The organism is Bradyrhizobium sp. 132, assembly GCF_023074185.1.
GTDB lineage: Bacteria > Pseudomonadota > Alphaproteobacteria > Rhizobiales > Xanthobacteraceae > Bradyrhizobium.
This window is the reverse complement of sequence record NZ_JADPKY010000083.1, coordinates 1-43,400: the sequence shown is the minus strand read 5'-3', so window position 1 is coordinate 43,400 and position 43,400 is coordinate 1. Positions and strand designations below refer to the sequence as shown.

At 63.8% G+C, this 43,400-nt stretch carries 47 protein-coding genes; 38 read left to right on the top strand and 9 right to left on the bottom strand.

The window, feature by feature from the left end:
- Positions 1 to 95 precede the first annotated feature (95 nt).
- The 7 genes from IVA74_RS14475 to IVA74_RS14445 all read right to left on the bottom strand — a co-directional run bounded on the left by IVA74_RS14475 (position 96) and on the right by IVA74_RS14445 (position 9,011).
- Positions 96 to 1,607 (bottom strand): ATP-binding protein, encoded by a 1,512-nt coding sequence (locus IVA74_RS14475; protein ID WP_247344720.1) that lies wholly within the window; start codon positions 1,605 to 1,607, stop codon positions 96 to 98.
- Positions 1,608 to 1,710: 103 nt separating this feature from the next.
- A complete protein-coding gene (locus IVA74_RS14470; RefSeq protein ID WP_247344717.1) occupies positions 1,711 to 2,529 on the bottom strand; it encodes a YkgJ family cysteine cluster protein in 819 nt (272 codons plus the stop codon).
- Positions 2,530 to 2,738: 209 nt separating this feature from the next.
- Entirely contained in the window at positions 2,739 to 3,803 is a 1,065-nt protein-coding gene (locus IVA74_RS14465) for a 2-dehydropantoate 2-reductase (RefSeq protein WP_247344714.1), read from the bottom strand.
- A 930-nt stretch (positions 3,804 to 4,733) separates the two neighbouring features.
- Positions 4,734 to 5,369 carry a MarR family transcriptional regulator gene (locus IVA74_RS14460; RefSeq protein WP_247344711.1) on the bottom strand — a complete coding sequence of 212 codons (636 nt, stop codon included), beginning with the start codon at positions 5,367 to 5,369 and terminating at the stop codon, positions 4,734 to 4,736.
- A gap of 759 nt (positions 5,370 to 6,128) precedes the next feature.
- Positions 6,129 to 7,454 (bottom strand): flagellar protein export ATPase FliI, encoded by a 1,326-nt coding sequence (gene fliI, locus IVA74_RS14455; protein WP_247344708.1) that lies wholly within the window; start codon positions 7,452 to 7,454, stop codon positions 6,129 to 6,131.
- Between the two features lie 36 nt (positions 7,455 to 7,490).
- Positions 7,491 to 8,219: a flagellar basal-body rod protein FlgF gene (gene flgF, locus IVA74_RS14450; RefSeq protein ID WP_247344705.1), complete on the bottom strand. Its 729-nt coding sequence runs from the start codon at positions 8,217 to 8,219 to the stop codon at positions 7,491 to 7,493.
- 3 nt (positions 8,220 to 8,222) lie between these two features.
- Positions 8,223 to 9,011, bottom strand: a complete 789-nt coding sequence (locus IVA74_RS14445; RefSeq protein ID WP_247344701.1) for a DUF1217 domain-containing protein — start codon at positions 9,009 to 9,011, stop codon at positions 8,223 to 8,225.
- Positions 9,012 to 9,153: 142 nt separating this feature from the next.
- Between IVA74_RS14445 and motA the strand changes: the two genes are divergently transcribed.
- From motA to IVA74_RS14260, 37 genes are all read left to right on the top strand, one after another.
- On the top strand, positions 9,154 to 10,053 hold the full coding sequence (motA, locus tag IVA74_RS14440) for a flagellar motor stator protein MotA (protein ID WP_247344698.1): 900 nt from the start codon (positions 9,154 to 9,156) through the stop codon (positions 10,051 to 10,053).
- Positions 10,047 to 10,988: a FliM/FliN family flagellar motor switch protein gene (locus tag IVA74_RS14435; RefSeq protein ID WP_247344726.1), complete on the top strand. Its 942-nt coding sequence runs from the start codon at positions 10,047 to 10,049 to the stop codon at positions 10,986 to 10,988. Before motA ends, IVA74_RS14435 begins: the two co-directional genes overlap by 7 nt.
- Positions 10,969 to 11,283, top strand: a complete 315-nt coding sequence (locus tag IVA74_RS14430; protein ID WP_247344696.1) for a hypothetical protein — start codon at positions 10,969 to 10,971, stop codon at positions 11,281 to 11,283. Before IVA74_RS14435 ends, IVA74_RS14430 begins: the two co-directional genes overlap by 20 nt.
- A gap of 76 nt (positions 11,284 to 11,359) precedes the next feature.
- Positions 11,360 to 11,740, top strand: coding sequence for a flagellar motor switch protein FliN (gene fliN / locus IVA74_RS14425; protein ID WP_247344694.1), 381 nt, complete (start codon positions 11,360 to 11,362; stop codon positions 11,738 to 11,740).
- A gap of 2 nt (positions 11,741 to 11,742) precedes the next feature.
- On the top strand, positions 11,743 to 12,783 hold the full coding sequence (locus IVA74_RS14420; protein WP_247344689.1) for a flagellar motor switch protein FliG: 1,041 nt from the start codon (positions 11,743 to 11,745) through the stop codon (positions 12,781 to 12,783).
- Positions 12,784 to 12,796: 13 nt separating this feature from the next.
- Entirely contained in the window at positions 12,797 to 13,882 is a 1,086-nt protein-coding gene (flhB, locus tag IVA74_RS14415; RefSeq protein WP_247344686.1) for a flagellar biosynthesis protein FlhB, read from the top strand.
- Positions 13,883 to 13,946: 64 nt separating this feature from the next.
- The gene (flgB, locus tag IVA74_RS14410) at positions 13,947 to 14,348 is read left to right on the top strand and encodes a flagellar basal body rod protein FlgB (RefSeq protein WP_247344684.1); all 402 of its coding nucleotides are present in this window, start codon (positions 13,947 to 13,949) and stop codon (positions 14,346 to 14,348) included.
- Between the two features lie 11 nt (positions 14,349 to 14,359).
- Positions 14,360 to 14,776: a flagellar basal body rod protein FlgC gene (flgC, locus tag IVA74_RS14405; protein WP_211399645.1), complete on the top strand. Its 417-nt coding sequence runs from the start codon at positions 14,360 to 14,362 to the stop codon at positions 14,774 to 14,776.
- A gap of 2 nt (positions 14,777 to 14,778) precedes the next feature.
- A complete protein-coding gene (locus IVA74_RS14400) occupies positions 14,779 to 15,108 on the top strand; it encodes a flagellar hook-basal body complex protein FliE (protein ID WP_247344681.1) in 330 nt (109 codons plus the stop codon).
- Between the two features lie 15 nt (positions 15,109 to 15,123).
- Positions 15,124 to 15,912, top strand: a complete 789-nt coding sequence (flgG, locus tag IVA74_RS14395; RefSeq protein WP_247344678.1) for a flagellar basal-body rod protein FlgG — start codon at positions 15,124 to 15,126, stop codon at positions 15,910 to 15,912.
- 13 nt (positions 15,913 to 15,925) lie between these two features.
- A complete protein-coding gene (flgA, locus tag IVA74_RS14390) occupies positions 15,926 to 16,402 on the top strand; it encodes a flagellar basal body P-ring formation chaperone FlgA (RefSeq protein ID WP_247344674.1) in 477 nt (158 codons plus the stop codon).
- The gene (gene flgI, locus IVA74_RS14385) at positions 16,399 to 17,529 is read left to right on the top strand and encodes a flagellar basal body P-ring protein FlgI (RefSeq protein WP_247344672.1); all 1,131 of its coding nucleotides are present in this window, start codon (positions 16,399 to 16,401) and stop codon (positions 17,527 to 17,529) included. Before flgA ends, flgI begins: the two co-directional genes overlap by 4 nt.
- Before the next feature lie 67 nt (positions 17,530 to 17,596).
- Entirely contained in the window at positions 17,597 to 18,358 is a 762-nt protein-coding gene (locus IVA74_RS14380; RefSeq protein ID WP_247344669.1) for a MotE family protein, read from the top strand.
- Positions 18,359 to 19,054, top strand: coding sequence for a flagellar basal body L-ring protein FlgH (flgH, locus tag IVA74_RS14375; protein ID WP_247344667.1), 696 nt, complete (start codon positions 18,359 to 18,361; stop codon positions 19,052 to 19,054).
- Positions 19,055 to 19,096: 42 nt separating this feature from the next.
- A complete protein-coding gene (locus IVA74_RS14370) occupies positions 19,097 to 19,540 on the top strand; it encodes a flagellar basal body-associated FliL family protein (RefSeq protein ID WP_247344664.1) in 444 nt (147 codons plus the stop codon).
- Positions 19,537 to 20,277, top strand: coding sequence for a flagellar type III secretion system pore protein FliP (gene fliP, locus IVA74_RS14365; protein ID WP_247330503.1), 741 nt, complete (start codon positions 19,537 to 19,539; stop codon positions 20,275 to 20,277). Before IVA74_RS14370 ends, fliP begins: the two co-directional genes overlap by 4 nt.
- Positions 20,278 to 20,519: 242 nt before the next feature.
- Positions 20,520 to 21,428, top strand: coding sequence for a flagellin (locus IVA74_RS14360; protein WP_247344661.1), 909 nt, complete (start codon positions 20,520 to 20,522; stop codon positions 21,426 to 21,428).
- A gap of 273 nt (positions 21,429 to 21,701) precedes the next feature.
- Positions 21,702 to 22,613 carry a flagellin gene (locus tag IVA74_RS14355; protein ID WP_247344659.1) on the top strand — a complete coding sequence of 304 codons (912 nt, stop codon included), beginning with the start codon at positions 21,702 to 21,704 and terminating at the stop codon, positions 22,611 to 22,613.
- 305 nt (positions 22,614 to 22,918) lie between these two features.
- Complete coding sequence (fliF, locus tag IVA74_RS14350) at positions 22,919 to 24,550, top strand: flagellar basal-body MS-ring/collar protein FliF (protein ID WP_247344657.1); 1,632 nt, start codon at positions 22,919 to 22,921, stop codon at positions 24,548 to 24,550.
- The gene (locus IVA74_RS14345) at positions 24,547 to 25,248 is read left to right on the top strand and encodes a hypothetical protein (RefSeq protein WP_247344655.1); all 702 of its coding nucleotides are present in this window, start codon (positions 24,547 to 24,549) and stop codon (positions 25,246 to 25,248) included. Before fliF ends, IVA74_RS14345 begins: the two co-directional genes overlap by 4 nt.
- A gap of 6 nt (positions 25,249 to 25,254) precedes the next feature.
- A complete protein-coding gene (locus IVA74_RS14340; RefSeq protein ID WP_247344653.1) occupies positions 25,255 to 26,574 on the top strand; it encodes a MotB family protein in 1,320 nt (439 codons plus the stop codon).
- Positions 26,571 to 27,773 (top strand): chemotaxis protein, encoded by a 1,203-nt coding sequence (locus tag IVA74_RS14335; RefSeq protein WP_247344650.1) that lies wholly within the window; start codon positions 26,571 to 26,573, stop codon positions 27,771 to 27,773. Before IVA74_RS14340 ends, IVA74_RS14335 begins: the two co-directional genes overlap by 4 nt.
- Positions 27,770 to 29,134: a flagellar hook-length control protein FliK gene (locus IVA74_RS14330; RefSeq protein WP_247344647.1), complete on the top strand. Its 1,365-nt coding sequence runs from the start codon at positions 27,770 to 27,772 to the stop codon at positions 29,132 to 29,134. The genes IVA74_RS14335 and IVA74_RS14330 overlap by 4 nt, the downstream gene beginning before the upstream one ends.
- Complete coding sequence (locus IVA74_RS14325; protein ID WP_247344645.1) at positions 29,085 to 29,666, top strand: transglycosylase SLT domain-containing protein; 582 nt, start codon at positions 29,085 to 29,087, stop codon at positions 29,664 to 29,666. Before IVA74_RS14330 ends, IVA74_RS14325 begins: the two co-directional genes overlap by 50 nt.
- Before the next feature lie 96 nt (positions 29,667 to 29,762).
- Positions 29,763 to 30,989 carry a flagellar hook protein FlgE gene (locus IVA74_RS14320; RefSeq protein ID WP_247344642.1) on the top strand — a complete coding sequence of 409 codons (1,227 nt, stop codon included), beginning with the start codon at positions 29,763 to 29,765 and terminating at the stop codon, positions 30,987 to 30,989.
- Positions 30,990 to 31,023: 34 nt separating this feature from the next.
- Complete coding sequence (flgK, locus tag IVA74_RS14315; RefSeq protein ID WP_247344639.1) at positions 31,024 to 32,499, top strand: flagellar hook-associated protein FlgK; 1,476 nt, start codon at positions 31,024 to 31,026, stop codon at positions 32,497 to 32,499.
- 3 nt (positions 32,500 to 32,502) lie between these two features.
- A complete protein-coding gene (locus IVA74_RS14310; RefSeq protein ID WP_247344637.1) occupies positions 32,503 to 33,549 on the top strand; it encodes a flagellar hook-associated family protein in 1,047 nt (348 codons plus the stop codon).
- A 46-nt stretch (positions 33,550 to 33,595) separates the two neighbouring features.
- A complete protein-coding gene (gene flaF / locus IVA74_RS14305) occupies positions 33,596 to 33,940 on the top strand; it encodes a flagellar biosynthesis regulator FlaF (protein ID WP_247344634.1) in 345 nt (114 codons plus the stop codon).
- Complete coding sequence (flbT, locus tag IVA74_RS14300; protein ID WP_247344631.1) at positions 33,940 to 34,350, top strand: flagellar biosynthesis repressor FlbT; 411 nt, start codon at positions 33,940 to 33,942, stop codon at positions 34,348 to 34,350. The genes flaF and flbT overlap by 1 nt, the downstream gene beginning before the upstream one ends.
- A gap of 14 nt (positions 34,351 to 34,364) precedes the next feature.
- Positions 34,365 to 34,784 carry a flagellar hook assembly protein FlgD gene (flgD, locus tag IVA74_RS14295; RefSeq protein ID WP_247344628.1) on the top strand — a complete coding sequence of 140 codons (420 nt, stop codon included), beginning with the start codon at positions 34,365 to 34,367 and terminating at the stop codon, positions 34,782 to 34,784.
- Positions 34,781 to 35,047 carry a flagellar biosynthesis protein FliQ gene (fliQ, locus tag IVA74_RS14290; protein WP_106945789.1) on the top strand — a complete coding sequence of 89 codons (267 nt, stop codon included), beginning with the start codon at positions 34,781 to 34,783 and terminating at the stop codon, positions 35,045 to 35,047. Before flgD ends, fliQ begins: the two co-directional genes overlap by 4 nt.
- Positions 35,048 to 35,142: 95 nt before the next feature.
- Entirely contained in the window at positions 35,143 to 37,224 is a 2,082-nt protein-coding gene (gene flhA, locus IVA74_RS14285; protein WP_247344625.1) for a flagellar biosynthesis protein FlhA, read from the top strand.
- The gene (fliR, locus tag IVA74_RS14280) at positions 37,221 to 37,973 is read left to right on the top strand and encodes a flagellar biosynthesis protein FliR (protein WP_247344622.1); all 753 of its coding nucleotides are present in this window, start codon (positions 37,221 to 37,223) and stop codon (positions 37,971 to 37,973) included. Before flhA ends, fliR begins: the two co-directional genes overlap by 4 nt.
- A gap of 6 nt (positions 37,974 to 37,979) precedes the next feature.
- Positions 37,980 to 38,399 (top strand): hypothetical protein, encoded by a 420-nt coding sequence (locus IVA74_RS14275; RefSeq protein WP_247344620.1) that lies wholly within the window; start codon positions 37,980 to 37,982, stop codon positions 38,397 to 38,399.
- Positions 38,396 to 38,875 (top strand): rod-binding protein, encoded by a 480-nt coding sequence (locus tag IVA74_RS14270; RefSeq protein ID WP_247344723.1) that lies wholly within the window; start codon positions 38,396 to 38,398, stop codon positions 38,873 to 38,875. Before IVA74_RS14275 ends, IVA74_RS14270 begins: the two co-directional genes overlap by 4 nt.
- Before the next feature lie 42 nt (positions 38,876 to 38,917).
- The gene (locus IVA74_RS14265; protein WP_247344617.1) at positions 38,918 to 39,430 is read left to right on the top strand and encodes a flagellar biosynthesis protein FlgN; all 513 of its coding nucleotides are present in this window, start codon (positions 38,918 to 38,920) and stop codon (positions 39,428 to 39,430) included.
- Positions 39,427 to 39,885: a hypothetical protein gene (locus IVA74_RS14260; protein WP_247344614.1), complete on the top strand. Its 459-nt coding sequence runs from the start codon at positions 39,427 to 39,429 to the stop codon at positions 39,883 to 39,885. Before IVA74_RS14265 ends, IVA74_RS14260 begins: the two co-directional genes overlap by 4 nt.
- A gap of 126 nt (positions 39,886 to 40,011) precedes the next feature.
- On the opposite strand, the gene IVA74_RS14255 is transcribed toward IVA74_RS14260, so the two are convergent.
- Positions 40,012 to 40,782 carry a response regulator transcription factor gene (locus IVA74_RS14255; protein ID WP_247344611.1) on the bottom strand — a complete coding sequence of 257 codons (771 nt, stop codon included), beginning with the start codon at positions 40,780 to 40,782 and terminating at the stop codon, positions 40,012 to 40,014.
- Positions 40,783 to 41,597: 815 nt separating this feature from the next.
- Here IVA74_RS14255 and IVA74_RS14250 point away from each other — a divergent pair.
- Entirely contained in the window at positions 41,598 to 42,536 is a 939-nt protein-coding gene (locus tag IVA74_RS14250) for a hypothetical protein (protein WP_247344608.1), read from the top strand.
- Between the two features lie 14 nt (positions 42,537 to 42,550).
- On the opposite strand, the gene IVA74_RS14245 is transcribed toward IVA74_RS14250, so the two are convergent.
- Positions 42,551 to 43,126, bottom strand: coding sequence for a MarR family transcriptional regulator (locus IVA74_RS14245; protein WP_247344605.1), 576 nt, complete (start codon positions 43,124 to 43,126; stop codon positions 42,551 to 42,553).
- Positions 43,127 to 43,400: the final 274 nt, after the last annotated feature.

The window sequence follows — 43,400 nt, the reverse complement described above, 5'->3', positions numbered from 1 at the left end:
CATCGCAATGCGCGCCGACAAGACCGACCAGAGCTTCACTTCAATGATCTATCTGGCCGCGGCCGCGATAAACTCCAGATGAATCCCAACAGACCCTAGGCCGAAGCCGCGCTCGCGACCTGCTCCACGGGCAGATCGTCGGCATTGGGATCGCCAGGCGCGGTGGCCCAGGCCAGTTCCACCAGCGTCACGAACCTGCGGCCGGCCCCATCGAGCTGGCAGACGATCAGGCCCTGCTCCTCCATGTAGCCGAGCAGGCGCTGCGCCCGGCGCAGTGAATGCGAGCCATAGGCGCGGGCAATGGCGGCGTCGCCCGGGCACGGCCAGCCTTCTTTCGCTGCGCGCGCGATCATCATGAACACGCCCTGCATGTCGTCGGGCAGGATCGAAGCGCGCAGCGTGACATCCTGCCAGGCATCGTCGCCAGCGAGATCGGCGCCGAGCCCGGCGCGCGCATGCGTCAGCATGCGGCGGAATTCGTGGAGGTCAGGCACGGCCGCGCCGAGCCCCTCGATGCGGCAGCGGACGACGAACTCCTGATAGAGCACGCCGACCGCGCGGAAACCGGCATCAGGCGCGGCGAGCACGGCGCGCAAGGTGCGGTCGACGCGCTGGCGCCGCTCGGCGAGCTCCTCGGCACTGACCGGCACCTCGATCATTTCGGGGCGAATCTCCGGTGCCGCAGCCTTCGCGGCGCGGAGCTGTTCGAGCAGATCAGGCGCGGGCCGGCGCTGCGGCCGGCTGGCATCGGGCGGCGGCGCGGCCAGGATCACGGCGCGCATATTTTCGAGTGTGGTTTCAGGCATCGGCATCAGCCGCGGGGTGGAATTGCGCGGCTGGGTTTCGGTCGCGCCGATATTCAAACGCAGTGGCCGGCGCGACAAGGCCGGGCCGAGTGCCATGAACTGTCCGCGCTCGAGATCGCGGAAGGATTCGGCCTGCCGCCGCTCCATGCCGAGCAGATCGGCGGCGCGCGCCATGTCGATGTCGAGGAAGGTGCGGCCCATCAGGAAGTTGGACGCTTCCGCCGCGACGTTCTTGGCGAGCTTTGCCAGCCGCTGGGTTGCGATGATGCCGGCCAGCCCACGCTTGCGGCCGCGGCACATCAGATTGGTCATCGCACCGAGCGACAATTTTCGCGCTTCGTCCGAGACTTCGCCCGCCACCGCAGGCGCAAACAGCTGCGCCTCGTCGACGACCACCAGCATCGGATACCAATGGTCCCGGTCCACGTCGAACAGCCCGCCGAGGAAGGCGGCGGCGCGCCGCATCTGGTTCTCGGCATCCAGCCCTTCGAGATTGAGCACGGTGGAGACGCGATGCAGCCGCGCGCGCTCGCCGGCAACCTGAAGGCCGCGCTCGGTGTGATCCTCGGCCTCGATCACGAGATGGCCGAAATGCTCGGCCAGCGAGACGAAATCGCCTTCGGGATCGATGATGGCTTGCTGCACCCAGGGCGCGCTTTGCTCCAGCAGCCGCCGCAGCAGATGTGATTTGCCGGAACCCGAATTGCCCTGCACCAGGAGACGGGTCGCCAGCAGTTCCTCGAGGTCCATGGCCGCCGCGGCGCCTGCCGTGGTCTGCCCCATCTCGATCGCAACCGTCATGCCCGACTCAAGTCCCCATCATTCGCGGACAGGGGCTTATCAACCCGCTCGCGGCGCGTCGAGCGCCACGGCGAGAATCATGCGTTGTTGCCCACGGCGGAGTTCAGACGTGATTCGATTGGCGTAGAAGTGCGGGCCGATACGGGGCTTGCGGATCGTCGTCTTCATTCTCGGGGATGGCGCATGAGCCGAATTCCTGCCTGATCCGCTCAATCTCGGCCATGCGCTCGTGTAGCCGCTGCAAGTGCTCCGGCGATGTCGCCCGCCAGAATCGGAACGTGTCCGGCGTCAGCGGCAGGAACGCAGTGCCAAACAGGGTCGGTTCGGGAACGATGGTGCGTCCGAGCAGCATGAACCGGTTCTCGCCAGAGACGACGAGGGTCGCATAGCCGCGGTTTCCGATCCGCTTGATCCCGTTCAGCGACCATTCGCTGAGCTTGCTGAAATAAGGCTCCTCCCGCCAGCGATCGGGGCAATGATCGTCGACCGTGACATTGACCGCATCCTGGCTGAAATGGACGATGAGCCCGGCCTTCTCGGGAATCCAGTCGTCGTCGAGATGGCCTTGCAGCCAGGCGCAGACGAATGAGCGGCACATCTGCGGACGGCGGTCGTAGATGGTGCATCCCGTGCCGTTCTGCCAATGCTTGCACAATTGGTTTACCGGCTTGTCGACAGCGGCCACTTCGAGGATGTCGCAGCAGGCGTTGCACGTTCCGCATTGTCGAGACGGCGACGGTGGTGCTCGCCGGTTGGCCGGCCGAAAACCCTGGCCGTCGCGGATGAGGAACTTTTGCTTCTCCAGCGTGCTCAGCGCGCGCTCGACCTTGAGGCGAGACAATCCAGTCGCGTCAACGATACCCTTCATCGTCGTCGCGCCGGCCTCCACCGCGCGAACGACTTGCAACTCCGTCTGATCCATCGTGTTCTGCTTGTTGGTCGGCTTCTATCCGGCTATCGCGTGGGCCCAGAACCTGCTGGGAATTGGCCCCAGCGTGACGGCTAGCAGTCGCATGGATGCGGGATTTGCGCAAACGGAGGTCGCGCAGGAAGGTTCGTTTTAAGCCAACCCGCCCGGGAAGGCTGGTTCCGGGCACTTGCGGCGCTGGCCCACCTGGCCGCCGAATGTCGTCACTGTGCGCCCGATCCGCCCTGCACGATCTTCTCGTTCAGCTTGAGGTCCACGGTCTCGACGGTGCGGTCGATCTCTGCATTGGGCACGCCGAGCTGATGCGATATCAGCTTCACCAGGAGGTCGACGCGCTCGATGAACGGCGCGCCGCTTGCCACCGCGCGCGCAGCCGATGACGGCTTGAGCAGGCTTTCGGCGGCTTTGGCGTATTTTGCGAACGGCACCTGGTCCTGCGGATCGGCGCCGAGACGGCGGGCGATTCCGTCGACGTGATCGTAGATCGTCTGCGAGCGCGCGAGATCGCCGTGTACGGCGTCGCGGATCGACTGCGGCTCGTGCGGCGTGATGCAGCGGTAGTTGCCGGTCAGCAGCATCGACCATTTCGCCAGCGGCACGAACAGCGAGTCGAACACCTTCAGCTTCACCGGCACGTCGTGGCCGTCGAGGGTCACCGCGTCGATGTCGGCTTCGAGCTCGCGCAGCACCTTGTTGTGCTTGTCGTCGGCGAAGGCCGATGCCTTGAAGTTCGTGGGCAGGCCGACGTGAAGCACGTTCGCAGCCTCTTCCGGCGGACGGAAGGCCTGCGGGTCGGGCGAGCACAGCGTCACCAGCCCCGGCTCGAAGCGCTCCCACACCTGCGCATTGGTGTAGGCCTCCTCGAGATCCATGTCTGCGAGCGAGGGGATCCGCTTCAGATAGGGCAGCGGCGGCATGTTCATGATCGACAGGCACGGCAGCTTCGCCGCGGCGATCCTGACCATGAGAACGCGCACCGTGTGGTTGGTGTATTGCGGCTCCTGCATCGCAAGGCCGACCATGTCGTAACGGGACAAGTCCACATTGGCCGGCGTCACGGCGTCGAGCTTGCCGGGCAGGTCGCGCGAGAAGATGGCGCGGTGAACCGCCTCGTCACGCAACTTGATGCGGACCTCGGTGCCCTCGCGGTTGATCAGCTCCGCGGTCTTGGCGCGACAGACCAGGGTCACGTTGTGCCCCGCCATCAGCAGCTTCGTGCCCAGCAAGGAGCCGTAGGAAGCCCCGAGAATCAGGATGTTACGCGCCATGCCTCGTCCCTTTGACAATGTGTGTGATTTTTGAGCCCCGGCCGTCATCCGCGGGCGAATTGCCGGCATGTAAGGCAAAGTGCCCGGGGATGGCAACTGGTATAATGCATACAAGGGTGGGTACAGGGGTCTTGTTGTGTCGCGCCTTTGTCAATTCGCCCGAATGAAAATATTTCGCTTTACCGAAATTCGGAAATGCCGTATGTGTCGTCTATCCCGGCTCACCCTTGAGGGGCGACCATGTGTCGTGATGGTCGTAGAGCCGGGCTTGCGGTGGACGCGACAGCGTCGGGCGCGAGAGGCGTGGGCGGGGCGGATTGCTCTCCGTGAGCCCAGAACTTCGTGCCGACGAGCGGCGCTGTCAGGTTCGTCTCGTCATCAGGTCGGCGGCAACGTGCACAACGTCGTCGAAACCGGTGGCGACAAGCGAGCCGTGCGTACGGCAAAACCGTGTGGTCCTGGCCGTCGTTGCTACGGTCAAGCCTTTGCGGATGCGGCACTTGCGTCAACCGGCGCGGCGTCGCGACTTTCGCTGGGGTGAGGGAGGCCAAAACGAACTCGGCTCCCGGGAGAGCACGGCATACGCCGTAAAGCCACTGCGCAGGGAAGGCCGAGTGATTTGGCTACACCTGTATGCTGCTGTGCGGTTTCCTTGCGCTACATCTTCGCGCAGTGGACCGCGGGTGCCAGCCGGCACCCGGCCTTCCCTGCACCCTCTTGGACAAGAGGGTGGACGAAGCAAAGCTCGGGCGAAACGCGCCGCGAGGTTGCGAAACTGTGTCTGCGAATCAAATGCGAGCTGGAAGAACGATGCTGCAGCCTCTTGCTCCGTCATTGCGAGCGGAGCGAAGCAATCCAGTCCGCCGCCGCCGAGGGATTCTGGATTGCTTCGCTCCGCTCGCAATGACGATGGGGAGGCGGGCGCGCGCCTCAGCCCTGGCTTGCGACGCGCGCGCGGTCGAGATGGGTCTCGATCTTCGGACGGTCGCGGGTGCGCTCGAAGCTGGTGCAGAGCAGTTCGGTCTCCTCGATCGAGACCGGGGCGCGATACAGCCGGCACATGAATTCGGCCGTTGCGCGTCCCTTGCCGGTGGCCGGGCCGCGTTCGGCGAGAAACATGCAGTCCCGGCAGACGCTGGCATCGAGCCGCTGATGTGCCGCGTCGAGGTGATTGAGGATCTCCCGCAGCGAGTCGCGCAGCCTGACGCACTCGTCGGTTCCGAGCGCAATGACCGCGTTCATCACGTGATTGATCGGATCGTGCTGGTTCAGGCACTTTTCGCCCTGCGCAGTGACGTGCAGCACGACAGAACGCTTGTCCTCGTGCGACGGCTTTCGCACCAGGAAGGACTTGCCCTCCAGCGTCTTCACGATCTGCGATGCAGTCGCCCTGGTAGCGCCGATGAAGCCTGCGAGCGCAGACGGCGTGCGCGAAAACTTGTTGGCGCGGCCGAGAAAGCGCAGCGCCATCCATTCCCGATCGCGCAATCCATGTTGATTGCCTTCGAAATACCAAGCCCTCGCCGCCTGAACCAGCAGCTCGACGGCTTCTCTTGCCAATGGCATGAATTCCTACCTTGCCCCGGGAAACACGTATGCGGCGCCCCGGAGCCGCCTTCCGTCGTCGCGCACGAGCCGTTTGCGAGAAGCCGTACCGCCCGCAATATCCGACATATGCACCGTGCTCTTCTCTCGCGCGAAGGCACGGACTGTCCGGCGCCCGACCTGGACTGACGGGCACTGCAAGCTATGGCGCGGGATGCGATGTTGCTGATCGTATGCCAATCGTGGCGTCGTCGCACGAGAGCCCGAGTAGCCGTCGCCAGCAGACGATGGATCGGAGTAGTTCAACCGAAGCCCCTAAAGTTCAAGTCACAAGCAGATGTTTCTTGTCTTCCAACGAAACGATGAATGAGCTTATCAACAAAATCAAGTAGAGACGCTCTCGGAGACCGGATGTCGTCGCAGGCGAATGTAACGTTCAAGACAATCTCGCTCTTCGGGACACATGATGGTGAACAGCAATACGCTGTCCTACGAGCAACATGCACTCAACCATGCGACGGTTTGATTGCACGGCACGTGGCTGTCGTTGGTGCAAGTTGATCGAAGCTTGTGCACGACGACGATGTGCACCGGAATGTCATCCACAACTTGTGCGTTCGGCTGGAGAATCGCCAAGGGAACTCACAGGAATTACACGTGGCGGTTGTCTATGCCGCGATCGCGGACTCGCTGGGTTCAGTCGCTTCCAGCGCGATCGCCTGTCGAAAACAACGAGCAGGACGCGACCGGCGGGTGCGCGTCGTCTCAGCCTGCGACCGGCTAGTCGCCCTTGAGCATGTCCCGGAGTTCGCGGAACGGATCGGCGCTTGGTGGAGCCGAGGCGTCCTGCCGCATCGCGCCGTAGATTCTCGGAACCATGTCGACCGCCTGGTCGAGCCCCGAATCACGTCCCGGCTGGTATCCGCCCATCAGGCGAAGGTCGCGCGTGTCCTCGTACTTGGCCATCATGGCGCGCAGCTTGCTCACCAATTCGCGCTCTTCGGGATCCCAGACGTTATGGGCGAGGCGGGAGACCGAACCCAGAACGTCCACGGCCGGATAGCGTGCCTGATCGGCAATGTGCCTGGAGAGCACGATGTGCCCATCGAGTGTGCTGCGGATGGTGTCGGCGATCGGCTCGTTGTGATCGTCGCCGTCGACAAGCACGGAGAAAATCCCGGTGATCGTCCCGGATCCCTCCTCGCCGGGTCCGGCGCGCTCCAGCAGACGCGGCAGATCGGTGAAGACGGTGGGTGCGTAGCCGCGCGCGACCGCGGGCTCACCGGCGGCGAGCGCGACCTCGCGGGCAGCGTGGGCGAAGCGGGTGATCGAATCGACCATGAGCAGGACCGCTTCGCCCCGGTCGCGGAAATATTCGGCGACGGCCATGGCCGTCTTCGGCGCCAGCCGCCGCATCATCGGGCTTTCGTCTCCCGTCGACACGATTGTGACAGCGCGGTGACGATCAGCACCCAGCACGTCCTCGATGAACTCGCGCACCTCGCGGCCGCGCTCGCCGACCAGGGCCAGCACGACGGTGTCAAACCCCTGACTGCGGGCGAGCATCGCAAGCAGCGTCGATTTGCCGACGCCTGAACCGGCAAAGATGCCGACGCGCTGGCCGGCGCAAATCGGGGCGAACAAGTCGATGACGCGTACGCCGGTGCGCAGCGGCTTGTGGACGCGCGCGCGCTTCATGGCCGAAGGCGCATCCGCCTCCGCCGAGACCGCACGCGATCCCGGAGTGAGAGGGCCCAGTCCGTCCAGCGGCGCCCCGAGCGCGTTGATGACGCGGCCCTTCCAGCTCGGATCGGGCGCGAACGACAGTGGCGGCATCCGGTAGGCGACCGAACCGAGGCCGCCGGCGAACTGCCGGTCGAACGGCTTGGCGATGATGCCCTCGCTGTCGATCCGTACCACCTCGCCGATCTGGGGCTTGCCGCCGGTGTTGACGCCGATCAGTTCGCCAAGCCTGACGAAGCGCGACAGGCCGGAGACGCGGAAATGCGTCGGCGCGATCTCGGAGATCGCGCCGCTGACGCTTGCCAGGGGAGTGCTCTGCTGAAGCTCCAGCAGCGCCCACTCAAGTTGCCGAAGAGCGTTCAAGGAAACCGTCCAACCTCATTGCGCGCGAGGCGCAGTCTATTTGCCGGGTTCGCCCAGCGTCCGGATTGCGTTCTGGAGCGAGCTCTCGGTGCCCTCGATCATCGAATTGGTGCCTTCGAAGGCGCGCGAGGCCGCGATCAGCTTGGTCAATTCCATCATCGGATTGGCGCCGGAGCCCTCGACATAGCCCTGCTTGAAGCCGTCGCGGGAGAAATCGACGATGGCGGTCGCAGGCCGGTCGGGCGTGACGCCCGAATTGCCGTAGCGGTCGAGATTGGCGTCAGCGGGAATGTTGAACAGGCCGATGGTGCCGATCTCGTTGTTGTCCTGGGTGATCGTACCGCTGCGCGCGATCGAGACCGGTCCGCCGTTCGGATCGAGCGTGATCTGCGCGCCGCCGGAATCGATGACGGGGAAGCCGGACACGGTCTGAAGGTCGCCGTTGGCGGCGATCTGGAGGCGGCCGTCGCGCGTGTAAACCGTGCCGTTCGGACCGGCGAACGCGATCCAGCCCTGTCCGACCACGGCGACGTCGAGCGGGTTGCCGCTCTCGGTGATGCTGCCCTGCTCGCGGGAGATGATGTTGTTGCCTGGCGAGGAGAAGGCGACCGGGTTCGCGCCCGCCTTGGACAGCACGGTCTCGAACTTCACCACGTCGGTGCGGAACGCCGCCGTGTTGACGTTGGCGACGTTGTTGGCGATCGTCTGGAGACGCTTTTCGAGGGCGACCTGCGCCGACAATCCCACATAGAGAGCCGATTGCATGATTTACCTGTTGAACTTGATGTTCTGAAGTGTGGTGAGCATGTTGGTATCCATGCTGATCGACGTTGCGGCGCCGGCGATCAGGACCAGCGCGGGGTTGGTCGAGGTGTCATTCTGGGCCTGGGTCGAATCCCACATTGCCGCGAAGCGCTGCACGAATTTGGTGACCTTGGCCGGGTCCTGGAAGTCGGCGAGGTTGACCTTGCTCGTGATCAGCTTGGCCTGGGCATCGATGTCTGCCGAGCTGATCGTCGCCGGCAGGCCGAGCGCCGTCTGGACCACCTGCGTCATCGCCTTGTCCGCGAGGATCTGGTAGGAATTGGTGATGGTGGAGGCCTTGCGCGTGAAATAGAGCGCCAGCCGCAGGCCCTCGTTCTGGTCGCCGGCCTTCTCCTCCATTGTCTGCGTGACGAATTGGGTCGCGACACCGGCCGTAGCCGCGGCGGTCTGGGTCGCCTTGTCGCCGAGAGCGGCGAAATTGAAGGCAGCGGCGAATTGCCGGTAGCGGGTGTCGGTCAGCTTGTTGGCGAAGGCTTTGTTGTCGGCGATACCCTCGGTCAGCACCTTGCGCATGAACGCCTTGGCGTAGGTCATGTCGCTGAGACCAAAGGCCTTCATCGCGTAGGAATAGAGGCGATAGTCCTTCAGGAAGTCGTCGATGGTCTTCACATTGCCGATGTGGCTGAGGAAATAGTCGGTGTCGCGGCTGACATCCGGCTGCGTCGCGACCTGCGTCAGCGACTTGCCCATGTCCTTGGTCAGTCTGGTGTAGTCCGCGATGGTGGATAGCATGACACGCGTCCCTCTGGCCGCTCTTGCGACGTCGTCCCAAGCTGCCGTGAATTGCTTGCGCGAGGCTGACGACGGGGAAGCCAGCTTCGCGCAAGGCTCGCCGACTAGATATTCCCGATAGGATCGGTGATGGAGCGGCGTGTTGGGCAGTTTCGTGGGGATCGTCATCACGGTAGCGGCACTGCTGGGTGGATTTGCCGCCATGGGCGGGCATCTGGGCGTGCTCATGCAGCCGTGGGAGTTCGTGATCATCATGGGCACCGCGGTCGGCACCTTCATCATGGCCAATCCCTGGAAGACGGTCGTGGATACCGGGCTTGCCTGCATGCAGGCAGTGACGGGGGCGGTGCCCGGTCAGCGCTACTATCTCGACCTGCTCGGCGCGCTCCACGCGCTGATGCGCGAGCTGCGGGGCAAGGGGCGCAACGAGGTCGAGGCACATATCGACGATCCCGCGTCCTCCGAGATATTCAAGGCGTTCCCGAGCGTGCTCGGGGATCCCTCGGTGCTCCAGTTCATCTGCGACTACGTCCGCCTCATCATCATGGGTAACGCGCGAACGCACGAGATCGAAGCGTTGATGGACGAGGAGATCCACACCATCGTCAAGAGCAAGCTGACGCCCTACCACGCGCTGGTGGTAGTCTCGGAGGCGTTGCCTGCACTCGGCATTGTCGCCGCGGTGCTCGGCGTCATCAAGGCCATGGGCGCGCTCGACCAGTCGCCGAAGCTGCTGGGCGGCTTCATTGGCGCCGCCCTCGTCGGCACCTTCGCCGGTATCTTCCTGTCCTACGGCATCATTTCGCCATTCGCGATGAAGGTGAAGATGACGCGCGAGAAGCGTTGCCGGCCCTACATCATCGTCAAGCAGACGCTGCTGGCGTTCATGAACGGGGCCATGCCGCAGATCGCCGTCGAGCACGGCCGCAAGATGATCGCGAGCCCCGAGCGGCCCTCGATCGACGTCGTCGAGAACGAGACGATCGCCGGCCCCAAGGCTGTCGTGACCGAGGTTGAACCGAAGGCTGCGCGCGCATCATGATGGAAGACCTCGACGTCGATCAGCGCAAGCAGCTGCCGAACTATCTGCTGGACGCCGCCGGCATATCGATCGAGCGTATGCCGATGCTCAATGTGATCTTCGATCGCATGGCGGCATCGTGCACGGACAGCCTGCAGCCGATGGCCGGCACGCCGTGCTATTTCTCGGTCAACGGCATTACCAACGACCGCGTCGGCGACATCGTCAAGGACTACGAGGCCAACGCGGTTGCGGCCGTGCTCTATGCCGAGCAATGGGACTCCCGCATCATCATCATGCTCGACCGCGACTTCGTGTTCACCATGGTCGAGGCGATGTTCGGCTCCGACGGCGCCGAACCGCCGCTCGACGTCGAGCGCAGCTTCTCGAACATCGAGATCCGCCTGGTCCAGGCGCTGTTCGAGCGGTTCGCCAAGGCGCTGCAATCCGCTTTCGCCGGCACCTCCAACGTCACCTTCCGCGTGGAGCGGGTCGAGACCGCCATGGCGTCGCTGGCGATCGGGCGGAGCGGCAACATGTCGATCTGCGCGAACATCATGCTGCAGGCACTCTATCGCGGCGGTCAGATGTTCCTCATCATTCCGCACTCCGCGCTCAACCCGCTCAGGCAGAAGCTCGCGACCGTCGTCGTCAGCGACGGCCGCGCGGCAGATCCGCGCTGGCGCGAGCAGATGGAGAGCGAGGTACACCGCACCGAGGTGACGCTGAGCGCGGTGCTCGACGAGAAGATGATATCCCTCGAGGACGTCGTGAAATTCAAGGTTGGACAGGTGCTCGAGCTCGAAGCCACGCCGCGCACGCTGGCCCGGCTCGAGAGCAACAACCAGGTGCTGTTCTGGTGCCAGATCGGCCAGCTTGATGGCTACTACGCCATGCAGGTGGCAGATCCCGTCGATCAGAAACGGGAGTTCGTCGATGATATCCTATCTCGTTGATGCCGTGCTGCTGATTGCGCTGGCCTTCACCAGCATGCGAGTGACCCGGATGCATAGCGAGCTGGCACGGTTGCGCAGCTACCAGGGCGAGTTCTCGACTATCGTCCACGAGACGGCGGGTGCGTTCGATACGGTCATCACCGCGGCGCATGATTCCACCGCGAATCTCGGTCGGCTCGCCAACGTGCTGAGCACGAAGATCGATCAGGCCCACGAGGCGATCGCGGCCCTCGATGCGAGAAGCGGGCTCGCACCCGCGGCGACCGCGGGCGGCACCGACGTGAACAAGCATTGAAGCCGAAGCCGGCAGAACAAATACGATCGGGACGTTGCGGCGCTCCGGGAGCGGAAATACCAAGAGGCGAAACCAAATGGCGCAATCCTTCGACTATGAGTCCGCAGCGGCGTCCGACGACGGGCATACCGAGACATCTCCGCTGGAGCGGCTGGCGGAGATCGCCGCGCGCACCGCGGAGGAGAGTGGCAAGTTCGCCAATGTCGATGCCATCCTGCGTATTCCCGTGACCATGCAGGTGGTGCTGGGATCGGCGACCATTCCGGTGGCAAACCTGATGAAGCTCGGCCGTGGCGCGGTGGTCCCGCTCGATCACCGGGTCGGCGAACCTGTCGACGTCGTCGTCAACGGCCGCATCGTCGCCCGTGGCGAGGTGGTCGTGGTTGAAGAGGACAATTCCCGCTTCGGCGTCTCGCTCACCGAGATTGTCGGGCCGTTGGGGCAGGGTGATACCTGACCATGGCGGCACAGGTCGGCATCGCTCCCATCAAACAGCGAGGCGTTGCCACGCTGGGCGGAACGGAGAAGGTCGCGGCACTTCTGCTCGCCATGGGCCGGCAGGCGGCCGCGAGCGTGCTCGCGCAGTTCGAGCCGCAGGATATCCGCACCGTGACCAAGGCCGCGGCCGAGCTGCGGCCGATCACCGCGCAGGAACTCGAAGCGATCGTCGAGGAGTTCGCCCAGCAATTCTCGATGGGCGCCAACATTCTCGGCACCCTTGGTGGCCTGGAAGCCGTGCTCGGCGACGTGCTTCCGGCCGACCAGGTCTCGGCCATCATGTCGGACCTGCTCGGCAATTCGAGCCGGTCGGTGTGGGACCGCGTCTCGTCGGTGTCGGAAAACTCGCTGGCGAGCTACCTCTCCAAGGAGCATCCGCAGACCGCGGCGCTCATCCTGTCCAAGGTGAAGCCGTCCTGCGCCGCCAAGGTCATGAGCCAGCTGCCGTCGAGCCTGCGCAACGAGCTGATGCGGCGCGTGCTCAGCCTCAAGCCGATCGTCGACGACGCCATGAGGGTGCTCGAAAAGACGCTGCATGAGGATTTGACGCTGAACTTCGCCCGCAACCTCGGCGCGGACACCTACGCCCGCGTCGCCGACATCATCAACAAGATGGAGCGCGGACACATCGAGGACATGCTGAAGAGCCTGTCGGAGAAGCGGCCGAAGTCCGCCGAAGTGCTGAAGGAGCTGCTGTTCACCTTCGACGACGTGACCAACCTGACGCCGAAGGCGCGCACCATGATCTTCGACCAGGTGCCGACCGATCGCATCGTCATCGCGCTGAAGGGCACCGACAAGCACTTCCGCGAGATGATCCTGTCCTCGGTCGCCTCGCGCGTCCGCCGCGTCGTCGAACACGAACTCGCCATCGGCGAGCCGTCGAACCAGCGCGACGTGCTGGAGGCGCGGCGTGTGATCACCGACCTCGCGCTCGACCTCGCGGAAAAGGGCGAAATCGAGCTCAACCCCGAGCAGGAGGATGAGCTGGTCTTTCGCTGACCGCTGAACGGGCATGGCAGAAACAACCGATCAGGAGGGCAAGACAGAAGAGCCGACCGAGAAAAAAGTCCGCGATGCGCTCGAACAGGGCAAAATCCCGGTCTCTCGGGAGGCTTCCATCTTCGCGTCGATGGCGGCGCTGATGGTGATTCAGATGTTTCTGATCGGCCAGGGCGTGCAGCAATTGACGCCGATGCTGACGAGCTTTCTCGACGATCCCGACGGCTTCCCTCTCAGCACCGGGGCCGACGCCCTCAATCTCCTCACCGTAGTGGGCCTTCAGGCATTGCGATTCCTGGTGCCGCTGGTCGTCATTCTGTCGGTGTTTGGGCTGGCAGCGTCGTTGCTGCAAAATGCGCCGAGCCTGGTGCTCCAGCGCATCACGCCGGATATGTCGCGAATCTCGCCGCTTAGCGGCTGGAGCCGGCTGTTCGGAGCGCAGGGCCTCGTCGAGTTCGCCAAGTCGCTGTTCAAGCTTGTCTCGGTGACAGTCGTCGTTGTCGTCGTGCTGCGCTCGTCGGAAGCGAAGGCGTTCGAGGCGATGTATACCGATCCGGTCGCGCTGCCGGAGATGATTCTCAACATCGCCATGCGGATCGTCTCGGCGATCTGCATCGCGACCATCGTCCTGGTCGCGATCGATCTCGCCTGGGCGCGCTTCCACTGGCGGCGTGAGCTGCGCATGACGCGGCAGGAGATCAAGGACGAGCACAAGCAGGCCGAAGGCGATCCGCTGATCAAGGCGCGCCTGCGCTCGCTGGCACGCGACCGCTCGCGCCAGCGCATGATCGCCTCCGCATCGCGCGCGACGCTGGTGATCGCGAACCCGACGCACTTCGCGATCGCATTGCGCTACAAGCGCGAGGAAAACCCGGCGCCGATCGTCGTGGCCAAGGGCATGGACGTGATCGCGCTGAAGATCCGCGAAATCGCCGAGCAGAATCGTATTCCTGTGATCGAGAACAAGGCGCTGGCGCGGGCGCTCTACGAGGCGGTCCAGGTCGACCAGGTGATTCCGGCGGAGTTCTTCCGACCGGTCGCCGAGATCATCTACTTCCTGCAGTCCAAGCAGGCGCCGCAGACCGAGAAGGTCCAGTAGAATTCCGAGGACGACGTCTCGCGCATCAGCCTGACGAAAGCTTGCGACCCTAAGCTCAACCCGAATGAACCAGAATGGTGATGTCGTGGGACCGCTTTATCTCTTCGAACTCGCATCGTCGCAGGCGCGTTACCTCGAACTCCGCCAGTCGACGATCGCCACCAATGTCGCCAACGCCAACACGCCGGGCTTCAAGGCACGCGACGTCGAGCCCTTCAACAAGGTGCTCGACAGCACGCCGGTGAGGCTCGCGACGACGTCGCCGTCGCACCTGCAGCTCTCCGCGGCCGAGAGCGACACGCGGGCGACCGCGAAGAAGGACAGCTGGGACGTGGTTCACTCCGGCAATTCCGTCAGTCTCGAGCAGGAAATGATCAAGGGAAGCGACGTCAGTCGCGACTACTCGATGAACTCGGCGGTGGTGCGGTCGTTTCACCGCATGCTGCTGTCGAGCGCGAAGACCTGAGGTGAACTGACATGCTGGACTCACTGCAATCTTCGTTGACGGTCGCGAGCTCCGGGCTCGAAGCGCAGTCGACGCGCATGCGCATCGTGTCGGAGAACCTCGCCAACGCGACGTCGACGGGGCGCGCCGCCGGCGCCGATCCCTATCAGCGCAAGACCATCACCTTCGATGCGGCGATGGACCGCGCTTCCGGCGCGCAGCTGGCGAAAGTCAAGGAAATCGGGGTCGACACCACGCCGTACCGCGTGGAGTACGACCCGGGGCATCCCGCTGCCGACAAGGCCGGCTACGTCAAGCTGCCGAACGTCAACATGATGATCGAGATGGCGGACATGAGGGAAGTCAATCGATCCTATGAAGCCAATCTCCAGGTCGTGAAACAGGTGAGATCGATGCTGGGCATGACCATCGACCTGCTGAGGAGCTGACAATGCTTGAGGCAATTTCATCCACCGCGATTTCAACCGCGCAAGCGGCGAGCCGTGCGACCGAAGCGCAGGCCATCTCGCCGGCGGCGACGCCCGCGATGCAGTCCGGCGGCGATGTCGGATTCGAATCGGTGATGAAGCAGGTCACGACGGACGCGATCGGGACGCTGAAGGCGGGCGAAGCGGCCTCGATCTCGGCGATGCAGGGCAAGGAATCGACGCGGCGCGTCGTGGAAGCGCTGATGTCGGCTGAGCAGGCCTTGCAGACGGCGGTCGCGGTTCGCGACAAGGTCGTGCAGGCCTACCAAGAAGTCGTTCGGATGTCGATCTGATCAAGGAGTGACGCTGTGAAATCGCTTGCCATCGCGGCTACGGGCATGAACGCCCAGCAGACCAACATCGAAGTCATCGCCAACAACATCGCCAACATCAACTCGACGTCGTACAAGCGGGCGCGCGCGGAATTCACCGATCTGTTCTACCAGATGGACCGCATGCAGGGCGTTGCCAACACCAACGGCTCGTCGCCGATCCCGGAGGGCGCCAATCTCGGCCTCGGTGTCAAGTCGGCGGCGATCCGCAAGCTGCACATCCAGGGAGCGCTCACGCAGACCGGCAATCCCTACGACATGGCGATCAACGGGCGCGGCTGGTTTCAGGTGCTCGGCCCGAACAACGAGGTGCAATATACCCGCGCGGGCTCGTTCAACACCAATGCCAACAGTCAGCTCGTCACGACCGACGGCTATCTGCTGGATCCCGCAATCACGGTGCCGCAGGGAACGGTCCAGGTCACGGTCAACCAGACCGGGCAGGTGTTCGCCAAGCTGGATACGGAAGTGAACCCGCGGCAGATCGGCCAGCTCAACCTCGCCAATTTCGCCAATGAAGCCGGCCTCGAACCGCTGGGCAGCAATCTCTATCGCGAGACCACGGCGTCGGGCACGCCGGTCGTCGGGCTGCCGGGCGATTCCGGCTACGGCAAGATCAACCAGCAATATCTCGAAGCCTCGAACGTCGACCCGGTCAAGGAAATCACCGAGTTGATCTCCGCCCAGCGCGCCTACGAAATGAATGCCAAGGTCATCCAGGCCTCGGATGAAATGGCCCAGACAGTCTCGAAGGGCATGCGCTAGTTCCGGTGTATCCATGTTGAACAGGATGGGCTTGATGGTGCGCGGGTTGGCCGCCATGCTTCTGGTTCTCGCCTCCGCGCGGGTCGCGGCGGCCGAGGAGAAGCGGCTGCCGGTGCCGGCCGTCTCGATCCGCGCCGGCGAGCTGATCCGGGACGACATGATCACCGAGCGCGCCTTTGCGCCGAACGTGCTCGGCGTCGCCATGTTCATCGAAGGCCGCCAGATCCTGGTCGGCCGGATGGCGCGGCGCACGTTGCTGCCGGGCCAACCGATCCCGACCAATTCGGTGGAGGATCCCTGGACGGTCGCCCGCGGCGCCATGGTCAAGGTCGTGGTCGAAGACAGCGGCCTGTCGATCGTGACCTACGGCGCAGCGATGCAGTCGGGTGCGCCCGGCGCGCTCATCCCGATACGAAACACCGATACCGGTGTGATCATCAGGGGCGTGGTCCAGCCCGACGGCACCGTCAAGGTCGTGGACGGGTCATGACCAGATTCCTGCTTGCGCTCGTGCTACTGGTTTCCGCCGCCAGCGCCCAGGCCGCCGTTCGCATCAAGGACATCGCGGACATCAAGGGATTGCGCGAAAACCAGATCGTCGGCTACGGCCTCGTCATCGGCCTGAACGGCACCGGCGACACGCTCCGCAATGCCCCGTTCACCGAGCAGTCCTTGCAATCGATGCTCGAGAACATGGGCATCAATGTCAAGAACGAGACCACGAGCACCAACAATCCCCCGCGTCCGACGACGCTGCGCACGCGCAACGTCGCGGCCGTGATGGTGACCGCGGACCTGCAGCCTTCGATCAGTGCGGGCGAGCGCATGGACGTGAGCGTGTCGTCGCTCGGCGATGCGACCTCGCTGCTCGGCGGCACGCTGGTGATGACGTCGCTGCGCGCGGCGGACGGTGCGGTCTATGCAGTGGCGCAAGGCGCGGTCACGGTCGCGGGTTACAGCGTTGGAGGCCAGGCCCAGAACGTCAGTCAGGGCACGCCGACCGCGGGCCGCATCCCGAACGGCGCGCTGGTCGAGCGCGAGGTGCAGGGTAGTCTCCATGAAATGGAGTACCTGGTGCTGGAGCTGAAGAACCCCGACTTCGTCACCGCAACACGCATCCTCGACGCCATCAACCGTTACGCGGGCGGACGCTACCGCGCGCAGATCGCCTTCGAGCGCGACTTCCGCACGATCGTGCTGTCGAAGCCGCGCCACATCGGCCCGGTCCGCTTCCTCGCCGAAATCGGCGAGCTGACCGTCGAACCGGACACGCCGGCGCGGGTGGTGATCAACGAGCGCACCGGTACGGTGGTGATCGGACGCGACGTACGGATATCGACCGTTGCCGTGACGCACGGCAATCTGACGGTCCGCGTCACCGAGCTTCCCGTGGTGTCGCAGCCGGCGCCGTTCTCGAAAGGGCAGACGGTGGTCGTGCCCCAGACCGTGGTCGAGGCCAACGAGGCCGGATCGCAGGTGGCGATCCTGAGCGGCGTCGATCTCCAGCGCCTGGTGCGCGGGCTGAACCAGATCGGCCTGAAGCCATCAGGCATCATCGCGATCCTCCAGGCGATCAAGACGGCCGGCGCCCTTCAGGCCGACGTCATCGTGCAATGATGCGTAAGCGTCGTGCAAGCTTGGTCGCTCAATGCTCAGGTCTTGACCGAGAATCGCACGCGGCCCGATGTTGAAGCTGGATCACAAAACCAAACTCCTCCTCCTGGTCGCGGCCTCCGCGCTCGCGAGCGCTTCGCCCGTGCTGGCGCTGGATGAGGCCAAGTCGTCGAAGCCGCTCAACCTGCTGTCCTTCGCGCGCGCCCGCGCGCCGGGACCGCAGAAGCCGATCACGTCGATCCCAAGCGACAATGCGTCGATCCGGGCAACTGCGTGGGCAGCCGAAGACTCAGGACCCGCGACCACGGGTGCCGTGCCAGCTTCCGAGAAGTCCGCGCCTGTACCCACAGCCGCGCCGGTGCGCTCCGCCAAGCCTGGCAGCGTCACGGTGCCGCCGAAGCCGGCGCCGCCCCAGGCCGCTGCAACCGCGGACAATGAAGTGGCCCTGTTCTGCAGCAATGTCGCCGACCCCGCCGTCGATGCAAGGCTGGCCTGGCAGTTCAAGGAGCTGGAGAAGGCCGAGAACCTGCTCCGCGAGCGGATCGCCGAGGTCGAGGCCAAGCGCGCCGAATATGAGAAGTGGATGGCATTGCGCGACGACTTCCTGAAGAAGGCCGAAGCGAGCGTCGTCGAGATCTACTCGCGCATGAAGCCGGACGCCGCGGCGACGCAGATCGCCGGGATGGCGGACGAGACGGCTGCGGCCGTGCTCGCAAAGCTCACCCCGAGGAGCTCGAGCGCAATCTTCAACGAGATGGAGACGGGGCGCGCGGCGCACCTCGCCGATCTGCTCGGCGGAATGCGTCGCGTGGATGACGGAAAGACCAAATAGATGAAGAATCTAATCGTCATCCTGTCTCTGTTGTTGCTTGTCGGATGCGTCGCTGATCCGGCCGAGGTCCTGACTGGCCCGCGATTGTCGCCGGTCGGGAGCGGCCTGAGGACGCAGGCAGATCCGATTCCCGTGACGCCCCGCATGCGCTCGCCCGTCAGCTATCGCTCGACCTGGGACGACGGCACCGATCTCTATCGCGACGCCCGCGCCCGGCGCACCGGCGACCTCGTGACGGTGATCATCTCGATGCAGGACAAGGCCAAGCTCGACAACAAGACCGACCGCTCGCGCGATTCGCAGATCAAGTTCGGGCTCGACTGGCTGATGGACATCGCGGGATGGCAGGACAAAGGCTCGACGAGCGCCAATCTCAGCACCAACACCCAGATCAAGGGCAACGGCCAGATCGACCGCACCGAGGATATCAAGCTGTCGATCGCAGCCGTCGTCACCGACGTGTTGCCGAACGGCAATATGATGATCAGCGGCTCGCAGGAATTCAAGGTCAACACAGAAATGCGCGTGCTCAACGTCGGCGGAATCGTGCGTCCACGCGATATCTCGCGAGCCAACACGATCTCATACGAGAAGATCGCCGAGGCGCGCGTGGCCTATGGCGGTCGCGGAAATCTGTCTGACGTGCAGCAGCCTGGATGGGGACATCGGATCTATGACGCCGTGGCACCATTCTGAGAGCAGCGGCCGTCGGGCCGCGTCGCGAGGGCAGGGGACGTCATGCGCCTGATTGCGGCCATCGTGGTGTTGACCCTGATCGCGATCGGCGCGGGCGCCGTCGCCGGCCTGCATCTGTTTGCGGCCGCCGAGCGCGTCGCCGACGCGAAGAAAACCGCGACGCAGGCGCCTCTTGCCTCGAGTTACGCCGGCAGCGCGCGGCTCAGGAAACTGTCCCCGATCGTGACCAATCTCGGTGCGCCGGCCAACAACTGGGCCCGCATCGAAGCCTCCATGGTGACCGAGAGCATGAACGACGAGGATGCCGGCATCCTGGCGGCCCACATCAGCGAGGACATTGTCACCTATCTGCGGTCGGCGACGGTTGCGCAGTTCGAGGGATCCCGCGGGCTCCAGCATCTGCGCGACGACCTGACCGAGCGCGCCAATATCCGCTCCTCGGGCAAGATCCGCGAATTGATCATTGAGACGTTGGTGATTCAGTGAAACTGAGAGTCCTGCTGCTTGCGTTGGTCCTGGTCGTGCTGCCCGAGGTGGCACTGGCCCAGATTCCGGACCTCAACTCCCTGCTGCCGCCGGGCAACGGCTCCACCAGCGGCCGGATCATCCAGCTGATGGCGGTGATCACGGTGCTGTCGGTGGCGCCGGGACTGCTCATCATGGTGACGAGCTTCACGCGATTTGCAGTGGCACTGTCGTTCCTGCGCGCCGGTCTCGGCCTCCAGACCACGCCGGCCAATCTGGTGCTGATCAGCCTCGCGTTGTTCATGACCTTCTACGTGATGGCGCCGACCTTCGACCGCGCCTGGGAAACCGGCGTCCAGCCGCTGATGAAAAACGAGATCTCGGAGGAGGAGGCGTATCTGAAGATCACCGATCCGTTCCGCGAGTTCATGCTGGCCCATGTCCGCGACAAGGATCTGCAGACCTTCGAAGCGCTTGCCGCGGAAAGCTTCCGCAAGAAGTTCGACGACAAGCGCGTCGACATGCGCGTCATCATTCCGGCCTTCATGATCTCCGAGCTCCGGCGTTCGTTCGAGATCGGATTCCTCATCATCCTGCCTTTCCTCGTGATCGACATGATCGTGGCGACGCTGACCATGTCGATGGGCATGATGATGATGCCGCCGACGATCCTCGCGCTGCCGTTCAAGATGCTGTTCTTCGTGCTGATCGACGGCTGGAACCTGCTCGCCTCCGGACTGGTGCGGTCGTTCTCGTAAGAGGAGCGATCGCGGCCGATCGGTTGGTTATGGTTAGCAAAAACTAACATTAACCATATGATATTGCTATGTAATTCAAGCCGATCTTAATCTGCGGGCAAGATTCGGCATGTTAGCAATGCGTCACGGCGGGTTGGACCCACCCACATCAGTCCAAAGGCATGATGCCGCCCCTCCGTACCGGTGAAAGCCCGGTATGTCCCCTCGTGAAAATGTAACGCGTACATAAAGGGACATTCGCAATGTCAAGCCTGCTTACGAACTCGACCGCCATGACCGCACTCCAGACCCTGCGGTCTGTGAGCTCGCAGCTCTCCACCACGCAGACCCGCATCTCCACCGGCCAGCGCGTGTCGACTGCTTCCGACAACGCTGCCTACTGGTCGATCGCGACGTCGATGCGCGCCGACAACGCCGCGCTCTCGGCGGTCTCGGATTCGCTCGGTCTGTCGGCCGCGACTGTCGACACCGAATATACCGCTCTGACCACCGTCATCGGCGACAAGGACTCCGGCCTGACCAAGCTTCAGTCCCTGCTGGTCGAAGCCAAGACAGCCGGTATCGACCGCAGCAAGATCCAGGCGGACGTCACCCAGATCCAGCAGCAGATGAAGGCGACAGCCAGTGCCGCGACCTTCAACGGCATCAACTGGCTGAGCACGACCGCCACCACGCCGACGACCTTCAGCCTCGTGTCGTCGTACTCGCGTGTCGGCGGTACGCCCACCATCGGTTCCATCACCGTGACGACCGCCAACTACTCGCTCTACACCTCGACGCAGACCGGCATTCTGGACACGGCGGGCAGTACCGCTCCGTCGATCAACACGATGACCATCTCCGCGCTAACCGACTCGGCGGCTGACCAGACCCTGCTCGACGGCTACATCGCGCAGGTCACCGCCGGCATCAACTCGGTGGCCTCGGCCGCCGCCAATCTCGGTGCCGTCAAGAACCGCCTCTCGACCAACTCGGACTTCGTGAAGTCGCTGATGGACTCCGTGGATCGCGGTATCGGTCAGCTCGTCGATGCCGACATGAACCAGGAGTCCACCCGCCTGTCGGCCCTCCAGGTCCAGCAGCAGCTCGGTGTGCAGGCGCTCTCGATCGCCAACAACAGCAGCCAGAGCATCCTGTCGCTGTTCCGCTGAGCCTCGAACCATCTTGGGAGGGCCGCGCTTCTCGCAAAGCGCGGCCCTTTCGTTTTGGCGTGACGCCGCGCGCGGGCCGCAATTTTCGACTGCCCTGTTGCCGAACGGGCACAGAGCCACAAGCCTCGCACAAGCTTGGCTCGCTACCTTCGCCGTTACGACAGGTTGGGCCTTGACGCTTTTGCGCAGCCCAAAGGCATGACGCCGCCCTGTCGTACCGGTGCAAGCCCGGTATGTCCCCAAACCTAATCCAATCTTCAAAGGGACATCAAAATGGGTTCTAGTCTCCTCACCAACTCCTCCGCAATGACCGCGCTGCAGACGCTTCGGAACGTCAGCTCGCAACTTGCTACCACGCAGAACCGGATCTCGACCGGCCAGCGCGTCTCGACCGCGTCGGACAACGCCGCCTACTGGTCGATCGCGACGTCGATGCGCTCCGACAATGCCGCGCTTTCCGCCGTCTCCGACTCGCTCGGTCTGTCGGCCGCGACTGTCGACACCGAATATACCGCTCTGACCTCGGTTATCGGCGACAAGGACTCCGGCCTGACCAAGCTTCAGGCGTTGCTGGTCGAAGCCAAGACCGCCGGTATCGACCGCACCAAGATCCAGGCTGACATCACCCAGATTCAGCAGGATATGAAGCTCAAGGCCAGCTCGGCGACCTTCAACGGCATCAACTGGCTGAGCACGACCGCCGCCACGCCGACGACCTTCAACCTGGTGTCGTCGTACTCGCGCGTCGGCGGTACGCCCACCATCGGTTCCATCACCGTGACCACCGCCAACTACTCGCTCTACACCGCGACGCAGACCGGCATTCTGGACACGGCGGGCAGTACCGCTCCGTCGATCAACACGATGACCATCTCCGCGCTCACCGACTCGGCGGCCGACCAGACCCTGCTCGATGGCTACATCTCGCAGGTCACCGCCGGCATCAACTCGGTGGCCTCGGCTGCCGCCAATCTCGGTGCCGTCAAGAACCGCCTCGCGACCAACACTGAATTCGTCAAGACCCTGATGGACTCCGTGGACCGCGGTATCGGCCAGTTGGTCGACGCCGACATGAACGCGGAATCGACTCGCCTCCAGGCGCTGCAGACCCAGCAGCAACTCGGCGTTCAGGCGCTCTCGATCGCCAACCAGAACAGCCAGAGCATCCTGTCGCTGTTCCGTTAAGCGGCGGCTTCGAAAGCGACCGTGCTCCCCAGGGAGCACGGTCTCCGCCATGAACGGCGGATCTGACGGCACAAGACGTGCCCACATCGGTCTCCTGACGCCACATTCCAGGGCAGCACGCCCTGGCCGATCGCGCCGCGATGCGACCGGCTGTCCGCCCGTTGCCGACGCGCGCGATTGCGTCACTCAATCTCTTGTAAAATTGCAACGCCTCGCCTGCGAACCGACACATTCGTATTCTCGCACAACCTTCGGACAAGGTTGGCAGCGGAGTGTCCTCTACGTTCGCATTGGTATGAGGTCATATGCTGTTCAGTCGTGTGCAGATACAGCAACTGCTCAACAATCTGCTGGAGCTTGGGCCGCGACGCCTGATGGCCTTGGGACTGATCGGCTTTGCCGTTCTCGTCACCGTCGTCGGCGGCGCCTATTATCTCAGCCGGCCTGAGTTCGAGACACTCTACACGGGTCTTTCCCGCGAAGACGTGACGCGCATGGGTGCCGCGCTGCGCGAGCAAAACATCGCCTTCGACGTCAATACGGCCGGCGACGCGGTTTCGGTGCGCCCGAGCCAGACCATGCAGGCGCGGATGCTGCTCGCCGAGAAGGGGCTGCCGACCAGCGCCAATTCCGGCTACGAGCTGTTCGACAAGATCGGCTCGCTCGGCCTGACCTCATTCATGCAGGAGGTCACCAAGCTGCGAGCGCTGGAAGGCGAGATCGCGCGCACGGTGCAGTTGATGAAGGGCGTGAAGGCGGCGCGGGTGCATATCGTGCTGCCGGTGCGCGGCTCGTTCCGGGCGACGCAGCAGCCGCCTTCTGCATCGGTCGTGTTGCGCACCGACGGTCCGATCGAGGCGCGCACGGCGCAGTCGATTCGTCATCTCGTCGCTGCCGCCATTCCGGGCATGAGCCGCGACAAGGTCACGGTGCTGGACGCCGACGGTTCGATGCTGCTCGCCGAGGAGGACGAAGCGACTGCAGCGCCGACCAAGATGGCGAGCCTTCAGAAGACCGTCGGCGGGATGGTGCAGGAGAACATCCGCAAGGCGCTGACGCCGTATCTCGGGATCGATAATTTCGAGGTGAGCGTCTCCCCGCAGCTTTCCACGGACAAGCGGCAGATCAACGAGACTGTTTACGATCCTGAGAACCGCGCCGAGCGCTCAGTCCGAAACGTGCGCGAGAAGGAGTCGTCGCAGAACGCGGACCGTTCGCAGCCGACGACGGTGCAGCAAAATCTTCCCGACCAGCAGGTGAACGCCGGCGGTGGCAAGAACTCCAACGAGGACAAGAGCCGCCGCGAGGACGTCACCAATTTCGAGGTCTCGTCCAAGACCACGACGACGGTGAGCGACGGCTATTCGGTGAAGAAACTCTTCATCGCCGTCCTGATCAATCGCGGGCGGCTCGTCGCCGACCTCGGCGACAAGAGCAACCAGGCCATCGTCGACAGCAAGCTTGCCGAGATCAGCCAGCTCGCAGCCACGGCCGGTGGGCTGGACAAGGCGCGGGGCGACCAGATCCAGGTGACGGCCGTCGATTTCATCGAAGGCTCGCGCGAACTGGCGCCGGTGCCGCCGATCAGCTTCGTCGAGATGATCAACAAGCAGCTCGGCAGCGTCATCAACGCGGTCACGATCCTGGCCGTAGCCTCGATGCTGGTGTGGTTCGGACTTCGGCCCGCGGTCAACGGCATCCTGACCCATCGCGCGGCGCAGGAGCAGACCGAGGCGGCGGAAGCTGCCCAACTCGAGGCAGCCGCCGGCGCTCTTGCATTGGCGGATAGCGAGGAGACCGAGCTCAATTTGGTCGAAGATCTCGAAGGCAAGATGCAGCGAACGCCGCAGAAGCGGCTCGAGCAGATCGTCCGTCTCGATCAGATGCAGGCGGCGGCGATCCTTAAAGACTGGATGCGGCGCGAGGAGGCGGCATGAACGCGGCAATCGGAAAACTCCTGACGCAGTTCGACGCGAACGGGCGAGCCAAATCGCCGCCGCTTCCGCCGCCGCCCAAGATCCAGGATGTGCTGACAAGGCCGAGGGAGGTTCGGCGCGAGCCTCAGCCGCAGCCCCAGGTCCATTCGCAGCCGCAGCCGCTGCTTCAGTCGCCGCCTCCGGCGCCGAAGACGGAAGCTCCGGCGGTCAATTTTCTGGACGATGCCTATCGGCGCGGCCACGCGGCCGGCGTAGCGGAGAGCGACGCCAGGATCGCCGAGGAACGCGTGCGCAGCGCGATCCGGCTCGGCGAGGAGCGGGCCAAGTGGTCCGACCAGCAGGCGGGCGCGATCGTCAGCGGCTTCGAGGCGGCTTGCCGCGAGATCGAGACCAACATCGCGAGCTCTGTTGCGCGGATATTGCTGCCGTTTCTCGCCGATGCGGTCCGCGACAAGGCGATCGGGTCGCTGGTCGAGCAGATTGCGGCACTGACCGGCAATTCGCCGGTGCCGGTGTTCAAGGTCACCGGCCCGAGCGAACTGCTCGACCTGGTGAAGACCCAACTCCAGACGGCCCGGCGAACGGGCATCGAGTACGAGGCCGCCGATACTTTCGAGGTCCGCGTCGTAGCCGACCAGACCGTGATCGAGACGCAGATCACGGCCTGGAGCGAACGCCTGAAAGAGGCGCGCCGGTAGCCCGTCATGAATGAGGTCAAATCAGAGCTCGTCATCATCCGCCGGCGGAGCGCCTTCGACGACGAGAAGCCGCACGGCGGCGTCTGGAAGATCGCCTATGCGGACTTCATGACCGCGATGATGGCGTTCTTCCTGGTCATGTGGCTGATCAATGCACTCAACCAGGATCAGAAGCAGGTGGTCGCGAGCTATTTCAATCCGATCATGCTCGCGGAGAACGCGCCTGCCCCGAAAGGCCTCAAAGACCTCTCCAAGAAAGAGCCGTCGTCGTTCGAAGGCCAGGACGGCAGGCGTCAGCCGGCAGGACCGAGCGAGGAACGTCGCGGTGACTCTCCGACGGCCGAGAAGCCGCCCTTCTACGAGGAGAAGGTCCTGTTCCGCGATCCCTACACGACGCTCGCCGAGATCGCCAGCAGCGCAAACCAGGCCTCGGGCCAGCGGCGCGCCGGCGCTCTGACCTCCGCCGAAGAGGAGGGACTCAAGGGCGGCGACGCCTACCGCGATCCCTTCGATCCCGGTTATTGGAAGCTTGCGCCACAGGCATCCAAGGATGCCGATCGCATCATGGAGAGCGAGCCCAAGCCGAATGCGTCCGCGCGCGACACAGCGTCCGGCCCTGGCGAGCCGCAGGCGCGCCGGGCCAAGCAGGACGATGCCGCCGGAAGCGTGGCTCCGAACGCCGATGCGTCGTCCGCAAGCCTGTCGCCCCTGCTGCCGCCGGGGCCCGCGCCCTCGCAGTCTTCACGCGAAGGGAGCACGCAGCCGGGCACCCAGGCTGGTCTTCAAGCCAACGCCGCCGCGCAGCCGCGTCCCAACGATACGACGAAGGAATCCGAGCCGCGCGACGCGGCTCAGACGCAGCAACCGACGGTCAAGCAGCTTCAGTCGGCGATCGCGGAGGCGCTGTCGGATGTCAAGGCCGGCGCGGGACCGGTGGCTGAGGTGCGTCAGGTCGAGGAAGGCCTGCTGATCAGCCTGACCGACGACGCGAGCTTCGGCATGTTCGCGCGCGGCTCGGCTGAACCGCGGCCCGAACTCATCCGTGTAATCGACAAGATCGGTCCGCTGCTGACGAAGCGTCCCGGCATGATCATCGTCCGCAGCCACACCGACAATCGGCCATACCGCTCGGAGACCTACGACAATTGGCGGCTGTCGACGGCCCGTGCGCAGATGGCCTACTACATGCTGATCCGCTCCGGCGTCGATGCGCAGCGCATCGAGCATGTCGAGGGTTATGCCGATCGACGGCCGAAACTCCAAAACGATCCGGCGGCCGCGCAAAATCGCCGGATCGAGATCCTGGTCCGGGAGAAGCGTCCTTGATCGGGCCTGTTCTCCGCGCAACGCTGCTGATGCTGCTGCCGTTCACGGCGGCAGGCGCATTTGCCGAGCCGGCACCGACTCTGGCCCCGGCGGCATCGACATCGGGCGAGCCATATGAGCTCGTTCGCGCATTGCAGGCCGTGCAGGACGGCATCGCCAACGGCGATACCGCGGCGCATGGCAACCACATCGCGTTGATCCGGCAGATCGGCGAGAAATTTCTCGCCGCCGATCCGGGCGTGTGGAGCAACCCGCAGAACGGCCAAGCCGTCGTCATCTACCTGCTCAGCGGCGGCGGGCCGCAAATCGTCCGCAAGTTGCCGCGCGACAAGCTGAACGTCGACGGGCGGCTGTTCGATGGCGCACTCGCCTATGTCGAGGGCCGTCAGGACGAAGCGCGCGAGCTGCTCAAGGACGTCAAGCCCCGGACGATTCCGTCGGGCCTGGGCGGACAGGTCGCGCTGGTCCAGGGCGCGTTGTTCGCACGCGCCGAAGCATCGCTCGCGATCGAGCGTCTGGATGACGCGCGCTTGCTCTTGCCGGGCACATTGGTGGAGGAGGCCGCACTGCGGCGCGAGATCCTGCTGGTCGGGCAAGCCGAGGACTTCGACAAGTTCGAGTTCTTGACGCTGGCCTATATCCGCCACTACGGCAACTCGGTCTATGCCGGCGACTTCTGGCAGCGCTTTTCCACCGGCCTGACGCAATCGAGCCTCGCGCTCGATGAGCGCCGGTTTGCGCGGATCACCACTTTGCTGGAGCAGATCGATCGCGCGAGCCGCCTCAAGCTCTATCTCGTGATCGCGCGCGCCGCGATGGCGCGCGGAGGTCTCGTCGTAACCCGGCTTGCCGGCCAGCGCGCGCTGACGCTCAGCGCCGATGCTTCAGCGGATCGCGAACGGGCGCATTTGTTCCGCGGCGTGTCGCGGGCGCTCACCGACGAATATGACGGTGGTCTTGCCGAGTTGAAGGCGCTCGACCGGTCGAAGCTGCCCGAGCGCGACATTCCCTTGCTCAATGCAACGGTGCAGCTCGCACTCGACGTTCGCAAGCCATTCGCCGGCGAATCCGCCGCCGCAGCCGACAAGCCTCCGGTCACGCCGGCGCGCATCGATCTCGCATCGTCGACCGCAACGCTTATGCGCGCACAGAAGCAGCTCGGCGAACTCGAGCTTCTCACCAGGGATCGCCGTCCATGACGAAGCTCAGTGGAACCTCCGGACAGGTCTTTTCGGGCCTCGCCGAAAGCCTCAGCATGCGGGGCACATCGCGCGCCGGCAAGAGCGCCGGGGCGAAAGCGCAGCCGGACACGTCGTTCAACGATCTGCTGCACACCGTCTCGAATCTCGCGAAGCGGGCGCTCAACGACGAGGGCGGCGACACGGCCGTGAAAGCCGGAACACTGCGGACGCGCCTGGCGCACCAGAGTGAGAAGGACAAGGCGAACGACGACACGGTGCACGAAGGCCCCGCGGCGGCCGAGGCCCTAGGATCCAGCGAGAGGCCCACCGAGAAATCTTCCGACAAGAAGACCGACAAATCGTCCGGGAAACATGTCCCTGTCGACCATACCGGGCAGGCCGACGTCCAGAACCAATCGAGCATTGCGGTGATCGTCGGACAGGAGATCGCCGCCGGACCGGTCGCGCAACCGCAGATGCAAGCACCGGCGGGCGACAAGAACGATGCGTCCGGGCGCGACGGGCGGTCTGCCACGACGAAGCGCGAAGTTCAGGCCATGGGCATGGCGAAGACGATGACAGCCGACTCCGGCCCATCTGCTGTGGCTCCGACCGCCGCGCACTCGCAGGCCGCGGCTCCGCACGCGACGGCCGCCGCCCAGGCGACATCGACGCAAGACGGCGAGCCATCGCCGAAGGCAACGGCACCCGGCTTCGAGGCCGTTGCGGCCAATGTCGAGCGTGCTGCCAAGGCCTCGGCGCGGGATGCATTGCCCGAGACGACCAAGGTCACCGTAGTCCAGCAGGAGACCCATCTGCCCCCGGCGCAGTTCAACGCTCCGCACCAAGTTGCCAATGCCGTCGTCGCCGAGCTGAAGGAATCTCCGGCGCCGACGGCGTCCGCAGCTCCAGATCTTGCAACGTCCCAAGCCAATGCGCCGGACCAGCCGCTCAAGATCCTGACCATCAACCTCGAACCGCCTACGCTCGGCAACGTCACCGTGCGCCTTCGTCTCGTTGGCAACGAGGTGTCCGTCCACCTCGCCGCCGAGCGCAAGGACACGAGCCAGATGCTTGACCAGCAGCGCGACTCGATCCGCGAGCTCATGCAGTCGGCGGGCTACGTGGCCGACGTTGCGCCCGTCCAGCACGGCTCGTTGGATGGATTCCAGAGCGGCTCCGGTCAGTCGCAGCCGCAGCTCTCGGGCCAGCAACAGCCATCGTCGCAGTCGCAAGGCACGTTCGACGGCGCGAGAAATTCGTCGGGACAGTCGGACGGCGGTGCGAAACAGGCCCGACAGGAGCGCCAGTTCAACCAGGAGACGCGTCATGACCAGGACGTGGCGCCGCAGATTCGTCGCGGCCCTGTTTATCTGTAACGCCGGCGCCGCGGCCGCGGCGACCGACAATTCGCGCCCCTGCGAGCGCGAGATGGCGCGTGCGTCTCAGCAGCACGGAATTCCGCTCGGCATTCTCTATGCCGTCGGCGTCACCGAGACCGGGCGGCGCGGCGCGCTTTATCCTTACGCGCTCGGCGCCGAAGGACAGACCGTGTTCGCCAAGGACATGAACGACGCAATCGCGAATTTCGAATCCATGCGCAGCAAGGGGATCAAGCTGATCGACCTCGGTTGCATGCAGATCAACCACTATTACCACGGCGACAAATTCGCGTCGGTGCGGGCGATGTTCGATCCCGCCAGGAACGTCGACTACGCCGCGCGCTTCCTGAAGGAGCTGAAGCAACGCGAGGGCAGCTGGACCATGGCGGTCGCCCGCTACAATGCAGGCCCCAACAACCAGCCGGCGCAGAAGCGCTACGTCTGTCATATCGTCGCTCATCTGGTCTCGAGCGGCTTCGGCGCGTGGACCGATAAGGCGCGCTCGTTCTGTCAGCCGAAAACGACCTGAAGGGATGACGTCAAAGTTGTGCATCGTTCCGCACCATCAGCCCCGCGCAAGCAACAACCACCATTGTAACTGCAACCTACCGAAGGAGCCCAATTCATGAGCCTGTATGGTGTTATGCGCACCGGTGTTTCCGGGATGAACGCGCAGTCCAACAAGCTGTCGACGGTGTCGGACAACATCGCCAACGTCAACACCACCGGCTACAAGCGGGCTTCGACCGAATTCTCCTCGCTGATCCTGAAGAGCGGCTCGGGCAATTACGATTCCGGCGCGGTCGAGACCACGGTCCGCTACGCCATCAGCGATGCCGGCAATTACCAGTTCACGACCTCGGCGACGGACCTCGCGGTGCAGGGCAACGGCTTCTTCGTCGTGCAGGATCCGAACGGCAACAATTTCCTGACGCGCGCCGGCGCGTTCGTGCCCGACAGCACGGGCAATCTCGTCAACTCCGCCGGCTTCCAGCTGATGGGCTACAACATCGCGAACGGCGCCACGCCCACCGTCGCCGCCAACGGCTTCGGCGGCCTGCAGGTCATCAACGTCAACCAGATGGCGCTCCAGGCGTCGCCTTCGACCAAGGCAGCTGTCGATGCCAATCTCGATCCGAGCGCTGCGATCATCGCGGGTCCACCCGGTCCCGGCGCTTACACGTCGAAGACCTCGGTCGTCACTTACGACAACATCGGCAACGCGGTGACGGTCGACGTCTATGCTGCGAAGACCGCCGCGAACACCTGGCAGATCCAGCTCTACGATTCTTCCACCGGCACCGCGCTCGCGGGTGGTCTCAATACCTTCACCTTCGATGTCACCGCGACCGGCAAAGGCAAGCTCGCCGCCGCAAGCCCGACCTCGCTCACCGTGACCATCCCGGGCGGCTCGTCCTTCAACATGGATCTGTCGGCCATGACCCAGGTCGCGTCCAGCTTCGACTTCAAGGCGACGGTCGACGGCAACGCCCCGTCCGCGGTGGAGAAGGTGAACATCGACGACAAGGGCGTGGTCACCGCGGTGCTCAAGAACGGCACCGAGCTGCCGAGCTTCCAGATCGCGCTCGCGAACGTTCCGAGCCCGGACCATCTGACGCCCGAAGTCGGCAACGTCTATTCACCGAACCTGGATTCCGGAAACGTGCAGGTCGGCCTCGCCGGCCAGGGCGGGCTCGGCACCATCCAGTCGGGCGCTCTGGAAGACTCGAACGTCGATCTGGCGGACGAGTTGACTGCGATGATCGAGGCGCAGCGCGGCTTCACTGCGAACTCGAAATCGTTCCAGACCGGCGCCGACTTGCTGGATGTCGTCGTCAACCTGAAGCGCTGAGTCTCTCAGCGCTCGATCCCGGCAAGAGCAGATCATGAACCTTACCGCCGCTCTCGAATCCGCCCGCTCCTCGCTGATGACGTCGGGCATCCAGTCGTCGGTCATCTCGCGCAACATCGCCGGGGCCACCGCCACCGGCTATTCGCGCAAGTTCACCGTGCTGGACAATCACCCCGGTGCTGGCGTCTACGTCGCGGCGATCCAGCGCGCCGCCAGCAGCGGCTTGTACACCAACGTCCTGACCGCGACTTCGTCGTCTAGCAAGCAGAGCGCGATCTATGACGGTCTCCAGAAGATCGCGGCCTCGACGGTCGACGATCCGGAGCTCGACCAGTCGCCGACGGCGCAGCTCAATGCGTTGAAGAAGGCGCTCCAGCAATATGCCAACGCCCCGGACAACACCACGCTGGCGCAGGCGGCGGTCGCGTCCGCCCAGGACATGGCGACGGCGCTAAACCAGGCGACCCAAACCGTGCAGTCGGTTCGTGAGGGCGCGGATGCCGACATGAATACGTCGGTTCAGAATATCAATCAGTTGCTCTCCCAGTTCCAGAGCGTGAACACCGCGATCGTGAAGGGTACGATCTCCGGCGACGACGTCACCGACTACCTCGACCAGCGCGACAGCATCGTCTCGAAACTGTCGCAAGAACTCGGCGTCACGATGTCGATCCGTCCCAACGGCGACGCGGCGCTCTATGCCGATAGCGGTGTCGTTCTGTTCGACAAGACGGCGCGCGCGGTGAGTTTTTCCCCGACCAACGCCTACACTGCTGGCACGACGGGCAATGCCGTCTACATCGACGGCGTACCCGTGACCGGCGCGAATTCCGTCATGCCGCTCAAGTCCGGCAAGCTCGCCGGCCTCGCCGAGTTGCGTGACAACGCCACGGTCACGTATCAGAGCCAGCTTGACGAAGTCGCACGCGGCCTGGTCGACGCCTTCAAGGAAGTCGACCAGTCCGGCGCCGCGCTGCCGGACGTCCCCGGCCTGTTCACCTATCCGGGTGCGCCGGCGATGCCGGCGAGCGCCACCGTCTCGGTCGGCTTGGCCGGCTTGATCAGTGTGGCCGCTTCGGTCGACCCTGTTCAGGGCGGCAACCCCAATCTGCTGCGCGACGGCGCGATCAGCGGCAATGCCGCATATCAATACAACACCGCCGGCAACGCCGGCTACTCGACCCGGCTGCAGCAGCTCATCGGCAACATGGATGCGTCGCAGCCGTTCGATGCAACCACGCAAGGCAAGCCGAACGGCAGCTTGATCGACTTCGCGTCGTCCTCGGCGAGCTGGATCGAAAGTCAGCGCACGGCCGCGAACGACAACGTCACCTACCAGAACACGCTGCTCGACCGTAGCACCGCGGCGCTGTCCAACGTCAACGGCGTCAACATGGACGACGAGATGTCGCTGATGCTCCAGGTCGAGCGGACCTATTCGGCCTCGTCGAAGATCATTTCCACCGTCGACGAGATGTTGCAGAGCCTGCTGGCTGCTGTGGGGAATTAAGTCATGATGAGCGCGAACTACATCTCGACTTTGATGCTGTCTTCGTCGCTGAGGTCCTCGGTTACCAACAATCAGGCGGCGCTCGCCAAGGCTTCGAAGGAAGCCACCACCGGCCGCTTTGCCGACGTTGGCCTCGAGCTTGGTGCCACGACGGGAAGCGACGTCACCCTGCGAGCGGACCTGAGCTTCGCCGATCAGCTCGTCGATACCAACGGGCTGGTCTCGGGACGCCTGGACATAACGCAGAGCCGGATCACCCAGCTTGGTTCGACCGCAACGGACTTCCTCAAGGACCTGATCGCGGCCCGCAGTACCGACGGCGGCGGGCGGATCATCCTGCCGCCCGCGTCCTCCAACCTCCAGGATCTGATTGGCGCGCTGAACGTCTCCTATAACGGCTCGTCTCTTTTCTCGGGCATCAACACGCAGAACACGCCGATCACGGCCTACACCGCGGGCTCGGCCAGCAAGAACCAGGTCGATGCGGATTTCCTCGCGACCTTCGGCTTTGCCCAGTCTTCTGCCAGCGTGAGCAGCATCACCCCGGCCCAGATGCAGACCTTCCTCGACACCACCTTCGATGCCGAGTTCGCGAGCCCGGCCTGGGACACCAACTGGTCGTCGGCTACCGACCAGGTCATGCAAAGCCGTATCTCCACGACCGAGATCGCCGATACCTCCGTCAGCGCCAATCAGCCAGGCTTCCGCAAGCTCGCCGAGGCCTACACCATGATGGCGGATCTCGGGAACGTGAACCTGGACCAAGCGACGTTCCAGGTCGTCGTGGACAAGGCTATCGGCCTTGTCGGAAACGCCATCAGTGACCTTGCTACCCTCGGCGGCAACATCGGCACGGTCCAGCAGCGGATCACCGGCGCGACCGATAGGCTGAAGCTGCAGCAGGACATCCTCAACAACCAGATCGTCAAGATGGAGGCGGTCGACCCGACCGAGGCCTCGGTCCGGGTCAATACGCTGCAAACCCAGATCAAGACAGCGCTGGCGCTGACATCGCAGCTCCAGCAGATCAGCCTCATCAACTACCTCTGAGCCAAGTACTTTTGAGAAGCCTCCTTTGTAAGGCAGAGTTGTCCTGATGACGTTTGAAGCCTATGAAGCGGTCGTCGACGAGAGCGGATATGAAGCGCGGGGCCGCGAGCGGCAGGCGCTCAGCCTCGGCATCGACCGGCTCGAGCGGATCCAGAAAGACCGCTTCAGCATCGAGGATCTGGTCGAGAGCCTGCTCTATGTGCGGCGGCTGTGGACGATCTTCATCGAGGATCTCGCGCATCCGGAAAACGGACTTCCGGTCAAGCTGCGCGCCGACATCATCTCGATCGGCCTGTGGGTCGTCAAGGAAGCCGACCGCCTTCGCGAAGAGAGGTCGAACGACGTGATGCAGCTCATCGAAATCAACCGCCTGATCCGAGACGCTCTTTGATGAAGATATCCTTGCGGGCGGGCGAACGGGTCTACATCAACGGCGCGGTGCTGCGCGTGGACCGCAAGGTCTCCGTCGAGCTCGTCAACGACGTGATGTTCCTGCTCGAAGGGCAGATCATGCAGGCCTCCGACGCCACCACGGCGCTGCGGCAGCTCTATTTCATCGTCCAGCTGATGCTGATGAATCCGACCGACGTCCGGGATGCTTCGGCGCTTTACGGGCAGCATCACGCAGCCCTGATCGCGGTGTGCGAGAGCCACGAGATGCTGCTCGGACTTGGCGCGGTCGACGAACTGGTCGGAGCAACCCGTTACTTCGAAGCGCTCAAGCGGATCCGGGCGCTGTTTCCGGTGGAGCAGGCCATCCTGGCCGGCGCCACGATCGATTCCCCATTCGAGGCTGCCTGACAGCGGAGAGTCACATGAACGTCACCAGCGCGACCGATAGCACCAGCAAGTCCAGTTCGACCAGCTCAACCACGTCGAAGTCGAGCACCGGCGTCGACTACAACACGTTCCTTCAGCTCCTCATCGCAGAGATGAAGAACCAGGATCCGACCAATCCGATGGATACCTCGCAATATATGAGCCAGTTTGCGCAGCTCTCGTCGGTCGAGCAGGCGATGCAGACCAATACCAAGCTCGACTCTTTGCTATCTTCGCAATCGCTGTCGCAGGCAGACGGGCTGATCGGAAAGACCGTCAGCTTCACGGACTCGACCGGAGCGACTTTCAGCGGCAAGGTCGCTTCGATTTCCATCAACACTGACGGCTCCGTCGCGACGCTCGAGGACGGCACGAAAGTCGCGGTCGGCCCGGGTCTCACGATCAGCCAGTCATGAACGAACGGGACGCTCTCGACATCGTCCAGGCGGCGATCTGGACCATCATCGTCGCCTCCGGGCCTGCCGTTGGCGCCGCGATGCTGGTCGGCACCCTCATTGCGCTGATCCAGGCTCTGACCCAGATCCAGGAGGTGACGCTGACCTTCGTTCCGAAGATCATCGTCATTCTCTTGGTCGTTGCTGTCTCCGGCTCCTTCATCGGAGCCCATCTCTCCACCTTCACCGAGATGGTCTATTCGCATATCGAGCGCGGCTTCTGATCCGGGCGGCCCGGGCACCCCTGGCCATCTCCTGCCACCACCCCCGCGTAAGCTTTGCACGGCAGATTACGGGCCGGATCCTCTGCCGGTGACCCATGTCCGATACGTTAGCTGCCAGCCTGCCGACCCCGCGACGATTGGGCGCCGACGCCTTTTTCGCAGGCGGTATCGTGGCCATGCTCACGATCCTGTTCCTGCCTATCCCGCCGATCCTGATCGATCTCGGCCTCGCCTTCTCGATCGCACTGTCGGCGCTGATCCTGATGGTCGCGCTGTGGATCCAGCGGCCGCTCGATTTTTCGGCTTTCCCGACCGTGCTGCTGATCGCCACGATCCTGCGGCTGGCGCTGAACGTCGCGACGACTCGTCTGATCCTGTCGCGCGGCGGGGAGGGGGAAAACGCCGCGGGCCACGTCGTTGCCGGCTTCTCGAAGTTCGTCATGGGCGGCGACTTCGTCATCGGCCTGATCATCTTCGCGATTCTGGTCACGGTAAACTTCGTCGTGATCACCAAGGGCGCGACGCGTATCGCCGAAGTCGGCGCCCGCTTCACCCTGGACGCCATCCCCGGCAAGCAGATGGCGATCGACGCGGACCTATCCGCAGGGCTGATCGACGACAAGGAAGCCCAGCGCCGGCGCCGCGAGCTGGAAGAGGAGAGCGCGTTCTTCGGCGCCATGGACGGTGCCTCGAAATTCGTCCGCGGCGACGCCATCGCCGGCCTGATCATCACCGCGATCAACATTTTCGGCGGCATCATCATCGGCGTGACCCATCACGGACTCACGCTGTCGCGTGCCGCCGACGTCTACACCAAACTCTCCGTGGGCGACGGTCTGGTAACGCAGATGCCGGCTCTGATCGTGTCGCTATCGGCGGGCTTGCTGGTCTCTAAGGGCGGCACCAGGGGGTCGGCGGAGCAGGCAGTGTTGCGCCAGCTCGGCGGCTATCCGCGCGCGGTATCGGCCGCCGCGCTGATGATGTTCGTGCTTGCCTTGATGCCGGGGTTGCCGATGGCGCCCTTCTTGCTGCTCGGCGGCGCCATGGCCTTCGTCGGATACTCGCTGCCGAGGCGGCAGGCGGCCCTGAAGCAGAAGGACGATGCGCGCAAGGCCGACGAACGCGCCCAGCTCGAGGCCAAGGAATCCGTCAAGGAATCGCTCAAGACAGCGGAGATCGAGCTGGCGCTCGGCGGCCACCTGTCGGTCCATCTGCTGGGCTCGCGTACCGAGCTAGCACACCGCGTGGCCAAGATCCGCAAGAAGTTCGCCAAGCAGTACGGCTTCGTCGTTCCCGAGATCAAGCTCACCGACAATCTGTCGATCGATCCCAAGGGATATCAGATCCGGATCCACGACACCCGCGTCTCCCAGGGCGAGCTCAGGCTCGGCGAGGTGCTGGTGCTCGTCGACAAGGACGGCAAGCCCGACGTGCCCGGCGAAGAGGTGATCGAGCCGGCCTTTGGCATGAAAGCGCTGTGGGTGACGGACGCTTTCACCGACGAGGTCAAGCGTCAGGGCTGCAAGCCGGTCGACAATCTGTCGGTGCTGCTCACGCATCTGAGCGAAGTGATCAGGGCCAACCTCGCCCAGCTCCTGTCCTACAAGGACATGCGCGGCCTGCTCGACCGGCTCGATCCCGAATACAAGCGCCTGGTCGAGGATCTCTGCCCGTCGCAGATATCGTACTCGGGACTGCTGGCAATCCTGAAGATCCTGCTGGCCGAGCGCGTGTCGATACGCAACCTCCATCTGATCCTGGAGGCCATCGCCGAGATCGCGCCCCATGTGCGGCGCTCCGAGCAGGTGGCGGAGCATGTGCGTACGCGTCTGGCCCAGCAGATCTGCGGCGACCTGTCCGACAACGGCGTGCTCAACGTGGTCCGTCTCGGCAACCGTTGGGACCTGGCGTTCCACCAGAGCCTGAAGCGCGACGCCAAGGGCGACGTCGTCGAATTCGACGCCGATCCGCGCCTGATCGAGCAGTTTGCGACCGAAGCCAGCGCCGCGATCCGCAAGTTCACCGAGAACGGCACCAGCGTCGTGCTGGCGGTGACCCCCGAAGCCCGTCCCTACGTCCGGATGATCCTGGAACGGGTATTTCCGACACTGCCGATCCTGTCGCATGTCGAAGTCGCGCGCAGCACCGAGATCAGAGCACTCGGAGCCATATCGTGATCAGCGGCCTTGCCGACAGCGTGCTGGTGACGTTCATCGTGTTCTGCCGCATCGGTGCCTGCCTGATGCTGGTGCCGGGCTATTCCAGCGTCAACGTCCCGGCCCAGGTCCGCTTGTTCGTCGCGCTCGTCACGACGTTTGCGCTGACGCCGATCCTGGTCGCTGTCCTGAAACCTCTCACGGACAATGCGGCACCGCTGACGCTCGCGCTGCTGATCTGCTCCGAGCTCGTGGTCGGCAGCGTCATCGGGCTCGGCGGCCGCGTGTTCTTCCTCGCACTCCAGACCATGGCCACTGTGATGGCGAGTGCCATCGGGCTGAGCAACATCCCGGGGACGCCGATCGGCGACACTGATCCGGCGCCGGCTCTGGTGCCGCTGATCATGACGGCCGTCACAACGCTGTTCTTCATAACCGACCAGCACTGGCAGGTCCTGCGCGGGTTGATGAACTCCTACGACGTCTGGCATCCCGGCGATAAGTTCGGCGGCGGCATGGCGCTGGAGCTGCTCGTCGGCCGGCTGTCGGAAGCATTCGTCCTGACGCTGCGGATCACCAGCCCTTTCATCGTCTATTCGGTCATCGTTAACGTCGCGGTCGGCCTGGTCAACAAGCTGACGCCGGCGATTCCGGTCTATTTCATCTCGGTGCCGTTCGTGCTGTTCGGCGGCTTCCTGCTGCTCTACCTCACCAGCGACGAGCTCTTGACGCAATTCATGCTCGGCGTCTCGTCATGGCTGGCGGAGTGATCGGTCATGACCTCGCGCGCGGACAAGCTCGGCCGGTTGGTCTCGCTCGTGAAGCTCCAGCTCCGGCTGTCCGAGTGGCAGCTCGCGCATCTGCGGCAGCAGGAGCGCAGCTTGCAGGACGAGCAGGAATGGCTTGTCGGAGCCCTGAACGATGGCAGGCCGCCGGCGGGATCATCGAGCGAATCGATCGCGCGGCGCCTGACCAGGACCAGCGTCGGCACGCGCGCGATTCAGGCGCAGGCCTCGCAGCAGCTCGACCAGGTTCGCGCGGAGAGCCGCCGTGTGAAGCAGTTCGAGCAGGTCGCCAAGGCGGCGCTCGCGGACAAGCTTCGCGACGCCGAGAAGAAATCGCTCGAGGAGATGACGGGAACAAGTCTCACCGTGCGCGAGTGGACGCCACGGCCAGCCAACCGGAACAAGACATGATCGTGACAGCGACACCCGACCTCGTCCTCGACGTCCTCGATGCCGCCGACCCGGTAGCGCAGCGCGCGGCGACCGCCAAGCTCGATGCGCTGAAATCATTGGACACGGATTTCGCCGCCACGATGGACGCGGAGGTCGGCAAGGCGAAGGCGGCCGCTGCAGAACAATCCGCGTCGAAGGTTTCGGAAGCGCCGTCGGGTGCGGTGAACGGGGCTCCGGTGCAGGTGATCAAGGCGCCGGCATCCGGCGAGGTGTACCGGAAGTTCGAGGCTTTCATCCTCCAGACCTTCGTCGAGACGATGTTGCCGAAGGAGTCGGAGGAGGTCTTTGGCAAGGGTACGGCCGGTGGCGTCTGGAAGTCGATGCTGGCGGAGCAACTTGGTGCTCAGCTGGCAAAGGGCAAGGGCATTGGCATTGCCAAGCAGCTCGCCGCCGCGCATCCGGCCGGGCCGGACGTTACGGGCAAGGCCGGATGACGATCCGGGAATGGGTGACAGAAGTTGAAGGGTGAATTTCCTATGCAGGCACATGAAGGCGCGGCGGCCCTGGTGATGGAGCAGCCGGTCGTGGACACCGAGGCGATGACGACGGCAGCCGCGCCCGGTGATGCGCTGTTGCCCGTGCTGCTCTCGAATGTCGGTGGCGAGTTGGCGAACGAAGGCGCGGATACAGCGAGGTCGGATGAGGTGCGGGGCCTGCTGGCTGCGATCCGCCGGCTCGAAAGCATCGTTGAGGAAGAGACGGTCGCGCTCGGTACGGGCAAGAAGATCGATTTCGACGAGTTCAGCGCCCGGAAGAGCCGGAGTATGCTGGAATTCGTCCGCCTGATGCGGGCCCGAATGCATCTCGGCGGCGAGGTCGAGATCACCGAGGAGATCCAGCGGTTGCGCGAGAAACTTGAGCGAAATCGTTCTCTCCTCGAAATGCACTACGACGCGGTACGCGAGGTCGCGACCATCGTCGTCAAGGCCATCAGGGACGCCGAGTCGGACGGCACCTATACCGGTCGAGCAGCACAGGACGGAAGATGATCAGACTGGTGCTGGCCGGGCTCTGGGTATGCATCCTCACCGCGGGCACGAGCTATGCCGTCGCGTATTGGAAGGAGAACGGCACCCTGCTGCCGGCGAAGGACGAATATCTCGACGGGCTGCAGTATCAGAAGACGCGGGCGCTGAGCGTGCCTATGGTTGAGGGTGGCAACGTGCAGGGCTACATCGTCGCGCGCTTCGTCTACACCGTGGAGGCGCGGACCATGCACCAGCTCAACGTTCCGCCCGAGCCGTTCGTCGTCGACGAAGCCTTCCGCAAGATCTATGCCGACGACCGCCTCGATTTCAGGAAACTCGCCCGTTACGACCTCTCCATCCTCACGACGGCCATCAAGCAGCGCGTCAATGAGCGGATGCAGGCCGAAGTCGTCCAGGATGTCCTGGTCGAAGACTTCAACTACGTGTCGAAGGAAGAATTCCAGCAGAAGCCCTAGGTGTCGCGGCGCCTCGCGTCGCGAAGCTAGGCATCTGTTCCGGCGCTTCCGCCGCTGAAAGTACAACGGCCTCTGCGAAATTGGTTCGCAGAGGCCGTTGTCGTTTTCGTGGCAGTACCCTGCCGATCAGTTTCCGGCCGGATACGCCGCTGGGGCGACATGCGCCCTGTTCAGGAGGATGCCGAGCTCGTCGAGTTCCTGCATCGGCACGTCGATGGTCTCCCCTGCCGGGATGTCGAGACGGTATCCGACGTAGCGCCTGGCCACGATCGCATCGAAGCCGAGGCGGTCGCGAAGTTTCTTGCGCAGCTTGCTGACGTGGCTCTCGATCACGCTCTCGTCGAAGGTCGCCTCGAAGATGCCGTAGACCGCGTTGAAGATCTGCGTCTTGGTGACCCACTTGCCGTGGTTGCTGACCATATATTCGAGGATGCGCAGTTCGCGTCGGGGCAGGGTGAGGGCGTGGCCCGCGATCTCGGGGTCACGTCCGTTGAAAAAGACCTGGATCCTGGTCTCGCAGGGCCTCGGCAGTTCCCCGACCCGGCGGCGCGCGATCGCGGCCGTTCGAGCGAGGATCTCGCGGAGATGAATCGGCACGTGCACGACGTCATCGACGCCCGATTCGAACAGCTCCAGCGTGTTCTTGAGCATCTTCTGGCCGCTCATGGCGATGATGGGAGCCGAGGAGCGCTTGCGCATCGCCCGCGGCAGGCTTCCGCGAGCGTCGCAATCCCCGAGGAGGAAGGCGTCCACCGCAGCCAGATCCGATTCACTCGCAGATTGCAGCCAGTCCCAGAATTCTCCGGAGGAGAAGCCGATCGACGATACACCTTCGCGAACGAGCCCTCCGACATAGCTGTTCGTGACGCTCTCGCGATCATCAACGATAATATACATCAGTCTTTCGCCCCTGTTTCGCACTTGCTGCGGCCGGTTCGTTGTTGTGATGCCCGGCTCGGCAGCGGTGCTGTTTGACGACATTCCTTCCCGCGAACCGTTATTATGGTTTCATATTCGCGGGCAGCCCTACGCATTCAGTGCCTGCGTCTCGCAGGCCTGCTACTTCGACTCGATACTGAACGCTTACCGCGTGAGGCCCGGCGGGTGTCTTACGGATCACCTCGCGGAGCGGATTGAGAAAGCGACCTAGAACAGTTGCGCCAAGTTGCTCATTGCGTCCGAACGCTACTGTACTGTGTCGTTCTCCTCGCTAACTGGCGAGAATCACTTGAGTAGGACCGTAACAATTGCCGATTCCCGATCAAGCGCGCGCAACAAAGCGGTTGCTACGCGTGCTTGATACTGTTGCTTTGTTTCGAGTTGTTTCTTTGTATGTACAATCGCATCAGTTGATTTGGAATTAGAACTAGTTTTGCACTTTGGCAGTTCTAAAGTTCCGTATCCCCGTATGAATACAGCCTTTTCGGGCGGTGCCGCGGTTCATGTAAATCGGGAGGTTTTCAACCCGGGATTGACTCTCGTCGCCCTGTTTCCACATGCGACAATTCGACTCATGTATGGCAAGGCGACCTCAGCTTGGCGAAATCTTGACGGAGGTGTGTCTTTCGAGTCGCACTCTCGCCACGTGTATGACGCGTTTGACTCAGTTGCGTCGCTTCGCGCGCGATGAAAAGATTTATGCGCACGTTTCAGGCAAGCTTCGGCACATAACGTCACCGTTCGATAGGTCGAACCGAACGGAGCATTCTCACATGTTGTCCGATGGACAAGCTCGCCCCAACGCGACCGCCAATGTTTCCGCAGCGGCGAAGCCGGCTGCGGAGGCGCGCGATGCCGGGGACAATGCGACGGGAGCCGCCAAGCCTGCTGCGACCACCAAGCGTGTGTCGGCAGCGGCGAGTGATGAAACTCTGGCGAAAGAGGCGCTCGAGGGTCTGAAGCGTATTCGCGCCAAGGCGCGGCTCGACAAAATGGCGATACACAAGCCTGCGCCGATCGTGATCAAGCCGGCCGTGATCGTGGCCAAGCCGCCGCCGCCGCGTCCGACATGGGTCGCGCCGCTCGCGACATTGGCAGTCGCTGCGATGGTGGTGGTCTGCGCCTGCACTGGCGTGATCGTCTATCTCACCACGCAGCCCGCCCAGAGCAACGTCGCGGCCAGTACGGAGATCAGGAATCTGCGTGAGACGGTGGCGCAATTGCGCAAGCAGATGTCGGGCGTGTCCGACAATCTCGACGGCCTGCGCACGGCGGTCGATCAATCGAGCAAGGCGACCAATGACCGTTTCGGCCGTTTTGGCGAGAACCTGGATCGCATCGAGCGGGTGAGCGCGTCCTCGACGGTGAAGCTCGATAAGCTTGCCCAGGCGCAGGCCCAGGCTCCGACGCCCGTTGCCTCACAAACACAGCCAATGCCGATGATGGCTTCGGTCCCGGCGCCCGAGGTCACGGGATCGGTGTCTCCGTCCGAGCGCATGTCGGCGCCGCGCAAGACCATCAAGGGCTGGTCGGTCCGCCAGGCCTATGAAGGGATTGCGATCCTGCAAGGCCCGAACGGCGTCGTCGAGGCCGTACTGGGACAGCAGGTGCCGGGCCTTGGCCGTATCGAGGAGATCAAAAACGAGAACGGACGTCTGGTGGTGGAGTCCAGCGGGGGCGTCATCTATTCGTCACGCAAGGCAACGCCCTGATCGAGGGCCGCCTTCTATTGGCGGTGGTGCTCGAAGCTGGTGCATAGCAGGTCGACCTCCGCCTCCGCGATCGGCGCGCGAAACAGGCGGCAGCTGAACTCGGCCGCCGTCTTGCTGTCCGTGGTGCGATCTTCGCGCAGGAAGATGCAGCGCTTGCAGACGTCGGTATGGTGCCGCTGTTCGGCCGCATCGGCCTGATCGAGCACATGCCGGAGCGTGTCGCGAAAGCGAGTCTTGGCATCGTCGTCGAGAATGGCAATCGGCTCGAGCAGAACGCTGATGGGGTCGCGCACGAGAAATTTCTTGCCCTGCTGCGTCACGCTCAGCAACACAGAGCGCTTGTCCGTGGCGGAGCGCTTGCGCTCGATGTAGCCCAGCCGCTCGAGCTCGCCGATGACGAAAGAGGCGGTGCCGCGCGTGGTGCCAACGTAACTCGCGAGCGCCGAGGGCGTCCGGGAAAACCGGTTGGCGCGGGAGAGGAAACGCAGCGCCATCCATTCGCGGTCGCGCAGGCCATGCTTGGCGCCTTCGAACCACAGGATACGGGCCATCTGTCCCAATAATTCGATCGCTTCGCGAGCCAAATGCATTTCAATTCCAGGTCGGATAAATCTTTATTCAATTGAGCTTCTGGTAGCGCAATCCGGGTGGCTGATAATGAAGCTCCCGAGAGAGACGGAACTTCCGGCGGTGGAACTAGGGTCTGTTGGGATTCAGGATTCTCATCGGGGCTTGGTTGTGATTCAAGCTTGGGATGGACCGATTCGTTTTGACTGACGCCCAATGGGCGAAGATGGAGCCGCATTGTCTTGGCAAGCCAGGAGATCCGGGCCGCAGCGGCAAGGACAACCGACTGTTTGTCGA

Coding starts and splice junctions, on each gene's coding strand:
- IVA74_RS14345 (WP_247344655.1), top strand. CDS start 24,547: ATGAACGCGGCAATCGGAAAACTCCTGACGCAGTTCGACGCGAACGGG.
- flaF (WP_247344634.1), top strand. CDS start 33,596: ATGACGTTTGAAGCCTATGAAGCGGTCGTCGACGAGAGCGGATATGAA.
- fliN (WP_247344694.1), top strand. CDS start 11,360: ATGGCGCAATCCTTCGACTATGAGTCCGCAGCGGCGTCCGACGACGGG.
- flgB (WP_247344684.1), top strand. CDS start 13,947: ATGAACCAGAATGGTGATGTCGTGGGACCGCTTTATCTCTTCGAACTC.
- IVA74_RS14380 (WP_247344669.1), top strand. CDS start 17,597: ATGTTGAAGCTGGATCACAAAACCAAACTCCTCCTCCTGGTCGCGGCC.
- IVA74_RS14445 (WP_247344701.1), bottom strand. CDS start 9,011: ATGCTATCCACCATCGCGGACTACACCAGACTGACCAAGGACATGGGC.
- IVA74_RS14360 (WP_247344661.1), top strand. CDS start 20,520: ATGTCAAGCCTGCTTACGAACTCGACCGCCATGACCGCACTCCAGACC.
- flgD (WP_247344628.1), top strand. CDS start 34,365: ATGAACGTCACCAGCGCGACCGATAGCACCAGCAAGTCCAGTTCGACC.
- IVA74_RS14255 (WP_247344611.1), bottom strand. CDS start 40,782: ATGTATATTATCGTTGATGATCGCGAGAGCGTCACGAACAGCTATGTC.
- fliQ (WP_106945789.1), top strand. CDS start 34,781: ATGAACGAACGGGACGCTCTCGACATCGTCCAGGCGGCGATCTGGACC.
- IVA74_RS14340 (WP_247344653.1), top strand. CDS start 25,255: ATGAATGAGGTCAAATCAGAGCTCGTCATCATCCGCCGGCGGAGCGCC.
- IVA74_RS14320 (WP_247344642.1), top strand. CDS start 29,763: ATGAGCCTGTATGGTGTTATGCGCACCGGTGTTTCCGGGATGAACGCG.
- IVA74_RS14460 (WP_247344711.1), bottom strand. CDS start 5,369: ATGCCATTGGCAAGAGAAGCCGTCGAGCTGCTGGTTCAGGCGGCGAGG.
- IVA74_RS14465 (WP_247344714.1), bottom strand. CDS start 3,803: ATGGCGCGTAACATCCTGATTCTCGGGGCTTCCTACGGCTCCTTGCTG.
- IVA74_RS14325 (WP_247344645.1), top strand. CDS start 29,085: ATGACCAGGACGTGGCGCCGCAGATTCGTCGCGGCCCTGTTTATCTGT.
- flhA (WP_247344625.1), top strand. CDS start 35,143: ATGTCCGATACGTTAGCTGCCAGCCTGCCGACCCCGCGACGATTGGGC.
- flgF (WP_247344705.1), bottom strand. CDS start 8,219: ATGCAATCGGCTCTCTATGTGGGATTGTCGGCGCAGGTCGCCCTCGAA.
- IVA74_RS14475 (WP_247344720.1), bottom strand. CDS start 1,607: ATGACGGTTGCGATCGAGATGGGGCAGACCACGGCAGGCGCCGCGGCG.
- flhB (WP_247344686.1), top strand. CDS start 12,797: ATGGCAGAAACAACCGATCAGGAGGGCAAGACAGAAGAGCCGACCGAG.
- fliF (WP_247344657.1), top strand. CDS start 22,919: ATGCTGTTCAGTCGTGTGCAGATACAGCAACTGCTCAACAATCTGCTG.
- IVA74_RS14270 (WP_247344723.1), top strand. CDS start 38,396: ATGATCGTGACAGCGACACCCGACCTCGTCCTCGACGTCCTCGATGCC.
- IVA74_RS14265 (WP_247344617.1), top strand. CDS start 38,918: ATGCAGGCACATGAAGGCGCGGCGGCCCTGGTGATGGAGCAGCCGGTC.
- IVA74_RS14430 (WP_247344696.1), top strand. CDS start 10,969: ATGATATCCTATCTCGTTGATGCCGTGCTGCTGATTGCGCTGGCCTTC.
- IVA74_RS14330 (WP_247344647.1), top strand. CDS start 27,770: ATGACGAAGCTCAGTGGAACCTCCGGACAGGTCTTTTCGGGCCTCGCC.
- IVA74_RS14470 (WP_247344717.1), bottom strand. CDS start 2,529: ATGGATCAGACGGAGTTGCAAGTCGTTCGCGCGGTGGAGGCCGGCGCG.
- IVA74_RS14420 (WP_247344689.1), top strand. CDS start 11,743: ATGGCGGCACAGGTCGGCATCGCTCCCATCAAACAGCGAGGCGTTGCC.
- flgK (WP_247344639.1), top strand. CDS start 31,024: ATGAACCTTACCGCCGCTCTCGAATCCGCCCGCTCCTCGCTGATGACG.
- IVA74_RS14260 (WP_247344614.1), top strand. CDS start 39,427: ATGATCAGACTGGTGCTGGCCGGGCTCTGGGTATGCATCCTCACCGCG.
- flgC (WP_211399645.1), top strand. CDS start 14,360: ATGCTGGACTCACTGCAATCTTCGTTGACGGTCGCGAGCTCCGGGCTC.
- flgI (WP_247344672.1), top strand. CDS start 16,399: ATGACCAGATTCCTGCTTGCGCTCGTGCTACTGGTTTCCGCCGCCAGC.
- IVA74_RS14245 (WP_247344605.1), bottom strand. CDS start 43,126: ATGCATTTGGCTCGCGAAGCGATCGAATTATTGGGACAGATGGCCCGT.
- IVA74_RS14275 (WP_247344620.1), top strand. CDS start 37,980: ATGACCTCGCGCGCGGACAAGCTCGGCCGGTTGGTCTCGCTCGTGAAG.
- flgA (WP_247344674.1), top strand. CDS start 15,926: ATGTTGAACAGGATGGGCTTGATGGTGCGCGGGTTGGCCGCCATGCTT.
- IVA74_RS14355 (WP_247344659.1), top strand. CDS start 21,702: ATGGGTTCTAGTCTCCTCACCAACTCCTCCGCAATGACCGCGCTGCAG.
- flgH (WP_247344667.1), top strand. CDS start 18,359: ATGAAGAATCTAATCGTCATCCTGTCTCTGTTGTTGCTTGTCGGATGC.
- IVA74_RS14250 (WP_247344608.1), top strand. CDS start 41,598: ATGTTGTCCGATGGACAAGCTCGCCCCAACGCGACCGCCAATGTTTCC.
- IVA74_RS14370 (WP_247344664.1), top strand. CDS start 19,097: ATGCGCCTGATTGCGGCCATCGTGGTGTTGACCCTGATCGCGATCGGC.
- IVA74_RS14310 (WP_247344637.1), top strand. CDS start 32,503: ATGATGAGCGCGAACTACATCTCGACTTTGATGCTGTCTTCGTCGCTG.
- IVA74_RS14400 (WP_247344681.1), top strand. CDS start 14,779: ATGCTTGAGGCAATTTCATCCACCGCGATTTCAACCGCGCAAGCGGCG.
- flbT (WP_247344631.1), top strand. CDS start 33,940: ATGAAGATATCCTTGCGGGCGGGCGAACGGGTCTACATCAACGGCGCG.